This window comes from Janthinobacterium sp. GW822-FHT07A03 (assembly GCF_058798815.1).
The window spans coordinates 456,424-513,528 of record NZ_JBXAKW010000001.1 but is presented as its reverse complement, the minus strand read 5'-3'; the positions used below and the strand labels follow the sequence as shown (position 1 = coordinate 513,528).

Below are 57,105 nucleotides of genomic sequence, written 5' to 3'. Positions count from 1 at the left end.
CTGCGCATCTACCTGGACGTGTACAACATCTTCACCAGCCTGTTGTCCCTGCTGGGCTTCGCTGGCGGCAGCCGCGACTAAGCGCTAACGCAAAAACGCCCAGGGCGGCGTTGCGCTTATGCGCCAGAGCATGAAAATAAAAGCCGACCCGCAGGTCGGCTTTTTTACGTCTGTCGAACCTACCTGATCTTCTCCGCCACCTCGAGCAGACAGGCGCGGGCGCGGTCCAGGGTCGGGTTGTCGCGCTGGGCCGCATACACGGCGTAGGCGGAATGCGAGAATTCGGGCGCATCGCGCACGCGGTACAAGAGGCCCGTATCGAGATACGGTTGCGCGCTGCCGATGCGAAAGTAGCTGGCGCCGCCCACTTCCAGCAGGTACACGAGGGCCAGCGGCCCCAGGGAGATCGAAACGGGCGGGCTGCTCAGCTCAGGATACGCCGCCTGGTGGTTGGCCGCGAAACTGGGTCCCCAGTCCACGTACACATAGGTATCGGCATGCATCTGTCCGTCCGCGCGCGTGGTGACCATCACCAGTTTTTCCTCGGCCAGCAGTTCGCTGGCCAGGCCCGGGCGCTGCGGCGGGTTATACAGCACCGCCAGGTCGAGCGAACCGTCGTGCACGGCGTCGAGCAGGCGCGCGGGACTGTCGACTTCCGCCCGCAGGGCGATCTCGGGGCAGTCGCGGCTCATGCGTATCAGCCAGTCGCCGAGCAGCGGCTGCCACAAACTCAGCTCGCAGCCGATGCTGACGGCGTCATCGCGCCCCGGCGGCAAGGCCACCTGGTGGCGCGCCCGCTCCCACACCTGCACCATGGTGGCCGCGTGGCGCATGAAACGCTCGCCGGCCGAGGTCAGGCGCGCGCCCGCCTTGTTGCGCACGAACAATTGGCGCCCCAGCTGCTGCTCCAGCGTGCGGATGCGGGCGCTGACGGCCGTCTGCGTCACGTGCATGCGTTCGGCCGCCATGATGAAGCTGCCGCAGGAAGCCACTTCCAGGAAGGTACGCGCTTGATTGATATCCATCAAGCCATCATATCAGCTGACGCGCATCTCACCTGACACGCTCGTAGCCACCCAATACGCCCTGCTTCGACAAGACCCACTGCCACAGCTGCAGGTCGCGCGCGCGGAAGGCGCCCGCGCAGGACAGCAAATAATATGACCACATGCGGTGGAAGCGCTCGCCCAGCTGGGCCGCAAACTGCGGCCAGGCCTGCTCAAAGTTCGCGTGCCAGGCCATCAGGGTCTTGTCGTAGTCGGCGCCGAAGTTGTGCAAGTCCTCTGCCACGAACAGGTCGTCGATGGCGTCGCCGATCTGGCCGATGGAGGGCAAGTCGCCATTCGGGAAGATGTATTTGTCGATCCACGGGTCGCACGCGGAATCGCGCTTGTTCTTGCCGATCGTGTGCAGCAGGAACAGGCCGTCGTCTTCCAGGCAGCGGTGCGCCACTTGCATGAAGGTGCGGTGGTTCTTGTGCCCCACATGCTCGAACATGCCGATGCTGACGATGCGGTCGAATTTTTCATTGGTGTCGCGGTAATCCTGCAGGCGGAAGTCCAGGTTTTCTCCGCCCGGCATGCCGCGCGCGTAGGCGACCTGCTCTTTCGAAATCGTCACGCCCACGCACTGCACCCCGTATTTTTCCGCCGCATAGCGCATGAAACTGCCCCAGCCGCAGCCGATGTCGAGCACGCGCATGCCCGGCTCCAGGCGCAGCTTGCGGCAGATCAAATCGAGCTTGGCTTCCTGCGCCTCGGCCAGGTTGCCGGCGTCCTTCCAGTAGCCGCAGGTATAGGTCATGCGCGGATCGAGCATGGCCGCATAGAAGGCGTTGCCCAGGTCATAGTGCTCCTTGCCCACCATCCACGCGCGGCGCTCCGTCTGCAGGTTGAACAGGCGCGCGTACAGCGCGTGGAAAGCCAGGCGCATGGGCCGCACGTCGTCGGCTACCCGGGCGCGCAGCAGATGGCAAAAGAATTCGTCGAGTTGATTTGCATCCCAGTCGCCATCCATGTAAGCCTCGCCCAGGCCCAGGTTGCCGCTGGCGAAAGCCCGCTCGGGTACGCCCGGCTTGCGCAACTGCATGTCCCAGGCGGCGCGGCCATTCAGGTGAATGTCGGCCCTGGCCAGCAGTTCGGCCGCTTCGCGCGTCAGCCGCGTGTCGAGGGTGATGTTCGGTGCTTGCCGCAATTGAATCGGCGCTTGTGTCGTTTGCTGCGTGTTCATGCCCTGCCGCCTCCAGATGATTGTCGGTGCCGGTGCGCGCCGGCAAGTCAACATCAGGTGCCCGGCGGCGCACCAGCAATAAAATTATCTACCCCTCATCCGCATCTGGATAATGAAACATCATGGTTATTCATATCAAAATAATTGCTGCAAAATGATTTCAATCAATTATTCTATGGAAATATCTTATACAGGAAGCGCACCGTAGCATGAAAAAAGCCGCCCGTTCGGCGGCTGTTCCCTGCGCGTTCGCGGCAATCCACATGCCAATCAAAAGTCGTGATTCGGCGGATACTTGCTGTAAAAATCGTTATCCCATTTGAAGTTGGTAAACGCCACCGTCATCGATACGTCGAGTGCTTCGACGAAATGCCAGCAGCCGACGGGCAAAAACAGGATTTCGCCCGGCGCCAGCACGCATTCGCGCACCTGCACGTCGGCCATCAGCGGATAGCGCTGCAGGTCGATGGCGCGTCCGTCGACGGGCGTAAAACAGTGGCGCTGGTTGTACACGCGCGCGACCTCGCAGGCGGCCATGATGCGCAGGCGCTTGCGCCCTTTGACTTGCGCCATGAAGTTGTTCGTCAGGTCGTGGTGGAACGGCGTCACCGTGCCAGCCGGGCCGAACCACAGGAAGCCCGTGCGACCGCCACTCTGCTCCAGATACTCGGGCAGCTGGCCGATATCGTCCCACAGCTCGCGCAAGGCTTGGCGGTTCTGCGAATTGTTATTCGCTGTCATGTAAAAATCGTTGGTCGCGCCGCTGTTCTCGACCAGGCTGGCGTACTCGCCGAACGCCATCTTGCGCTTGTGCGCCACGCTGTTCATTTCGTACTGGGCATCCGCTTCGCGGCCGAACTGCACTTCCACCTCGCGCTGCGCAAAATGTTCGCGGAAGTAGGCCGGATTCCACTTGGCCATGGCGGGCCACTCATCCATCATGCCCGTGATGATGACGGGCTGGTTGGTCGAATAGTATTCGTCCAGGAATGCCTGCGCGGACAGTCTCTCGCGGCGGGGAATCTCGGGGGGACGCAGCTGGTTCAGCTTGCGCTGGATGTCGATCACCCAGTCGCGCTTGGCCAGGCGGTTCGACAGGCGCACGGCGCCGGCCAGGTAGGGACTCTGCAGCGCCAGCTCCACTTCGCGGCGCGCCAGCGGCTCCGCAATGCCGGCCTTTTGCAGCACCGGCATCAGCGCCGACGGGTGGCTGCCCAGCATGAGGTTTTCCGCAATCCAGCTGCGCCACTCGCGGCTCAGCTCCTGTTCCTGCTGCTTGACTCCGAATGTCGATACCGCCGCCATCACCCGCCTCCCGTGTTGTTATATTGCCAAACGGCCGGACAGCATGGCTATCCGGCCGCGTCTTACGCTACATCAACATTACCGCACTTTCCACACCTCGGTCGCCAGCACGCCATTCGCGTCGCCATCGAGTTCCCACGAGAACGCGCCGCGCAAGCCCTGGTCCTTGACGTATTTCACCTTGGTGCCGATGACGGTCGGATCGTCATAGCTCCACCACTGGCCGCCGGCCCCCGTGTACAGGTACAGCTGCTTGGTCACGGGATGGTAGTAGCGCGTGCCGCTCTTGGCGACGAGGATTTTATAGTCCTCGATGCCCGACTCGTACGTACCCGGCGCCGTGCCCGTGGCTGCCTGGTACAGGCCATCGCCGTTCGGCCCTGGCGCCACGCCCGTCCAGCCGCGGCCATAGAACGGTATCCCCAGCAGCAGCTTGTCGCGCGGCACGCCGGCGGCAATCATGTACTGCACCGCCTTGTCGCCCACGTATTCGCGCGCCATGCCCGTCGACGGATCGGCAGGGTCGGCAAACAGCTGGGCGTTGAAGTTGGTGCTCGTTTCCCAGCCGCCGTGGAAGTCGTAGGTCATCAGGTTGATCCAGTCCATGTACTGCGAGTACAGGGCCGGTTCCGTGTTGTCGATCTTGTCCTTGCCGGCACCGACCGCGGCCGTCAACAGGTAGCGCTTGCCGTTGGCAGCGCCGAGCGCATCGAGCTGGCTGCGGAATTCCGCCATCAGCAAGGTGAAGTTGCGCTTGTCGTTGGGGCTGACCGTGTTGTACGGCTGGCCGCCGCCGACCGGGTATTCCCAGTCGATGTCGATGCCGTCAAAGATGTTGGCCGCCGCGCCCACGCCGCCGCGACCGCCCTGCACCGGCAGGTTGCCCTTGATGTAGATATCGATACACGAACGCACCATCTGCTTGCGCAGCGCATCGGTGGCCGAACCGACGGAGAAGTTCTTCGACCAGCTCCAGCCGCCCAGCGAAATGAACAGCTTGAGGTTCGGGTGCGCCGCCTTCAGCTTTTTCAGCTGCAGGAAGTTGCCCGACAACGGTGCGTCCCACGGAATGGCCTGGCCATCGACGGTGCGCTTCGGCGTGCGGATGTAGTCGGCCTCGGCATCGCCGCCCGTGCCCGCGTCCGGCGAATTCGGATTCGTCGCGCCCGGCTCCGTCTTGGTGATCATGCCGCATTCGTAGCCGCCGTTTTTCGGATAGATATTGCCGAAGGCGTAGTTGATGAATGTCAGCTTGTCGGCCACGCCGCTGGAATGCACGTTCGCCACTTCATAGTCGCGGCCATACACGCCCCATTGGGCGAAATAGGAACCGACTTCGCGGCCGGTCGGCGTTGGCGTTGGCGTTGGCGTTGGCGTCGGTGTCGGTGTCGGGGTTGGAGTCGGGGTTGGAGTCGGGGTTGGAGTCGGTGTTGGAGTCGGTGTTGGCGTCGGCGTCGGTGTTGGCGTCGGCGTCGGCGTGGTGCTGCAGATCTCCAGGCTGGTCCATGGCTTGCCCGTACCGGCGGCGCCGCTGCTGGTCGACGGGTTGTCGCCTTGCGTCCAGTAGTTGGCGCGGTAATTCGTGCCCGCATAGCTGACGGTGGCGCCCGCGCTGTAAGCCGTGCCGGCCGCCCACGCCAGTGCGCAGGTGCCGCCGGTCGGAGTCGGTGTCGGCGTTGGCGTGGGTGTCGGGGTTGGATTCGGTGTCGGCGTCGGGGTGGGCGTCGGGGTTGGTGTGGGAGTCGGGGTCGGCGTGGTGCCGCCGTCGCAAGTGCCGCCGGCGCTCCACAGGCTAGGCGTGGAAACGGGGTTCCAACCCGAGCCCACGTGGTCGGTCTGCGTCACCAGGGCCGTGTAATTGGCGCCCAGGTAAGTGACCACCGTGCCCGCGTTGTACGTGCCGCCCTCCTGCCATGGCACACAGGCGACGACCGTGCTGGCCGCCAGCAATTGCGAGCCGCCGGGTGCGCTGGCGTCGCCGCCACCGCCGCATGCCGCCAGCACGCCACCGCTGGCCAGACATACCATCATGTTCCTGATTGTTTTTTTGAGTATTAAATTTTCCACGCTGTCTCCTGTTCAGGTTTGCGGAAATACCACTCTGCTTCAATAAAAAGCTACCCTGTGATTTTGTTTTTTGCAGTTGCAAGAACAGCATGCTGCTGAAAAAATAGGCGGTCAAGTGGTTTTGAAGTGGCCTCAAAGTGGGCAATACCACTTCGCGCAAAAAACGCAGCGGCATCTGCGAACGGCGTGTTGTCCTACTGGACAATCAAAAAACAGCAGAGGGAGGATGGAAAAAGACGCTGGATCGGAAAAAGACAGACCAGTTTTTTAATGCCGTGCAAGTGGTATTGCGCCAGCTTGCCGCCCCCTGAACGGGGCAACGGCGGGTGCCTGCCTGGCCACCCGCCGCGTCAGGCAGACTTATTGAGGTAAATCAAATACCGCCATCGACTCCACGTGCGACGTGTGGGGGAACATGTTCACCACGCCCGCCTTGCTCAGCACATAACCCGCTTCCAGCGCCAGGATGCCGGCGTCGCGCGCCAGGGTCGACGGGCTGCACGACACATACACGATGCGCTTCGGCAGCATGTCCGGACGCACTTGCGACAGGCCCACCAGCGCCTGGCACAGGGCCATGGCGCCATCGCGGGGCGGGTCGACCAGGATGCGGTCAAACTTGCCCAGCGCGATCAGGTCGTCCGTCGTCACTTCGAACAGGTTGCGCGTCGAGAACGAGGTTTTTTCCGCCAGGCCATTGGCCAGCGCGTTTTCCAGCGCCCGCTCCGTCAGGGTGGTGCTGCCTTCGATGCCCACCACTGCGCTGCCTTGCGTGGCCAGCGGCAAGGTGAAATTGCCAAGGCCGCAGAACAGGTCGGCCACGCGGTCGGTCGGCTGCACTTCCAGCAAACGCAGGGTTTTCGATACCAGCACGCGGTTGATGTGGTGGTTCACCTGGGTGAAATCGACGGGCTTGAACGGCATCTTGACGCCGAATTCCGGCAGCAGGTAATGCAATTGCTTGTCCAGCGGATAGAACGGTACGGCCGTTTCCGGGCCTTTCACCTGCAGCCACCATTGCACGCCGTAGGCGTCGGCGAATGCCTTCAGTTTCGTCTCGTCGTCCGCCGTCAGGGGGGCCATGATGCGCAACACCATGGCCGTGACGTCTTCGCCGACAGCCAGCTCGATCTGCGGCATCTGGTCGAAGATCGACAGCGACGCAATCAAGCCGCGCAGCGGCAGCAGCATGGCGGAAATGTGCGGCGGCAGGATTTCGCAGCTATCCATGTCGGCAACGAAGGCCGATTTCTTTTCATGGAAGCCCACCAGCACGGCATCTTTCTTCTTGACGTGGCGCACGGACAAGCGCGCGCGGTAGCGGTAGCCCCACGTCGGGCCATACATGGGGCGCATGATGCTTTGCGGACGCACCTTGCCGATATGCCATAAATTGTCTTCCAGCACGCGCTGCTTGATCGCCACCTGCGCCGACGGTTCCAGGTGCTGCATCGAGCAGCCGCCGCAATTGTCGAAATGCTTGCACTTGGGCGTCACGCGCATCGACGATTCGCGGTGCAGCGCCGTCATGCGGGCCATTTCCCAGTTCTTCTTTTTCTTGAACGTCACGAAGCTGACCCGCTCGCCCGGCAACGCGCCCTCGACAAACACGACCTTGCCCGGCGAGCCGTCTTCGTTCTCGATATGGCCAACGCCACGGGCGTCCATGTCGAGCGATTTGATTTCGATGATATTTTCTTGCATAGCGATCAATAGGTAAGAGTGGGCCAGGACGCAGGGCCGCGCTGGAACTTGAAAGAATGGGGGAAAGTCAGGCGCCGCGAGCGGGGCGTATGATAGCAGATGCCGACTAGCTTAAGTCCGCAGCACGGTTGCGCCGATTTAGCGTGGCTGAGAAAATGTACAGGGCAAGGCGCATTGCCGAAGACAGTACGCCAGTACGGCGAGGCATTGCAACGCCGCCGATGCGTTTTATCGGGCACGTTACAGCAGAGAGTCGCGCACGACGCCACGTGCCGCCATGGCCCGTTTGAGCTTGATCAAAGCTTCTTGCTGGATCTGGCGCACGCGCTCGCGCGTCACGCCCATTTCCTCGGCCAGGGTTTCCAGGGTGGCCGGATCGTCGTTATCGAGGCCGAAACGGCGCATGATGACCACGCGCTGCTTGTCGGGCAGCTTGGTCAGCCAGTCGCGCACCAGCACCGTCATTTCATGGTGTTCCGCGCGCGCGTCGGGGCTGTCTTCGCTGGCGCCGGGCAGCATGTCCATCAGCGACGATTGCGGGTCGTTGTCGAGCGGCGCGTCGAGCGAGGTGGCATGCTCGGACAGGGCCAGGATATCCTGCACCTCTTCCACGGGACGGCCCACGAGGTGGGCGATGTCTTCCGCGGTGGCATCCTTGCCGTCGTGGTGCTGGGCTTCCAGGTGGTATTTGCCGCGCAGTATCTGGTTCAGTTCGCGCACCATGTGCACGGGCAGGCGCACCGTGCGCGCCTGGTTCATGATGGCGCGCTCGATGCTCTGGCGTATCCACCAGGTGGCGTAGGTGGAAAAGCGGAAACCGCGCTCGGGTTCGAACTTGTCGATGGCCCGCATCAGGCCGATGTTGCCCTCCTCGATCATGTCGAGCAGGACCACGCCGCGGTTGATGTAATGCTTGGCGATCGACACGACCAGGCGCAGATTGTGCTCGATCATGGTTTGCCGGGCTTCGAAATTGCCCTGCTTGGCCAGGGTGGCGTAATGCACCTCTTGCGCCGCCGTCAGCAGGGGCCGCGTGCCGATCTGGTTCAGGTAATGCTGCGTGGTATCGGTCGACAGCTCGGCCGCCAGCACTTTCTTCAATTCATCGACACTTTCGACCAGCACGCTGACGCTGGCCACCTCGCCGCCCTCGCCTGGCTCGACGGCGTCAATACCGTCGAGTTCGCCGGTATCGTCCGTCACGACTTCGTCTGCCCCGTCTTCCGGCAGTTCCGGCTCATCGTCCAGCTGATCGTGCGGCGCGTGTGTCATTGCTTTACCTAACGGTTAGGCAGGAATTTCGAAGGGTCGACAGGTTTGCCCTGCTGGCGGATTTCAAAGTGCAGCTTCACGCGGTCGGCATCGGAATCGCCCATTTCGGCGATGGCCTGGCCTTTGTTGACGTTCTGCCCTTCCTTCACCAGGATGCTGCGGTTATGCGCATATGCCGACAACAGGCTATTACTGTGCTTCACGATGACAAGATTACCATAACCACGGATTCCGCTCCCGGCATACATGACTTTTCCCGCGCCGGCGGCCACCACCTGCTGGCCCGCCTTGCCGGCGATATCGACGCCCTTGTTCTTGCCTTCGTCGAAAGTGCCGATGACTTTGCCTTCTGACGGCCACATCCAGCTGATCTTCTCGTCACCAGGCGCCGATGCCGCAGGGGCTGCCGCTGCGGCGGCCGGTGCGGCAGCGGCAGCTGCCGCCGGTGCTGGCGCGGGTTTCGCGTCGCTGCTGCCGCCATCGGCGCGCAGCTCGGCCAGGGTGGCGTCGGAATACGCGCGCTTCTCGCCGCGCGGGCCCGTTTTCTTCGGCACGACAGGCGCGGCCGGTTTGACTTCCGTCACCGGCGGCATGACGATGGCCGACGTCTGCGCGCCGCCCGCGTCGCCAGTCGGCGGCAGCACGCGCAATACCTGGTCGACCTTGATGTCGTTCGGGTTGCTCAAGTCGTTCCAGGCCACCAGGTCGCGGTAATTCTGGCCGTGTTCCAGCGCGATGCGCAACAGGGTATCGCCGCGCTTGACCGTGTAATAGGCCGGGTCGCGGTCGCGCGGATCGCTGGCGGCGGCGCTGCTGCTCGATGGCTGGCGTTCCACCACCGGCGCCTGCACGCCCGTGGTGCCGCAACCGCTCAACAGGGCGGCCAGCGTGACGCTGCATATCAGTATGTTACTTTTCTTAATCATTCGCATGTAATTGTATGTCCTGCTTGCTAGCTGATCCGGGGATCATATGGTGCCCGGGCGCAAAGGCACGAAATGGCAATCTTCCAGGGTTTGGCTGGTCCATTCCGTTTTCCCCACCCGGGTAATGAGTTGTAAGTGTTGCAATTTAGCCCCCACCGGCGCAACCAGACGCCCGCCGGGCGCCAGCTGTTCCAGCAAGGCTTGCGGGACTTCCAGGCCGGCGGCGGCAAGGATGATCCCGTCGAAGGGCGCCGCCTGCGGCAGGCCAAGCATACCATCTCCGTACTGCAAGCGCAGATTCGACACGCGCAGCGGGCGCAGATTGGCCTTCGCCAGCTCGTGCAAGGGCCGGATGCGCTCGATCGAATACACCTCTTTCGCCACCAGCGACAGCACCGCCGCCTGGTAGCCGCAGCCCGTGCCGATTTCCAGCACGCGCTGCAGGCTGCCGCCCTGGCGCATCACTTCGATCATGCGCGCGACGATATACGGCTGCGAGATGGTCTGGTGGTGGCCGATGGGCAAGGAGGCATCGATGTACGCCTGCGACGCCAGCGCCTCGTCCATGAACATATGGCGCGGCACGGCTTGCAGGGCGTCGAGCACCACCTGGTCCTTGACGCCCTGTTTCGCCACGCGCGCCACCATGGCCCGGCGCACGGCTTCCGAGACGAGCGGGTTTTGCCGCGGCGGCGACACCACGGCCGGCTGCGCCCGCTCATTGGCGATGGCCTGAGCGCGCGATGGCGCGATGGCCGCGTGCGTGCCATAGGGCGGCGCCACGCCGCGCGCCGCGTTTTGCGCCGCATTCTGCGTGGCCGTCTGCGGCGTGGCGATCCTGGACTGGGCCAGCGACTGCCCCCCGCCCTGCCTGGCGGGCTTGCCGGCCAGCGAATCGAGGGAAAGGGGGAAGGTACGCGGCTTGTCAGTCATAGTGAGCGGTCATGCCAGGCCTTTTGCCAGTGCATCGAGTTGGGTGGTATGGGTCAGGTCGATCTGCAGCGGCGTGATCGATACTTGTCCATGTTCAACGGCATGGAAGTCCGTGCCCGGGCCGCCTTCCTTGGCGGCGCCGGCGGGGCCGATCCAGAAGATTTCACGGCCACGCGGGTCGAGCGCGCGGATCACGGGCTCGGCCGAATGGCGCTTGCCCAGGCGCGTGGCCGCCATGCCTTGCAATTGCGCGTAAGGGATGGCGGGAATATTCACATTCAGCAAATATGGCTTCTGCAGGGCGTCGAACTGGCGCTCGACGATTTCCCGCGCCACGCGGGCCGCTGCGTCCAGGTTGGCCCAGCCAAACTGCGACTGGGAAAAGGCGATGGCGGGAATGCCGAACAGATAGCCTTCCGTGGCGGCGGCCACGGTGCCCGAATACAGGGTGTCGTCGCCCATGTTGGGGCCGTTGTTGATGCCGGAGACCACCAGGTCGGGGCGCTCGATGAGCATGCCCGTCAGCGCCACGTGCACGCAGTCGGTGGGCGTGCCGTTGACAAAATAAAAGCCGTTGGCGGCCTTGTGCACGGACAAGGGCCGGTCCAACGACAGCGAATTGGACGCGCCCGAGCGGTTGCTGTCGGGCGCCACCACCACGATGTCGGCAATGGGCGCGAGCGCGTCGGCCAGGGCCGCCAGGCCTGGCGCCAGGTAACCGTCGTCGTTACTGATAAGGATTCTCATAACGAGATTTTACCTGAAGCAATGCCAACACTGCGCGTGCCGCACGCCGATAGGCAGCATTTTTTGTGCCGCCGCGCGGACATGGCGCACAAGCTCAGCGCTGCTCGATGCGCGCTTCCGACAACGCCCCTTCCAGCGCCTGCACTTCATCCTCCTGCAAGGCCAGCAAGGCATTCAGGTCGCCTTGCAACTTATACATTCTTTTCAGCTGCGCCATGCCGCGCCTGCGCAGCTTGCCCGGCACGCCAGGGCGCAGCAGGCAGGACTTCAAATGTTCGGCCAGTTCGCCCGCCTGCGGATACTGTTCCCGCTCGATCATGCCTTGCAGCATAGAGATCATGCTGGCCAGGGTGTCCGGCTCGGCCGCATCCTGTTCATTGGCGCGGCCGGCCAGGATGGTTTCCTGCAAATGCCGCGCACCGTCGAGCACGCTGTCCGCATGCCCCGTGACAGGCGCCTTCAACAGCCGGTCACTGCCGCTGAGCACGGCGTCTTCCAGCAGGCGCGCCGCCTCGCTGTCGCCCTGCTGCTGCAGGGTGCCGGCCAGTTGCTTCTTGCTGTGCAAGGTATCGAGGTGGTCCTCGCCCAGCAGGCGCGCATGCACTTCCAGCACCTGCTCCTGCACGCTGCGCGCCGCATCGAGTTCACCGCGCCGCAGCAGCGCCTCGGCCAGCTTGCGCTGGCTCATCAAGGTTTCCGGATGATCGAGCCCGTGCGTGCGCTCGCGCGCCGCCACCTGGTCTTCATGCAGCTGGCGCGCGCCGGCCCAGTCGCCCTGCCCGGCCACGATATCGGCCAGCAAATCGCGCGTGGACAGGGTCGCCGCATGATCGCCGCCCAGGCGCCGCTCCTGCACCTGCAGCACGGCAGCGAGCAGGCGCCGCGCGCCCTCCAGGTCGCCGTCGCGCCCCAGCGCCTGCGCCAGGGCCAGCTTGCTGCGCAAGGTATCGCCATGCTCGGCGCCAAACAGGCGCTCGCGCGCCGCCACCACCGTGCCCAGCACTTGCCGCGCCTGCGCCAGCCTGCCCATGCGCAGCAAGGTGGCGGCGCGGCCATCCATCGCTTCCAGGGTCAGCGGATGCTCGCCGCCCAGCTGGCGCGCATAGCTTGCCAGCACCGTATCCTGCAGCAGCAGCGCCGCCGCCAGCTCGCCCTGCAGCAACAGGGTTTTCGCCAGGCAAGCCCGGGCGGACAGGGTGTCGGGATGCTCGCTGCCCAGCACGCGCTCGCGCACGTCGAGCACGTCTTCCTCCAGGAAGCGCGCTTCATCGAGCTTGCCCAGCTGGCGCAGCAGGCGCGCCATGCCGCTCTTGCACGCCAGGCTGTCGGGGTGTTCCTCACCCAGCAGGCGCACGCGGATCTCGACGCTCTGGCGGAAGGCGTCGAGCGCCTGCGCGCTGCGGCCATCCTTTCGGTACAGCTCGCCCAAACGGGCCAGGTCGCGCGCCAGCGGCAGGGCCACGGCACGGCCCGGTTCCAGCTGCAAGGCCTGGCGCGCTTCGCTGATGGCGCCCAGCAAGGCGATTTCACGGCTCGATTGCCAGGGAAAGTACCCGCCCGTCAGCCAGTGCAAAAAGGCTTCGAAGGTGCGCGTGAGGGAAAAGCGGTCGCCGCCCTGGTCGATGCGCACGGCCAGCTGTTCACCATAGGCAAAGGTTTTCGTCTGCTGCAGCTGGACTTCGTCGAAATAGCTGTCGAGGGCGATCTGCGGCAAGCCGTAGGACGTGCGCAGCAAGCGCTCGAACATGGGCTGGAAACCGGCGATGCCCTTGTGCGCATCGCCGCGGCGCCACTCGGCGCGCTGCGCCCCATCGCCCATTTCTATGCGCGAAGGCAAGGGGTACACGAGCAGCGGACGCTGCTCGTCTTCATGGCTGCGGCGGTACTCGATGGCCCGCGTGACGAGCGCATCGACGCCTTCCAGGCTTTGCCGGTTCGGCGTGAAGACCACCACCAGCTTTTTCGGCAGCAAGGTGGTGCAGATGCCGGCGCTGTCCGTGCGCCCCGTGCGCGAATCGACCAGCACGTAGCGGAAATGCTGGGCCAGGGTATCGGCGAAGCAGCGGAACAGGGCCGGGCAGGTGTCGAACAGCTGGTCCCAGCGCATCTGCGCCAGGCGCTCGCTGTAGCTGGCATCGAAGCGCCCCGCGCGCATCAGGTACAGCGGACTGCCCTGGTCGACGCGCACCACGTACTGCTGCCAGTCGATGGCGTCGAGCACGCGCTGGGCCAGCGCCGCATCCTCGCGGCCGGCGCCCTGCCCGCTGGCGCGCGCGCCCGCCGTTTCCAGACTGATGCGCTCGAGCTGCTGGCGGCACGCCTCGAAGAACTCGAGCACGCCCGGCCGCTCCTCGTGCTGCTCGAAATAATGGTGCAGGCCCGGCGCTTCCATGTCCCAGTCCAGCATCAGCACGGGCACGCTGGCGTTTTCACGGCGCGCCAGCAGGACGGCGATGTTCGACAGGGCCATGGTGCGGCCGGTACCGCCCTTGTAGGAATAGAAGGTGACGACTTCGCCAGGGGCGCTCAAAGGTGGCAGGGAGAGGCGTTGGCATTCCATGACGGGACCTTTTACGTGATTAACGTGGAAAGTGGGGAGGCGGAATGGCGCGCCATTCCGGTGGAATATCGGGCAACACGAAACGGCTGCAATCGTGGCCGGGCGGAGTTGACCGCTTGAGCAAGTGGTAATGCGTGGCGATGCGCTGCACGATGCGTTCGATGTCGGGCAGGTATTGGGGATTCGACTTCAGGTCGCCGCTGGCCAGCGTGTAGCCGGAAAAATCGACGTACAGACCCGATTCCGTGATTTGCGGCGGCAAGCCGTCCGGATGGCGCGTCATGATGATGGGGATGATCAGGTGGCTGGGCAGCTCATACCAGGCGCGCCGCTCCTGCTCGATCAGTTGCATGGCGGCAAATTCGCGCCGCGTATAGCCGTGCGCTTCATATTTGGGCGTGTACAGCACGATCATGCAAACGCTCTGGCACATGGCGCGCGCCACGCGCAGGTCGATATCGTCGCCGCCGCCCAGTTGCTCGCTGTCGATGAACAGGACTTCCTCGCGGTCCAGGTGCGGTTCCAGATAGCACGCCAGCGCCTCGATCAGGTCATTCTTGAACTTGTTCATGAACGCATATTGGCCGTGTGCATAGCTCAAGAAACAGCCGTAGCGGATCTCCATGGCATCCCCCCTGTTCCCCGTGCGGCCCTGCCATCGCCGCGCCTTCATCCTGCAAGGCATGAGCTCACTGTAGACCGCTCGACAACAAGACTGTTTGCGCTGGCGCAAAGATGTGTCTGGCGTCCTGGACATGCGTCACAATGCCAGAAAATGGCGCGATCGCGCCACTTTCCGGCATGCCGGGCGCGCAGGCAGGCGCCGCGCAGAAAACGCTACTCGCTTGATAACAAAGGGAAATATGCCGGCGCGCGGATGGCCCCGGCAAGCAGGACTTAAGCGCCCTTGGCGGGCAGGTTGCGGAAGAACTCCACCACTTCGTTCGTATCGCGCGTGCGCTTGAACGGCGGCAGGCTTTGCCAGATGCGCTTGCCATACGGCTTGGAAATGAGGCGCGGATCGCAGATCATCAGCACGCCGCGGTCACCCTCGTCGCGGATCAAGCGGCCCGCGCCCTGCTTCAGGTTGATGATGGCTTCCGGCAGCGAGTGGTGCATGAAACCGTTCTTGCCCTGCTTTTCCATCACTTCGATGCGCGCGGCCAGCACCGGGTCGTCCGGCGGCGCGAACGGCAGCTTGTCGATGATGACCAGGGACAAGGCATCGCCGCGCACGTCGACGCCTTCCCAGAAGCTCTGGCTGCCGATCAGCACGCCATTGCCGGCGGCGCGGAACTGGTCGAGCAATTCCGTGCGCCCCCTTTCTCCCTGCACGAACAGGGGGAAGTTCAGGCCACGCTGCTTGAATTCGTCGGCCAGGCGCTCGGCCGCGCGCTTGACGGCGCGCAAGGTGGTGCACAGGAAGAAGGTGCGCCCGCCCGCCGCCTCGATGATGGGCAGGGCGCAGTCGATGACGGCGTCCGTATAGCCCAGCGAATTGGGTTGCGGCAGGTTTTGCGGCACGAACAGCAAGCCCTGCTGGCCATAGTCGAACGGGCTCGGCCACGTGTGCGACGGTTCGCCCGTCAAGCCCATCTGCTCGGAAAAATGCTTGAAATCGTTTTTCACGGCCAGGGTGGCGGACGTGAAAATCCAGCTGCGCGGCGTGCCTTCGCGCTGGTTGTTGAAGATCGGCGCGATCGACAATGGCGTTTTGTGCAACTGCAGGGAGCTGGAAAACGCTTCCACCCAGAACACGGCTTCTTCGCCGGCCGCCACTTTCGCCTTCGGATCGAACTTCCAGCCGCTCAGCTGCTGCGCCAGCTCGACGCCGCGCACCCGGCACTGCTCCAGGGTTTCCGCCCGTTCCGCCTGGGTTTCCAGCACGGCCACCATGCCGTCGAGCTCATCCTTGAGGGTGTCGAGCGCGGGAAAGAAGTCGCTCGACGGGGCGATCTGCGGCAGGGACAGGCGTACGATATCCTGCGGGAACGTCAAACGCAGGTCACGCGCCGCCTTTTCCACCACCGTGACCGTCTTGGCCCAGTCGATGCCGCGCGCATGCGCGAGGCCCTCGGCCAGCACGTCGCGGCAGAGCTCCAGGATTTGCGAAGTCGATACCGTGTTACCGAAGAACAAAGTGGCCGTATCGGGCAGCTGGTGCGCCTCATCGAAGATGATGGTATTAGCCGATGGCAACAATTCCGCCACGCCCGTGTCCTTCAGGGCCACATCGGCAAAGAACAAATGATGGTTGACCACCACCACGTCGGCCTGCTGCGCTTCCTTGCGCGCCTTCATGACGAAGCAATCCTGGTAATACTGGCACTCGGCGCCCATGCAGGTGTCGCGCGTGGACGTCACCAGGTTCCAGATCATGGCGTTTTCCGGCACCTTGGTCAGTTCCGCCTTGTCACCCGAGCTGGTCATCTTGATGAAACGGGAGATTTCGCGCAGGTGGCCCACGTCGTCGCGCGAGGTCATGCGGCCGTTCTGCAGGGTGCGTTCCAGGTGGTAATGGCAGACGTAGTTCGAGCGGCCCTTCAGCAAGGCGACGGAAACGGGCGCCTGCAGCGCGGCGCGCACGGTGGGGATATCGCGCAGGAACAATTGATCCTGCAAGTTCTTCGTGCCGGTGGAAACGATGGTCTTGCCGCCCCACATCAGCGCCGGCACCAGGTAGGCGAAGGTCTTGCCAGTGCCCGTGCCCGCCTCGGCGATCAGGGTCGTCTGGCTATCGATGGCGCTGGCGATGGCCTTGGCCATGTCCGTTTGCGAACGGCGCGGCTTGTAGCTGCCCACGGCCGGACCGAGCGGGCCGCCGGCGCCAAACAGGCGCTCGATGTCGGCATCATGCTTGCCAGGCGCCGCCTGCGGTTCGGCTGGCAGACTGGCTTGCAGATCGGCAGGCTGGCCATCTGGGTTTACTGGCAATAAATTGTGATCGGTCAAAATATACTTAGGTGAAGGCTGGACTGGACGCTACTGGCGCCCCTCAGGCGGGAACGTCGGGCACCAACTGCATTTTCAGCAAGGTGATGTGATCCTTCAATTGCAATTTGCGCTTTTTCAGGCGGCGCAGCTGCAGCTCGTCATGGTGACCATCGAGTATCAGCAACTCGATGACGGCATCGAGGTCACGGTGTTCCACGTTGAGTTCAATCAGGCGCCGCTCTATTTGCTGTGCATCGCTCATGTGTTGCGTTCCAGGCAGTGTTGGTAACAATGTTGGTAATTCGGCGCGCGCAGCGTGCGCAGGCAACCATAGTGCATAGTTTAACCTGCCGCGCGGCTTAGGGCACGCCATTTCCGGCGTGCCCCTGCACGGCGGTGTTATTTGACCGGCGGCACAGGCACGGCAACGGCCGGCGTGCTGGCAGCGGCGGCCGCCGCCTTGGCGGCCTTGGCATCCGCTTCGGCCTGGCGCTCTGCCAGGCGTTGCGCCACGCGCTTCTGGCGCGCCACGGCGTCGGCCTGTTTTTTCGCATACGCTGCTTCGCGGGCCGCGCGGCGCGGCGCTTCGGCCGCATCGTCGGCGGCCTGTTTCGCCACCTTCGCCGCTTGCTCAGCCTCGCGTTCGGCAACGCTCTTGCCTTGCGGCTTGGGCGGCACCGGCTCGGGCGTGACCACTTTCACGGGCTTGGGCACGGCTGCGGCCCGCTGCTCGGCGTCCAGGCGCGCGCTTTCCTGCGTCCGGGCCAGGTCGATATCGCGCAGGCGCACGGATTCGGCGCGCTTGAAGTAATTCGCTTCCGCGTCGACGGCGCGCAGGCGCACGAGGATCAGGCGGCGCTTTTCCTTGGCCTTGTCGAGACAATTATTCACGAAAAACTTGTTGTAGCACTCCAGTTCGCGCGCGGCAAACTCGTTTTCCGCCGCTTCGCGCTCGCTGGCCGACTGCTTCAGCTTGGCGTCCGCTTCTTCCACCGACAAGGTGGCGGGCACCTGCGGCGCGCCGACCTCATCCAACGCCGCGGCACCCTGGTGCGCGCAGGCAGACAACGCCAGGACCAGGCCCAGCGCCGCACCCAGCTTGTATAGTGTATTTGCCATCATCTTCATTATCCCTGCCTCAAACGATCGCGTCGGCCGCGCCGCGCTGTTCTTTTTCCATGTATTCGCGCGATTGCATCTCGATGATACGCGAAACGGTACGGTGAAACTCGTTGGCCAGCATGCCGTTCGTGTACAGCTGGTCCGGCGCCACTTCGGCCGACATGATCAGCTTGACCTTTTGATCATAAAACACGTCGATCAGCCAGGTAAAACGGCGCGCCTCGGACGACTGCGCCGCCGACATGGCCGGTATGCCGGACAATATCACCGTATGGAAGCGGCTGGCGATTTCCAGGTAATCATTTTGCGAGCGGGGGCCGCCGCACAGGGTGGCGAAATCGAACCAGATGATGCCGCCGGCGCGGCGCAGGCAGTGGATTTCGCGGCTCTCGATGCGGATGCGCGCGTCTTCGTCGGCCGTCTCGGCGATGCGCGTGTAGGCGTCGCGCAAGGCCTTGTCGGTGGCGGCGCCCAGCGGCGTATAGTAGCTTTCCACCTGTTCCAGCGCGCGGCCGCGGTAATCGACGCCGGCGTCGACGTTCATCACGTCGAGCTTGTCCTTCAGCAGCGCGATGGTCGGCAGCATGCGGTCGCGGTGCAGGCCGTCCGGATACAGCAGGTCGGGGTCGTAATTCGAGGTCATGATGAAGGACACGCCATTGGCGAACAGGGCCGACAGCAGGTTGTACAGGATCATCGCGTCGGCGATATCCGAGACGTGGAATTCATCGAAGCAGATGAGGCGGTATTTCTTGGCGATGCGCTTGGCCACCTCGTCAAGCGGGTCGGCCACGCCCTTCAATTCATCGAGCTGCTGGTGCACGCCGCGCATGAATTCATGGAAGTGCAGGCGCGTCTTGCGCACCAGGGGCACGACCGAGTAAAAACTGTCCATCAGGAACGATTTGCCGCGCCCTACCCCGCCCCACATGTACACGCCTTTCGGCACGGCGGGACGGTTCAGCAGGCGCTTGAAGGTGCTCGAGCGCTGGCCCTTGTAGGCCACCCACTCGTCATAGCACAGCTGCAGGCGGTCGACCGCGCGCCGCTGGGCGGCATCGGCCTTGAAATCGCGCTTCTGCAACGCGTGCTGGTAAAACTCTTCAACGTTCATGGGATTCGATTCAACAGGGATTCTTGACATAGCGCAAACGGGCCGGCAAGGCAGAAACTGCTTTGCCGGCCCGCTGCGAAGTACCGTACTGCTTAGAAGTTCAACGTACGCTTATCGACGGCCAGTGCCGCTTCCTTGGTCGCTTCCGACAGGGATGGGTGCGCGTGGCAGATGCGCGCGATGTCTTCGGCCGAGGCCTTGAATTCCATCGCCACGACGGCTTCGGAAATCAGTTCGGACGCCATCGGGCCGACGATGTGCACGCCGAGGATTTCATCGGTGGTCGCATCGGCCAGGAATTTCACCATGCCCGAGGTGTCGCCCAGCGCGCGCGCACGGCCGTTGGCCATGAACGGGAAGGTGCCGGCCTTGTAGGCGATGCCTTCGGCCTTCAGGGTTTGCTCGGTCTTGCCGACCCACGCGATTTCCGGCGAGGTGTAGATCACCCACGGAATCGTGTTGAAGTTGGTGTGGCCATGCTGGCCGGCGATACGCTCGGCCACGGCAACGCCTTCTTCTTCCGCCTTGTGCGCCAGCATCGGGCCGCGCACGACGTCGCCCACTGCCCAGACGTTCGGCAGGTTGGTCTTGCAGTCGCCGTCGACGGCGATGAAGCCGCGCTCGTCCAGCTGCAGGCCGACTTTATCGGCACCCAGACCGTTCGTGTTCGGCGTGCGGCCGATCGAGATGATCAGCTTGTCGAACACGGCTTTTTGCGCTTCGCCCTTGGCGTCCACGAATTCCACGGTGACGTCTTTCTTGCCTGGCGTGATCGCACCGATCTTGCAGCCGAGGTTGATCTTCAAGCCTTGCTTGGTGAACAACTTCGACGCTTCCTTGGCGATCTGCTCGTCCACGGCGCCCAGGAAGACCGGCAGGCCTTCCAGCACCGTAACGTCGGAACCCAGGCGGCGCCAGACGCTGCCCATTTCCAGGCCGATCACGCCGGCACCGATGACGCCCAGCTTGGCTGGAACGGCGTCGATGGCCAATGCGCCCGTGTTCGACAGGATCAGTTTCTCGTCGAATGGTGCGCCCGGCAGTTCGCGTGCGTTCGAGCCCGTGGCGATGACCACGTGCTTGGCGCTCAGGGTTTCGTTGGCTTCGCCCGTTACGCTGATCTCGTACGCGCCAGCGGCGGCGGCAGCGAAAGCGGCACGGCCGTGGAAGAAGGCGATCTTGTTCTTCTTGAACAGGTACAGGATGCCGTCGTTGTTTTGCTTGACGACGGTGTCCTTGCGCTTGAGCATCTGGCCCAGGTTCAGCTTCAGGCCGGCGACGTCGATGCCGTGCTCGGCGAAGCTGTGGCCCGCGTGTTCGAAATGCTCGGACGATTGCAGCAGCGCTTTCGACGGGATGCAGCCGACGTTGGTGCAGGTACCGCCAGGAGCGGCGCCGCCCTTGGCGTTCGACCACTCGTCGACGCAAGCGACGGAAAAGCCCAGCTGCGCTGCGCGGATGGCGGCGATGTAGCCGCCAGGGCCCGCACCGATGACAACTACGTCAAATTGTTTAGTACTCATGTTTTGTTATTCCAATCTCTTCGTCTGGTACGAAAATCCACAATAGAAGGTAAATCACCACGCCGAAGCCGAAGGTCAATGTAAACAGGACGAAGACGAGGCGCCAGATCCACGCTTCCATGCCGGAAGCGCGGCCCAGGCCGCCACAGACGCCGCCCAGCCAGCGGTCGTTGCGCGAGCGGCGCAGGCGGTTGAATTCCTGCACCAGGTCGTTCGACGGGCCGGAGGCGGCGCCGGCGCCGGACGTGCTGTCCGGCTTGTCCAGGTTGATATTGCTCAGGAGCTTGGCTTTCGCTTGCGCGAATTCCGCGTCGCTCAGGGCGCCCGCCAGGTGCAACTCGTGCAGACGCTTGATTTCTTCAGAGACGTTCATGGGAATCCTCTTTCATTGAGATCAGCCAGCTGCGTCTTCTGGCAAGGGGTATCAGCTACATTGCCCCGGCGGCTACGCCGGGGGACTACAGTGCTTACAGGTCCAGCAGCAGGCGTGCAGGATCTTCCAGCGCTTCTTTCATCGCCACCAGGCCCAGGACGGCTTCGCGGCCGTCGATGATGCGGTGGTCGTAGGACATGGCCAGGTAGTTCATCGGACGCACCACGATCTGGCCGTTTTCGACAACGGCACGGTCCTTGGTCGCATGCACGCCCAGGATGGCCGATTGCGGCGGGTTGATGATCGGGGTCGACAGCATGGAGCCGAAGGTGCCGCCGTTCGAGATCGAGAACGTGCCGCCCGTCAGGTCGTCCAGGGTCAGCTTGCCTTCCTTGGCTTTCGCGCCGAATTCACCGATTTTTTTCTCGATGTCGGCGATCGACAGCTGGTCCGCATTACGGATGATAGGCACGACCAGGCCGCGTGGCGAACCGACGGCGATGCCGATGTCGAAGTAGCCGTGGTAGACGATGTCGTTGCCGTCAACGGAAGCGTTGATGATCGGGTACTTTTTCAGGGCGGCGACGGCGGCCTTGACGAAGAAGGACATGAAGCCCAGCTTGACGCCGTGCTCTTTCTCGAACTTGTCCTTGTACTTGTTGCGCAGGTCGATGACCGGCTGCATGTTCACTTCATTGAACGTGGTCAGGATGGCGTTCGTCGATTGCGATTGCAGCAGGCGCTCGGCGATACGTGCGCGCAGGCGGCTCATCGGCACGCGCTCTTCAGGGCGGTCGCCCAGATTGGCGGCCGACGGCGTAGCAACTTGTTGCAGCGCCGGCTTGGCAGCGGCTGGCGCCAGCGGCGCGACAGCTGGCTTGGCGGAAGCGGCCAGGGCGTCGCCCTTGGTCACGCGGCCGTCTTTGCCCGAACCGGCGACGTCGCCGGCGGACAGGCCTTTTTCGGACAGGATCTTGGCAGCGGCAGGCATGGCGACATCGCCTTTGGTCGCAGCGGCAGGCGCCGAAGCGGTCGAAGCGTCTTGTGCGGCGGCAGCCAGGGCTGGCGCAGGCACGGCGGAGACTTCCATCGGGCTGACCTTGGCCGAACCGTCGGTATCGATGATGGCGATGACTTCGCCGGCAACGACGGTGGCGCCGTTATCCTTGATGATCTGCACGATCACGCCAGCGGCTGGCGCCGGCAGTTCCAGCACTACTTTATCGGTTTCGATATCGATCATGTTTTCGTCGCGCGCAACTGCTTCGCCGACTTTCTTGTGCCATGCCAGCAGGGTCGCTTCTGCAACCGATTCCGACAACTGGGGAACTTTGACTTCGATTTGTGCCATGTAAAACTCCGTTTATTTTGTTATTGCGGCGCCGCCCCTGCGTAGCAAGAGCGGCGCTCCGTCATCATCTAGTTGATCAGGCGCAATGCAAATCGCACGGCGCCTGTTATCCTTACTTGGTCAGGATAAAACCTTTCAGCTTCGAGAATGCCGTTTCCAGCAGGTCTTTTTGCTGGGCGTAGTGCTTGTCGTAGTAACCGACAGCAGGCGACGCCGAGGCAGGGCGGCCGGCGTAGGCCAGACGCTGACCCGATTCCAGGCCTTCGAAGATGTTGTGCTGGATCTGGAACCAGGCGCCCTGGTTTTGCGGCTCGTCCTGCGCCCAGACGACTTCGACCAGGTTCGGGAACTTCTTCAGTTCGGCAGCGAACGACTTGTGCGGGAACGGATACAGCTGTTCCAGGCGCACGATGGCCGTGTCGGTCTGGCCGCGGGTCTTGCGTGCGTTGACCAGGTCGTAGTAGACCTTGCCCGAGCAGGCGACCACGCGCTTGACTTTCTTGGCGTCGATTTTGTCGTCGACTTCGCCGATGACGGTCTGGAAACCGCCCTTGGCCAGGTCGGTCAGCGGCGAACCGGCATCCTTGTTGCGCAGCAGCGACTTCGGCGTCAGGATGACCAGCGGCTTGCGGAACTGGCGCACCATCTGGCGGCGCAGCAAATGGAAGATCTGCGAAGCCGTCGTCGGCTGCACCACTTGCATGTTGTTGTCTGCGCACAGCTGCAGGAAACGCTCGGGACGCGCGGACGAGTGCTCAGGACCCTGGCCTTCGTAACCGTGCGGCAGCATCATGACCAGGCCCGAAGCGCGGCCCCACTTCACTTCGCCGGAGCTGATGAATTGGTCGATCACCACTTGCGCGCCGTTGGCGAAGTCGCCGAACTGGGCTTCCCAGATCGTCAGGGTGTTCGGTTCAGCGGTCGAGTAGCCGTATTCGAAGGCCAGTACGGCTTCTTCGGACAGCACCGAGTCGATGACGGTGAACGGTGCCTGGTTGTCCGACACGTTTTGCAGCGGAATGTAGGTACCGGCATCCCAACGCTCGCGGTTCTGGTCATGCAGCACGGCGTGGCGGTGCACGAAGGTGCCGCGGCCGGCATCCTGGCCCGTCAGGCGGATGGCGTAGCCGGACGATACCAGCGATGCGTAGGCCAGGTGTTCGCCCATGCCCCAGTCCAGGTTCATTTCGCCACGGCCCATGGTGCCACGGTCGCCCAGTACTTTTTCCACCAGCGAGTGGACCTTGAAGTCTTCCGGCACGCTGGTGATGCGGGTGGCCAGGCGTTTCAGTTCCGTCATCGGCACGGCGGTGTCGGCCGAATCGGTCCATTTCTTGTTCAGGAACGGCAGCCAGTCGACGGCGTACTTGTTCTTGAAGTTCGAGATGACCGGATCGACGGTGTGCTTGCCGGCGTCCATGGCGTCGCGGAATGCGGCCACCATCTTGTCGCCGCCATCGGCAGGGATCACGCCTTGCGCTACCAGCTTGTCCGCGTACAGCTTGCGGGTGCCTGGATGCTGGCCGATCTTCTTGTACATCAGTGGCTGCGTCAGTGCCGGCGTATCTTGCTCGTTGTGGCCAAGCTTGCGGTAGCAGATGATGTCGAGGACGATGTCCTTCTTGAATTCCATGCGGTAGTCGAGCGCGATCTGCGTCGCCAGCACCACGGCTTCCGGATCATCGGCGTTGATGTGCAGGACCGGTGCTTCGATCATCTTGACGACGTCCGAGCAGTACAGGGTCGAGCGGGCATCGCGCGGATCCGAGGTGGTGAAACCGATCTGGTTGTTGATCACGATATGCACCGTGCCGCCGGTATGGTAACCACGGGTTTGCGCCAGATTCAGCGTTTCCATGACCACGCCCTGGCCGGCGAAAGCGGCATCGCCGTGCACCAGGATAGGCAGCACTTGCGCGCCCTGCGCGTCGCCGCGGCGGTCCATGCGGGCCTTGACGGAACCTTCGACCACAGGGTTGACGATTTCCAGGTGCGACGGGTTGAACGCCAGCGACAGGTGGACCGGGCCGCCCGCGGTGGAGATGTCCGACGAGAAGCCTTGATGGTATTTCACGTCGCCGGCTGGCAGATCGTCGCCATGCTTGCCTTCGAATTCTTCGAACAGTTCCTGCGGCGCCTTGCCCAGGGTGTTCACCAGCACGTTCAGGCGGCCGCGGTGGGCCATGCCGATCACGATTTCCTGCACGCCTTTTTCGCCGGCGCGCTGGATGGTTTCATCCATCGAGGCGATGAAGGTTTCGCCGCCTTCCAGGGAGAAGCGCTTCTGGCCCACGTAACGGGTGTGCAGATAGCGTTCCAGGCCTTCAGCCGCGGTCAGGCGGTCGAGGATGTGGATTTTTTTCTCTGGGGTGAAATTCGGGGTGGAGCGGATCGCTTCCAGTTTCTCCTGCAGCCAGCGCTTTTCGGCCGGGTCGGAGATGTACATGAATTCGGCGCCGATCGAACGCGTGTAGGTATCGCGCAGATAGTTCAGCAGATCGCGCAGGGTGGCGGTCTCGGGGCCAAAATAGGTATTGCTGATGTTGAACACGGTGTCCATGTCCGCGTCGGTGAAACCGTAGAAGCTCGGCTCGAGCTCAGGGATCATCGGACGTTCCTGGCGTTGCAGCGGATCCAGGTTGGCCCAGTGCGAACCGAGGTAGCGGTAAGCGGCGATCAGCTGCGTGGCGGCGACGCGCTTGCGGCCCATTTCAGCATCGAAGGAAGCGGTCACTGTGCGGATCGGACCTGCTTTTGCGCGCTCGGCGAACGAGGCGACGACGGAGGCATGCGCCACGTCAGGCTTGTTGGTGCCATCGACGGCAGGCACGTGCTGCATTGCGTCGAAGTAGGAACGCCAGTTATCGGGTACCGAGCCTGGATTGTTCAGATACGCCTCGTACAGGTCTTCCACGTACGGAGCATTCCCACCGAACAGGTAGGAGTTGGTCGTTAATTGCTGCATATATTGCTCACCTTTCTTCGCGCTTCGCGAGGAATTAGCGGGTTAATCTAACCTTCCGCGACACGGCCTGACCGGTTAGCGGATTGCACATCAAGTTGTGGGGAAGGGCTTTTTTATTGCACCAGCATTCTGCATACCGTCATTTAGAATAGCACGCGGTATTGTAACGCAACAACTGCAAGTTGAATTTTATTTGGCAAGCAAATGTAAGCTGTGTTGTTGATTTCCCCGGGCTTGCAAGCCTGTCACTGTTGTGCTTACAGCACATCGGCGGCCCTGCCGGCGTGCCGCTTGCGCCCAACTGGTCTGCCTGGCAACGGCCCCGCCGCGATGGCCGCCAGCCAATCGGCATCGCCGGCAAACCACTCCACCAGGAAGTCGAGCATGGTGCGCAGCAGCGGCGACATGTGCTGGCGCGAGGTGTAGACACCGTAGATGCCCATGTCCTGCGGCTGGTAGGCGGGCAGGAGCTCCACCAGCTGCCCGCTGGCGATCAGCGGCGCGGCCGAATAGCGCGGCTGCATGGCGATGCCCGCCCCCGCCACCGTGGCCACCAGCAAGACCAGCGACTCATTCGCCGACAAACGGCCGCTGACGGGGACAGTGAGCGCTTCCCCGTCGTGCGTAAATTGCCACAGGCTCTTGCCGAAATACGTATAGGTCAGGCAGTTGTGCAGGGCCAGGTCCTCCGCCCGGCGCGGCGTGCCGTGCACGGCCAGATACGATGGTGCGGCGCACACCACCGAGGCGCAGCTGGCCAGCTGGCGCGCGATCAGGTTCGGTTCGAGCGCGTTCGTGATGCGGATCGCCAGGTCGATGCGCTGCTCCACCAGGTTGACGGCGCGGTTCTCCATCTGCAGGTCGACGGCGGCGCGCGGGTAGCGCCGCAGGTAAGCGGTTACTGCGCCAGCGAGCGCCGTCTGCGCCAGCGATTGCGAACAGGTGATGCGCAGCAAGCCGTGCGGCGTGTCGAGACCCTCGGGCGAGGTGACGGCCATGGCGCCGGCCACGTCCAGCATCTGCCGGCAGCGCGCCAGGGTGGCCTCGCCCGCATCCGTCAGGCTCAAACGGCGCGTGGTGCGGTGCAGCAGGCGCCCCCCCGCCCACTGCTCCATCTCGGCCAGGTAGCGCGTCACCATGGCGCGCGACATGTCGAGCGCCTCGCTGGCGGCCACCATGCTGCCACGCTCGGCGATGGCGACGAATACTTGTGCAGCGGTGATACGGTCCATGCGCGACTCCCTCGATTCATCCGATCCATGCAACTAAGTATTGCAATCTACCCTATTTGTCGCGCCTGGTCGAAAGGATAATATGCGACATGAGCACCTAATGCAGAAAGAATAATATGTTTGCACGCGCCGCCCGCCCCTCCCGCACCCTGGAAACCTTCCAACTGGATGTGCTGGGCTGCGCACCGTCCACGTCGCTGCTGCTGAGCGGCGTGGCCGACGCCATCCTCGTCAATGCCCAGTTCCTGCGAGACGATGCGGCGCAGTTAGCGCACACCATCGCCGCCAGCGGCAAGCGCCTGATCACCATCTATATCAGCGCGGCCGAACCGCAAGCCTATTTCGGCCTGGGCGTGCTGCGGCAAGCCTTTCCGCAAGCCCGCATCCTCGCCAGCGGCGCCACGGTCGAGGCGATCCGCCGCCAGGCCGGCGCCAGGGTCGCCCACTGGGGCGGCATCCTCAAGCACAATGCGCCGCGCTGCATCGTCATGCCCCAGCCCTATGAGGGCAGCAGCCTGCAGCTGGAGGGAAGGCAGGTCGCGCTGCGCCAGCTGGAAGCGGCCTTGAACTGAAGCTGCACCAGCGGCCTTACAAGGCGGCCAGGAAGCGCTCATACTCTTGCGCGCTGCGTCCCAGCCGCTCGGCATAGCCCGTTTCCTTCGGCCCGTCTTCCGCGCCATAGAAGGCAAAGAAACGGCGGTTGTCGGCGCCGATATACGCCAGGGTGACATCGAACGGCGCCAGCAGCTGCGCCAGCGTGACGTTCCACTTGCCTTGCGGCGTGAAGTCCTCCTCGCGGATGCCGGCCGTCACAGCCAGCGCCACCTTGCGGCCCTTGAACGCATCGCCGCCCGTGCCGTAGGCCCAGCCATGCGCCAGCACCTCGTCGAGCCACTGCTTCAGCAAGGGCGGGCAGCTGAACCAGTACACGGGGAACTGCAAGACCACATTGGCGTGCGCCGCCACCAGCGCCTGTTCCCGCGCCACATCGATGTTTCCATCCGGATAAGCCTGGTGCACGTCGTGGATGGTGTAGCGCTCCGGATACCGCGCCAGCTCCTGCAGCCAGCGCTTGTTGGCCACCGACGTGGCGATGGAGGGATGGAAGACGATCACAAGGGTTTTCATCATGCTGCTTTCCTGAAAATGAGAGGGACGCACCAGCCCAGCCTTCTCAGGAAAGCAGGCAAGCCGATGCCCTGCCCCATGGCGCGCCGCACGTCGCCGCGCGCTTCCAAGGGCAGAAACAGCATAGCCATGCTGGGTACTTTTCACAAGTACGCACATTAACTACCCATACCATACAAAAAGTAAGTTACTTGACTGTGGAAAAGCGCCTTGCCATGTGCATCCGTATCAGACTGGCTGGTGCCGCTCGCCCCACTCGCACAGGGTATGCAGCACAGGGATCAGCGAGCCCCCCTTGCTGGAGAGCGAGTATTCCACCTTGGGCGGTACTTGCGGATACTCCTTGCGGACGATCAGCGCGTCCGCTTCCAGCTCCTTCAGCACGACGCTGAGGGTCTTGAAGGCGATGCCGCCGAGATGGCGCTTGAGTTCGTTATGCCGCAGCAGCTTGTTTTCCGCCAGCGCGTACAGGATCAACATCTTGTATTTGCCGCCGATCAGCGACAAGGTATAGCCAAATGCAGTATCGCCGAGGGCCACGCCGCTGGGGGCGCAGGTTTCTTCATTCATCGCGTTGTGCTTCCTGTTGGTCAGAGTACGAGCATAACAGCCCGGCGGCCCCGGCTTGCGTCGAGCACGCGCATAAAAAAACGGGCCGAAGCCCGTTTTTTTGTTTGCTCGATACCGCTCTGGATTAACGCTTGTCCAGTGGCAGTACTTCGCGCGTGGTCGAACCGACGAACAGCTGGCGCGGACGGCCGATCTTTTGCTCTGGGTCGGCGATCATTTCGTTCCACTGGGCGATCCAGCCGATCGTACGGGCCATAGCGAAGATACCGGTGAACAGGGACACAGGGATGCCCAGCGCCGATTGCACGATGCCCGAGTAGAAGTCGACGTTCGGGTACAGTTTGCGCGAAACGAAGTATTCGTCGTTCAGTGCAATCTTTTCCAGTTCCATCGCCAGCTTGAACAGCGGGTCGTCTTGCAGACCCAGTTCTTGCAGCACTTCGTAGCAGGTTTCACGCATCAGCTTGGCGCGTGGATCGAAGTTCTTGTACACGCGGTGGCCAAAGCCCATCAGCTTGACGCCGGAGTTCTTGTCCTTGACTTGCGCGATGAAGGCAGGGATGTTCTCGACGGTGCCGATTTCCTTCAGCATGTTCAGTGCCGCTTCGTTGGCGCCGCCGTGGGCAGGGCCCCACAGGCAGGCGATACCGGCAGCGATACAGGCGAACGGGTTGGCGCCCGACGAACCGGCCAGACGGACGGTCGAAGTCGAGGCGTTCTGCTCGTGGTCCGCGTGCAGGATCAGGATGCGGTCCAGGGCGCGCACCAGCACGTCGTTGACCTTGTACTCTTCGCACGGGTTGGCGAACATCATGTGCATGAAGTTGGCGCTGTACGACAGGTCGTTGCGTGGGTACACGAACGGCTGGCCGACCGAGTACTTGTAAGTCATGGCGACCAGGGTCGGCATCTTGGCGATCAGGCGGATGGCCGACACTTCGCGGTGACGCGGGTCGTTGATGTCCAGCGAATCATGGTAGAACGATGCCAGCGCGCCAACGGTACCCACCAGGACCGACATCGGATGCGCATCGCGGCGGAAGCCGCGGAAGAAGAATTGCATCTGTTCGTGCACCATCGTGTGCTTGGTGACGGTGTCGACGAACTTGGCTTTCTGCGCCGCATTCGGCAGTTCGCCGTTCAGCAGCAGGTAGCACGATTCCATGAAGTCGGCGTTGACGGCCAACTGTTCGATCGGGTAACCACGGTACAGCAGCTCGCCCTTGTCGCCGTCGATGTAGGTGATCGACGAGTTGCAGGCGGCCGTCGACATAAAGCCTGGGTCGTAGGTGAACTTGCCGCTACCGGCGTACAGTTTGCGGATGTCGATGACGTCCGGGCCAACCGTGCCTTTGTAGATTGGAAATTCAAGCGATGGGCTGCCATCGGAGAACGACAGGGTAGCTTTTGTGTCAGAGATATTCATGGGCTCTTCCTTCTCGGGAGTGAGTCGAAATTAAAATCAAAAATTCTGGCTGCAATTCGCACCGCATTCGGCAGTGCTACAGCGCGCCACTCGCACCGTTTGCAATATATCGCCCAGGCGTCTAGGCAATGCGCAGTCGTTGCAGCAGTGCGCGCACATGCGGCAGATCGACTTCGCCTTCCGGCTCTTTACGGGCCAGTACCAGATCCATTAACGCATTGTCCGACAAATCCAGCAAACGCGTCAGCGCGTCAACTTCTTCATCGGTCAATTCGGTTTCATACGCATCGAGAAAACGGGTCAGGATAATGTCGTTTTCCAGCAGGCCACGGCGTGAACGCCAGCGCAGGCGGGCGCGGTTGGCCGGGTCGGCCTGATGCGAGGACAAAATTGATTCTGTCATTTGGTTTACCACTTTACGTGTGCCTTGCGGCACGGTGCTGCTTTGCAGGCGCCGCCTGCAGGCAAGAGAGGATACCCTCTTCCGGCAAACGGCGCCCGGCGGACGCGATCAGGAGGATCAGATCGCGCGGCGGACCATCAATTCCTTGATCTTGCCGATCGCCTTGTTCGGGTTCAACCCTTTCGGGCAGACGTCGACGCAGTTCATGATCGAATGGCAGCGGAACAGGCGGTACGGGTCTTCCAGGTTGTCCAGACGCGCACCGGTGGCTTCGTCGCGCGAATCGGCGATGAAGCGGTAGGCTTGCAGCAGGCCGGCCGGGCCGACGAACTTGTCCGGATTCCACCAGAACGACGGGCACGACGTGGAGCAGCATGCGCACAGGATGCACTCGTACAGGCCATCGAGTTCTTCGCGCTGTTCCGGCGACTGCAGGCGTTCTTTTTCAGGCGGGATCGAATCGTTGATCAGGAAAGGCTTGATCGAATCGTACTGCTTGAAAAATTGCGTCATGTCGACGATCAGGTCGCGGATGACCGGCAAACCTGGCAACGGACGCAGCACGATAGGCTCCGACAGTTCGTTCAGGTTGGTGGTGCATGCCAGGCCGTTCTTGCCGTTGATGTTCATCGCGTCCGAACCGCACACGCCTTCGCGGCACGAGCGGCGCAGGGCCAGCGAGTCGTCGACGTCCGCCTTGATGCGCTGCAGTGCGTCGAGCAGCATCTTGTCGGTGTCTTTCAGTTCGACCGTCAGGTCTTGCATGTACGGCTTGGCATCCTGGTCAGGATCGTAGCGGTAGATTTTGAATTTGAGAGTGCGTGCCATGGTATAGCCTTAGAAAGTACGTGGTTTCGGTTTGAAGGTATCAACCGTCAGCGGCTTGGTCACGACTGGCTTGTATTCCAGTCGGTTGCCTTCCGAATACCACAGAGTGTGCTTCATCCAGTTGTCGTCGTCACGTTGCGGATGGTCGTCCTGGGCGTGGGCGCCGCGCGATTCCTTGCGCGCTGCTGCCGAAACGATGGTCGCTTTCGCCGTTTCGATCAGGTTGTCCAGCTCCAGCGCTTCCACGCGGGCCGTGTTGAAGACCATCGATTTATCCTTGAAGGAGACGTGCTTGCGGCGCTCGTCGAGCTTCATGATTTCTTCGACGCCCTTGTTCAGCATCTCGTCGGTACGGAACACGCCGCAGTACTTCTGCATCGTTGCGCGGATGTCGTTCGCCACGCCCTGCACGGTTTCCGTGCCGGTCGAGTTTTCCAGGCGCTGCAGGCGGCCCATGGCGAAATCGGCAGCGTCGGCTGGCAACGGCTTGTTTTCCTTGGCTTTCAGGCCGCTGTTGACGATGTGGTTGCCGGCCGCGCGGCCGAAGACCACCAGGTCGAGCAGCGAGTTCGTGCCCAGGCGGTTGGCGCCGTGCACGGAGACACAGGCGCATTCGCCGATCGCGTACAGGCCGTTGACGACCTTGGCCGAATTATCCGGACCGGTCGGGGTGACGACCTGGCCGTGGATGTTCGTCGGGATGCCGCCCATCTGGTAGTGAATCGTCGGCACGACAGGAATCGGTTCCTTGGTGGCGTCGACGTTGGCGAACTTGTGGCCGATTTCCAAGATCGACGGCAGGCGCTTGGCGATGGTGTCGGCGCCGATATGGCGCAGGTCCAGCATCACGTGGTCCTTGTTCGGACCGCAGCCGCGGCCTTCCTTGATTTCCTGATCCATCGAACGCGAAACGAAGTCGCGCGGCGCCAGATCCTTCAGGGTCGGCGCATAGCGCTCCATGAAGCGTTCGCCTTCGCTATTGATCAGGATGCCGCCTTCGCCGCGCACGCCTTCGGTGATCAATACGCCCGCGCCGGCCACGCCGGTCGGGTGGAACTGCCAGAATTCCATGTCCTGCAGCGGCAGGCCGGCGCGTGCCGCCATGCCCATGCCGTCGCCAGTGTTGATGAAGGCGTTGGTCGACGCGGCGAAGATGCGACCTGCGCCGCCCGTTGCCATGACCGTCGTCTTTGCTTCCAGGATCATGCATTCGCCGGTTTCCATTTCCAGCGCAACAACACCGATCACGTCGCCTTCGGCGTCACGGATCAGGTCGAGTGCCATCCATTCGACGAAGAAGTGCGTACGCGCGCGCACGTTGCGCTGGTACAGGGTGTGCAACAGGGCGTGACCGGTACGGTCGGCTGCCGCGCAAGCGCGCTGCACCGGCTTTTCGCCGAAGTGGGCCGTGTGGCCGCCGAACGGACGCTGATAGATGGTGCCGTCAGGGTTGCGGTCGAATGGCATCCCGAAGTGTTCCAGTTCGTACACGACTTTCGGTGCTTCGCGGCACATGAATTCGATCGCATCCTGGTCGCCCAGATAGTCGCCGCCCTTGACGGTGTCGAACATGTGCCAGAACCAGTTGTCTTCGGCCATGTTGCCGAGCGACGCGCCGATACCGCCCTGCGCCGCCACGGTGTGCGAGCGGGTCGGGAAGACTTTCGACAGAACTGCGACGTTCAGGCCGGCTTCAGCCAACTGCAACGACGCGCGCATGCCGGAACCGCCGGCGCCAACGATTACCGCGTCAAAGCGGCGGGTAGGGATTGCAGATTTATATGCTGCCACGATTACACACTCCAGAGTATCTGTACCGTCCAGCCGGCACAAGCGATCAACCACAGCATGGTGGCAATTTGCAGGGTCAGACGGAGGCCAGCGCTTTTCACGTAGTCCATCCAGATGTCGCGTACGCCGACCCATGCGTGGTAGAACAGGGCGACGAAGGTCACCAGGCTGAACAATTTAAACCACTGCTGTGCGAACAGACCAGCCCAGCCTTCATAGCTGAAGTTGCTGCCAGTCAAGAAAGAAATAAGCAGGATGGCAACATATGCCACCATGACGATGGCGGTGACGCGTTGCGCCAGCCAGTCGCGCAAGCCGTAATGGGCACCGACGACGAGGCGTTTCGGTCCGATATTATTGTCTGCCATGTTTAAAATACTCCAAACAGTTTCAAAGCGACCAGGGCCGTCAACACCAGGCTCACGACCAGCACGGACGACGCGGTCTTGCGGGCCGAATCTTTCTCGATGGCAACGTGCACATCCATGAACAGGTGACGGATACCGGCGCAGAAGTGGTGCAGGAAGGCCCAGACCAGGCCCAGGGTGATCAGCTTGACGAACCAGTGCGAGGCGATGCCCTGGAAGTAGGCATAGGACATTTCGGAACGCAGGCTCAGTTCCAGCATGTACAAGATGCATGGCAGCAAGGCGAAAATGATGAAACCGCTGATGCGATGCAGGATCGAGACGATGGCGCCGACAGCCATGCGGTAGTTCGACAATTCGGTAACATGAATGTTACGGAATTGCGGCCGTTCTTTTTTTGGTACTTCTCTTACGGCTTCAGACATAACAAAAACCTCCCCTTTGAATTTCAACTAAATATTGAAGCCGCGATTTTCGCCGATTTTCGCAACCCATACCAATATCTATTGTTACATATAACCAAAATGGTTTTTTACTACAAAATACCGCGCTACTTTCCGTAGTTCACGTAATTTAATTACAGAATCGCCGGCAAAACACGGCCCGCCGGGGCGGGCCATGCTGTCGCTGCGCTTTCCGTTGTCTCCGTTGCCCGCCTTGCGGCAGGCATCTTGCAAGCGATGCACTTCAGCCTTGCTGCTTGTCCGGGCACCGATGGGTGCCCCGCCGCTTCAGCTGAGTTCATTCTGATAATGATGGCGACTGGTCAGGTACAAGCCCCGGCGCAGTTCGACGGGCTTGTCGCCGTAGGTAAACGACACGCGCTCGGAACTGAGCAAGGGCGTGCCGAGGTCGATATTTAACAATTGCGCGGCGCCCGCGTCGGCACACACGGCGCGGATCTGCTCGGACGCGCGGATCATGCGCGTGCCGAATTCCGTCTCGAACAGGCCGTACATGGGGCCCTTGTACTCCACCAGGCGCTCGGCCGTCAGGCCCTTGAAGATCAGGCCGGGCAGCCACAGCTCCTCGACGATGGTCGGCACGCCGTCGAAATACTGCACGCGCTTGATGAAGATCACGGCATCGCCGGACTTCAGGTCCATCAGGCGCGCCACGTCGGCCGGCGCGCGCACGCGCTTGACTTCAATGAATTTGCTTTCGGGATAATGCGGCACGCCTTCATCCGGCACCAGGCGCAGGAAGCGGAAATGCGCGCGCGCCTCATGGTGGGTGGACACGAAAGTGCCCTTGCCCTGGCGGCGCATGACAAGATTCTCGGCGGCCAGCTCGTCGATGGCCTTGCGCACCGTGCCCTGGCTGACCTTGAAGCGGCCGGCCAGCTCGACTTCGCTGGGAATCAGCTCGCCCGGCTTCCATTCGCCCGATTGCAGGCTCTGCGTGATGAGCGCCTTGATCTGCTGATACAGGGGACTGAAGGTGGGCGAAGCAGTGACTGCAGGCACGGCCGGCGCAGTGGTATTGCTGGCGGCCGTCACGGTGACTGGCGTACTGGCCGCCGCAGTAACGGGCGTGGCCGGGGTGCCCGCGGTCGGACTGACCGCCCCGCTTGCAGCAGTGGCATTGTTGGTCAGATTGGACGAGGCGGAATTCATAGTCCGACATTTCAACACAAATCACTGCCCGCGTCCAGTAAAACACATGTAGTTATCTGTCTTATATAAGACATAAGATATGATTGACAGATACAGATCGGAGGCCTAAACTGCCTTCGATAAAACTTGTGAGCCAGCGTTTTATGTTGTCGGCCAGCCACTCTGGCCTCGTGCAGCACAAGCGTGACGGCGGCGTACACCAGCAATTCGGTGGCGCGGGCCGGTTTTGGTATCATTATAGTTTTTCCGGATAAGCGTAAGCCCAGCTTCAAGCCCGTTTTCTTTCCCATTTTTGGAGATTCATCATGGCTAAAACCCCAATGCGTGTTGCAGTGACCGGCGCCGCCGGCCAGATCGGCTACGCCCTGTTGTTCCGCATCGCCAATGGCGACATGCTCGGCAAAGACCAGCCTGTCATCTTGCAACTGCTTGAAATCCCGGACGAAAAAGCCCAGAAGGCGCTCAAGGGCGTGATGATGGAAATCGACGATTGCGCATTCCCGCTGCTGACGGAAATGACCGCCCACTCCGACCCGCTGACGGCATTCAAGGATGTCGACGTGGCCGTACTGGTTGGCGCGCGCCCACGCGGCCCAGGCATGGAACGCAAGGACCTGCTGGAAGCGAATGCCCAGATCTTCACGGTGCAAGGCAAGGCGCTCGACGCCGTCGCTTCGCGCAACGTCAAAGTGCTGGTGGTCGGCAACCCTGCCAACACCAACGCCTACATCGCCATGAAATCGGCACCATCGCTGCCAGCGAAAAACTTCACCGCCATGCTGCGCCTGGACCACAACCGCGCGCTGTCGCAAGTCGCTGCCAAGACCGGCACCGCCGTGAAAGACATCGAAAAACTGACCGTCTGGGGCAACCACTCGCCAACCATGTACGCCGACTACCGCTTCGCCACCGTGAACGGCAAGGCTGTCAAGGATCTGATCAACGATCAGGAATGGAACGCCAACACCTTCCTGCCAACCGTCGGCAAGCGCGGCGCGGCCATCATCGAAGCGCGCGGCCTGTCGTCGGCAGCGTCGGCAGCGAACGCCGCCATCGACCACATCCATGACTGGATGCTGGGCACCAACGGCAAGTGGACCACCATGGGCGTTCCTTCGGATGGTTCGTACGGCATTCCTGAAGGCACCGTGTTCGGCTTCCCGGTTACCACCGACAACGGTGAGTACACCATCGTTCAAGGTCTGGAAATCGATGCATTCTCGCAAGAGCGCATCAACCTGACCCTGAAAGAACTGACCGAAGAGCGCGAAGGCGTGAAACACCTGCTGGCATAAATCCAGTATTGGCGGCGCGGCAATGCGCCGCCCGCCAAGAAGGCCGCTCCGCAAGATTCGCGGCGCGGCTGTTTTCTCAAGTAGTTTTTACCTGCAGAAATGCCTTAAGCATGCACCCTTCCGAGGTTTTATTCCAAGGCAAACGCCAGCCGCTGTTGCTCGCCGCTTGCGACCACTACGCCGGCTCTGAAAAGCTGATGCGTAAATCGATTGCTTTGCAACAAGAGCTTGGCCCCCTGTTCGACATCACGTTCGACTGCGAAGACGGCGCCAGCGCCGGCAATGAAGAATCCCACGCCCTGATGATCGCCGGCCTGCTGGCCAGCGACGACAACCAGTTCAACCGCATCGGCGTGCGCGTGCACGACGTCGACAGCCCGTTTTTCGCGCGCGACGTGGAAATCATCTGCAGCGCCGCATCGCGCCTGGCCTATATCGCCGTGCCCAAGGTGGCCGGCGTGCAGGACGCCATGCTGGCCATCGACCTGATCAACCTGCACGCGCGCCGCGCCGGCCGCGACAACCTGCCCGTGCATATCCTGATCGAAACGCACGGCGCGCTGCGCGACGCCTACGCGATCGCCGCCCTGCCCCAGGTCGAATGCCTGTCCTTCGGCATCATGGATTTCGTCTCGGCCCACTACGGCGCCATTCCCGCCGCCGCCATGCGCACGCCGGGCCAGTTCACGCACCCGCTGGTGGTGCGCGCCAAGCTGGAAGTGGCCGCCGCCTGCCATGCGCACGGCAAGGTGCCGTCGCATAACGTGACGACGGACGTGCGCGATTCGGCCGTGGTGGCCAACGACGCCCAACGCGCTACGGCCGAGTTCGGCTACACGCGCATGTGGAGCATCCACCCGGACCAGATCAAGCCCATCATCAAGGCCTTTACGCCGCGCCTGTCCGAAGTCAACGAGGCCAGCAACATCCTGAATGAAGCGCTGCGCGCCAACTGGGGACCGATTGCGCAAAATGGCCGCTTGCACGACCGCGCCAGCTACCGATATTATTGGACCGTTTTGCAACGCGCCAAACTGGCAGGCCTCGGCCTGCCCGAGGCGGCCGCTGCATTACTCAACACCCCCTCTTCCAGCACCACTGAAAACTGACAGGAATTACACGATGTCCCTCTCCAAATTAGCCATTGCCTGCAGCGTCGCGCTGGGCGCCATGACCCTCACGCTGGCGCCGGCCAGCTTCGCTGCCACGGCAGAGGCAAATCCCAAGGCAGTCAAGGCCAAGCCTAAGGCCAAGGCCAAGACCACCAAGGCCAAACCCGCCACCAAGGAAGCGCATCCGCTGGCCATGTCGGTTGCCGACAAGGAAGAGTCCGATGAGCCGGACACCGCGGGCTCAGCTTCCACCGATTTCAATTGTGAACTTGGTAATAAAATTACCATCTACACCAATGCTACTGACGACAAACACATCGCCCTGCGCTGGAAGAAGCGCCTGCACCGCCTGAGCCGCGTTGGCACCACCACCGGCGCCAACCGCTTCGAGAACCGTTTGTATGGTCTCGTCTGGATCGGCATCCCGGCCAAAGGCATGCTGCTCGATTCCAAGCAGGGCCGCCAGCTGGCCAATGAATGCAAGGATGCGGAGCAAGCCAAGCCGGCGGCAGTGGTGGAAGCCGCGCCATCGCTGGGCGTGCTGCCGGCGACCGGCGGCTGATGTGCGTAGCAAGGGCCTCTTCGGGGGCTCAGTCATGTTTTGTAATTTGAATAATCAATAAGACGATACCCAACAAGGAGAGGTCATGTCCCGCAACACTCTGAACACGCTCAAGGACTTTAATATTTCGGATAGCAAGAAGGGCAAGCTGTACTCCCTGCCTGCGCTAGAAAAAAGCCTGGGCATCAATGTCTCCCGCCTGCCAGTGTCGATTCGCATCGTGCTCGAATCGGTATTGCGTAACTGCGACGGCAAAAAAGTCACCGAAGAACACGTCAAGCAATTGGCGAGCTGGGGCCCGACCGCCGAGCGCACCGACGAGATCCCGTTCGTAGTGGCGCGCGTCGTGCTGCAAGACTTCACCGGCGTACCATTGCTGGCCGACCTGGCCGCCATGCGCAACGTGGCCGCCAAGATGGGCATCAACGCCAAGAAGATCGAACCGCTGGTACCGGTCGACCTGGTGGTCGACCACTCGGTCACCATCGATCACTACCGCGAAAAGAAAGCGCTGGATCTGAACATGAAACTGGAATTCTCGCGTAACAACGAGCGTTACCAGTTCATGAAATGGGGCATGCAGGCATTCGACACCTTCGGCGTCGTGCCACCAGGCTTCGGCATCGTCCACCAGGTCAACCTGGAATACCTGGCACGCGGCGTGCACCACGCAGGCAAGAAAGCCGGCGACGTGTACTACCCTGACACCCTGGTCGGCACCGACTCGCACACCACCATGATCAACGGCATCGGCGTGGTCGGCTGGGGCGTGGGCGGCATCGAGGCGGAAGCCGGCATGCTGGGCCAGCCGGTCTACTTCCTGACGCCGGACGTCATCGGCGTGAACCTGTCCGGCGCGCTGCGCGAAGGCTGCACCGCCACCGACCTGGTCCTGACCATCACCGAATTGCTGCGCAAGGAAAAAGTCGTCGGCAAATTCGTCGAATTCTTCGGCGAAGGCACCGAATCGCTGACCCTGACGGACCGCGCGACGATCGCCAACATGGCACCGGAATACGGCGCGACCATGGGCTTCTTCCCCGTCGACGAAGCGACCATCGATTACTTCAAGGGCACCGGCCGCAGCAAGGCTGAAATCGCCGCGTTCGAAGGCTACTTCAAGGCGCAAAACCTGTTCGGCGTGCCAAAAGCGGGCGACATCGACTACACCCGCGTGGTGGAACTGGACCTGGCGTCGGTCGCTCCGTCGCTGGCTGGCCCGAAACGCCCGCAAGACCGTATCGAAATCGGCAACGTCAAGGCCAACTTCGCCGAGCTGTTCGCCAAGCCGACGACCGAAAACGGCTTCAACAAGAATCCGGCCGACCTGGCTGCCGTGTACGAAACGACGAACGGCGTGAAAGTGTCGAACGGCGACGTGCTGATCGCCGCGATCACCTCGTGCACCAACACCTCGAACCCGAGCGTGATGCTGGCTGCCGGCCTGCTGGCCAAGAAAGCCGTGGAAGCCGGCCTGAAGGTCGCGCCACACATCAAGACCTCGCTGGCCCCTGGCTCGCGCGTCGTGACCGAGTACCTGACCGCTGCCGGCCTGCTGCCCTACCTGGAAAAACTGGGCTTCGGCGTGACCGCCTACGGCTGCACCACCTGTATCGGCAATGCGGGCGACCTGACGCCCGAGCTGAACGCAGCGATTGCCACGCACGACATCGTCGCGTCGGCCGTGCTGTCGGGCAACCGTAACTTCGAAGCGCGTATTCACCCGAACATCCGCTCGAACTTCCTGGCTTCGCCACCGCTGGTCGTCGCCTACGCCATCGCCGGCAACATGACGCGCGACCTGATGACGGAACCTGTCGGCAAGGGCAAGGGCGGCAAGGACATCTACCTGGGCGACATCTGGCCGACCTCGGCTGAAGTGTCGGCCATGATGAAGTTCGCCATGAACGCCAAGGTGTTCAAGGACAACTACGCCGACGTCAAAGGCGCGCCAGGCAAGCTGTGGGAAAAAGTCACCACCGTGTCGGGTCAAGTCTACAACTGGCCGAAGTCGACCTACATCGCTGAACCACCGTTCTTCGACAACTTCTCGATGACGCCAGCGGCAGTGGCCACCGGCATCGAAGGCGCGCGCGCACTGGGCGTGTTCGGCGATTCCATCACCACCGACCACATCTCGCCAGCTGGCTCGATCCAGGAAAACGGTCCTGCAGGCAAGTGGCTGAAGGAAAACGGCGTCCTGAAAGCGGACTTCAACTCCTACGGTTCGCGCCGCGGCAACCATGAAATCATGATGCGCGGCACGTTCGCCAACGTGCGTATCAAGAACCGCATGATCCCTGCCAAGGCAGACGGTTCGGCGGTCGAAGGCGGCATCACGATTCACCAGCCTTCCGGCGAACAGATGTCAATCTACGATGCAGCGATGAAATATGTTGCTGAAGGCACGCCAACCATGGTCTTCGGCGGCGAAGAGTACGGTACGGGCTCGTCGCGCGACTGGGCCGCCAAGGGCACCCAGCTGCTGGGCGTGAAAGCCGTGATCACCCGTTCGTTCGAGCGCATCCACCGCTCGAACCTGGTGGGCATGGGCGTGCTGCCGCTGCAATTCATCGGCGACGACAGCGTGCAGACGCTGGGCATCACCGGCAATGAAACCTTCGACCTGAAAGGCCTGGAAGGCGAAATCAAGCCACAGCAACTGGCTACCCTGGTGATCCACCGCGCCGACGGCAGCAGCCAGGAAGTCAAGGTCCTGCTGCGCATCGATACGCCGATCGAAGTCGATTACTACAAGCACGGCGGTATCCTGCCATTCGTGTTGCGTCAATTGCTGGCCGAGTAATCAGCCCAGCTGTGAGGTAAGATAAAAGCGCCGGTTCCGACCGGCGCTTTTTTTTCGCCCGCAGCACCCGTTTTTCCTTGAAATTTCGACTATCGGCATGATCTAGGGACAGCTTACGTATTGCGTGCGGCTGAATCCTCTACAATACGGTTATAAGGGTTTATCATTGTTTGACTGATCCATTTTTTTCACTTTCCGAGACTCTTATCCCGCTATGCGTCGTCCTTCCAAAGATTCATCCCATAAACTGACTGCCGACAGCCAGCGCCTGGTCACCTTTGCCCAGGCGATCGTACAGGCGGCCAGCCGTCTCGAAGAGCGGTCCTGGGAACACAGCCTGGATACGCAGCTCCAGAAATTACTCAAAACCGGCCACCAGGACACCATCGACAACACCCTGGGCAGCCTGTTCAAGGAAGACTTGAACGCCTACGACGTGCTGATGGACTGCGTTGAAGCCGTCAGCGAATCGACCGTCATCACGCATGAAGACGTGCGCTACGACGCCCTGCTGGTCGCCGTGCCCATCCTCGCGTGGACGCGCTTTTCCATCGCCTCCGGCCCCATAGCCGGCGATGCGCACGGCGTATTGTCCGCGCACTTTGCGGCCCACCTGCTGGCCGACGGCACGAAGATGGCCATGGCGCCGACCCTCTACTCGATCGACCAGTTGCCGCGCAGCCATGTCGAAACCTATGCCAAGACGCAGAAGCTGGCGCAAGCCGCGCTGAAAGGCACGGCCGTCAAGCCCTCCAGCAAAGAGGCGGAAACGGCGCCCTTCCTGGCCGACACGCGCTACCTGCTGGTGGCCGTGGTGGCGCCTGCCGGCGCGCCGCTGTTCCGCTGGCAGACACCGGCCAGCCAGCTCGACTTCATCGCCGAGCGCAGCGCCGCCCTGGAACAATGGCGCACGCAGGCGACGCCGACCATCGCCCGCCTGCTGCCTGGCTGCGGTCTGGAACTGCTGCTGCCGGAAGCGTACTACGTAGCTTGCCGCGAAGCGGACAAGCTGATACGCCCCGTCTCCGTGCGCGCCGCCGTGCACTACCTGACGCACACGCTGGCCATCGAGCCGTCGGAATTGCGCGCCGTCATCGCCGGCTTCGGCGAAGAAGCGGCCGACGGCCAGGTGGACGAGTACCGCATCGCCTTCACGCTGCGCCAGGCGCCGGACGTCATCTACGGCATCGTCTGGCCCCTGTACGGCCAGGAAGACGAGGATGGCACGCCGATCGAAGGCCTGATCCAGGTCGGCATCGCCGCGCTGGACAAGCAAAAGACCCCTGTCGATGAGATTATCGAGCATCTGAACGCTGCCGGCGTGACGCAGATCAAGCGTCATGCGGAACGTTTTGTCGGCGAATACTGCGACGATTGCGGCGCACCGCTGTTTGCCGATCCCGTCGGCGAGCTGGCGCATGCGGAAATGCCGGAAGATACGCCGCAAGGCACGGAACACTTCCACTAAATCGTGCAGACGTAAAAAAGGCGGAACCCCGGTTCCGCCTTTTTGCATTTCAGACCACGCTTAACGCGCCATCACCACTGTGAAAACGGGTGACGGATCAGATTGGCGTTGTAATAACGCGCGTCGCCCGACACTTCCGCGCCCACCCACTCAGGCTTCTCGAATGGCTGGTCTTCCGAGCCCAGCTCGATCTCTGCCACCACCAGGCCCGCATTGGCGCCGAGAAACTCGTCGACTTCCCACACCATGCCCGCGTGTTCGATGCGGTGGCGGTACTTTTCGATCAGCGGCTGTTCGCACAGCCCGTCGAGCAGCTCGACGGCGTCGGCCAGCGGAATCGGATACTCCCACTCGCCGCGCGTCGCGCCCACGTTGGCACCCTTGATGGTCAGCATCGCCTGCTCGCCCTCGATGCGCACGCGCACCACGCGCTCGCGCGCGGACGACAAATAGCCCTGGCGCAGCAGCACCGCCTGCCCCAGGCCGCGCCAGGCATCGCCTTGCAGCAGGAATTTACGCTCGATCTCGACGCCCATGATCAACGCCGTTCAATCCAGCGACAGCAGGATAGGCTGCAGCATGGCCGCGCCCAGGGCCGCGCTGCGCGCGCCGTTCCAGCCCACGGCCGGATCGGGCAAGTCGGCGTTTTCCTTGAACGGCATTTCCAGGGTCAGCGCCAGGCAGCCGAAGTGGTGGCCGATGTATTTCGACGCCAGGGTCAGCATGTCCGACTTGTACTTGCTGGCGGCATAGCCGAACTTGTCCTGGAAGTCGGGGCTGGCCTGCTTGTAGCGCTCGATGAAGGCTTTCTGGTGCGCCGCTTGCGCCGGCGTGAAGTTTTCCAGCATTTCGTTGCCGGCAACAAAGTTGTACGGCAGCGCTTCGTCGCCGTGGATGTCGAAGAACATGTCGACGCCCGTTTCGTGGATCTTGTTTTTCACGCACAGCACTTCCGGGCTGGACTCCAGCGATGGCGTCATCCATTCGCGGTTCAGGTTGGCGCCGGCCGCATTCGTGCGCAGGTTGCCGCGGATGGAGCCGTCCGGGTTCATGTTCGGCACGATGTGGAACACGGCGCGCTGCAAGAGCTTGCGCGCGATCGGGTTGGCATCGTCCAGCAGCGAGTCGATCAGGCCTTCGACGAACCATTCGGCCATCGATTCGCCCGGATGCTGGCGCGCGATGACCCAGATTTTCTTTTCCGCCTGCGGGTTGCCGATGGTGACCATGTTCATGTCGCGGCCGTCGACCGTGCTGCCCAGGTCGGACACGCGCGCCAGCGGATGCTCGGCCACTTCGCCCAGCAGGCGCAGATGGCGTTCCCACGAGTACGGCTCGAAATAGGCGTAGTACACGCTGTCGAGTTCCGGCGTGTGCGAGATCGTCATAACCTGGCCGTCGAACGCCGTCGGCACGCGGAACCAGTTTTCGCTGTCGTAGCTGGCCACGGCCTGGTAGTCTTCATAGCCGGCCGGATAGGTGGCCTGGCCCGCGTTCAGGATGCGCATCGTGCATGCCTGGCCGCGCGCGCCCTGCAGGCGGAAGTGGAACCACTGGTGGATGTCGGCGTGGCTATCCTTGCGCAAGTTCAGGTCGATGGCACCGGCGCTGGTGGCGCTCACCACGTCGATGGCGCCCGAGTCGAAGTTCTGGCTGATTTTAATGGTCATGTAATGATCCCGTCCCAATGTAAGTGTTCCGGCGTGGCCTCGTGGGCCACCGCCGTCGCGCTAAAAAACGCAGTGTAAGCTATCCCGCTATTTTCCGCCCTTTGGCCCCGTTCGCAAAGCCTGGCCGGACGATTTATGCACCAATCCGGGGCATCGATGGAAAAGTGCGGGGCAAAAGCGCGAAAAATCGGTCCACTGTCGCATCCACCGGACAAAAAACTGAATTGTAACAATGCCAGACACATTGGCAGCGTATCGCCCCCCTATAATTCTTGCTTTTATAGAGTCGCCAGGAAAGAGTCGTGGACAAGAAGCTGACCAATATTCAAGAAAGAAAGTTACGCGAAGCGCAGGCGCGGCGCGAGCACATCATCGACGTCGTCAAAGACCTCATCAAGAAGGGCGGCGCGCGCGCCGTCTCCATCCGCAAGGTGGCCGAGGCGGCCGGCTTTTCCACCACCGTCGTGTACGCCCTGTTCCGCGACAAGGCCACCCTGATCGCCCAGGCCATGGACAAGGACTTGCTGGAACTGGTACGCGCCATGCGCACCGCCTGCGACACCAGCATGGACCCATGGGAACGCATCAGCCTGGTCGGCCGCGCCTACATCGAGTACGGTTTCCAGCATCCCGACGAGTATTCGCTGATCTTCATGGAATTGCGCCCGCATGCGGAAATCGATGCTGCCCTGGTGGAACACGGCAATATCGAGCAGGACCCCTATGCCTACGCGCTGCACCTGTTCGGCGAGCTGGCGCAGGCGGGCCAGGTGCGCCAGGACGAGCCGGCGCTGCACACCATGACGCAAATCTTCTGGCAATCGCTGCACGGCCTCGTGTCACTGCGCATCGTCATGGATGCGGGCGACCCATGGACGCCGCACCCGGAAATGAACGCGCATATCGACGACTTGCTGGCCGTCGTCACGGCAGGCATCCGCCTGCGTTTTGCTGCCATTTCCTGACGTTTGATCCAGCACAAACCGCGCCGGCGAAAAAGGCGGACAGTGGAGTCAAGCCGCCTGCGCTGGTGCAGCACGGCTGGCGCGAAGGAGCGTGAAATGAACGAAGCCTATGCCACCGACCGGCTTGACAAACAGCAAAGCGCGCACAATGCTGTCCGTATGGAAGCGCGGCTGACAAAATTGGAAACGGACCGGGAACATGACCGGCAATGGTTCAAGACGCTCGAACAGCGTCTTGGCGATGGCCTCGACAACGTGCGCACGGAGTTGCGCGACGAATCGCAGCTGCTGCGCGCCGACCTGACGCAGTTTCGCGGCGACCTGCGCGGCGACTGCCATGCCCTGCGCACGGAACTGGGCGATATCCGCAAGCACATGCACACCCACTTTCTGTGGTTCATGGGCATCCAGGCCACCACCACGTTTGCCCTGCTGGGCTTGGGCGCCAAGGCGCTGCATATGTACTGAATAGTAAAAAAGGCAGGTGCGGTGCTGCACCGCCCTGCCCTGTGTTTGCGCTGACGCAAACTTACTGCGCTGCCAGCATACTCTGCGTTTCCTGGTAGCGCGTATGCCACGACAGCGCCTGTTCCAAGAGGTGCGGCGTGTGGCCGCCGCGCTGGCATGCCGCGTCGTAATACGCGCGCAATTGCTCGCGGTAGTCGGGATGCGTACAGCGCTCGATGATCAAGGGCGCCCGTTCGCGCGGCGCCAGGCCCCGCAAGTCCGCATAGCCCCACTCCGTCACCAGCACGTCGACGTCATGCTCCGTATGGTCCACATGCGACACCATCGGCACGACGCTGGAAATGCGCCCGCCCTTGGCCGCCGATTTCGACACGAACATCGACACTTGCCCATTGCGCGCAAAGTCGCCCGAGCCGCCGATGCCGTTCATCATGTGCGTGCCGCACACGTGCGTGGAATTGACGTTGCCGTAGATATCGAACTCGAGCGCCGTGTTCAGGGCGATGATGCCCAGGCGGCGTACGATCTCGGGATGATTGCTGATCTCTTGCGGGCGCAGCACGATTTTCGAGCGGTAATGGTCGATATTGTCCATCAGCTTCTGGTGCACGGCGGCCGACAGGGTGATCGACGAGGCCGAAGCAAACGCCAGCTGGCCCGAATCGAGTAGCTCGATGGCGCTGTCCTGCAGCACTTCCGAATACATCGTCATGTTCTGGAAGGGCGAACCGATCAGGCCGTGCAGCACGGCGTTGGCGATGGTGCCGATACCTGCCTGCAGGGGCAGCAATTCCGGCCCCATGCGCCCGGCCGCCACTTCGCCTTCGAGGAAGGCAATCACGTGGCCGGCGATCGCCTGCGTTTCCGCGTCGGGCGGCAAGGCGTTCGACGGGCTGTCGGGGCTGTCCGTGATGACGATGGCGGCGATGCGGGCCGGGTCGATGGCGATGGCCGTGCTGCCCAGGCGCTGGTCCACGCGCGTGAGGGGAATCGGCTCGCGGCCCGGCAAAGTTTGCGGAATATAAATGTCGTGCAAGCCTTCCAGCGCCAGCGGCGTGGACAGGTTGATTTCGATGATCACCTGCGTTGCCTGCTGGGCAAAGGCGGCGGAGTTGCCGACCGACATGGTGGGAATGATGGCGCCGGCCGCCGTGATGGCCGTCGCTTCGATGACGGCGATATCGACGGCAGCCAGGTTGCCCGAGCGCAACTGTTCGGCCGTTTCCGACAGATGCTGGTCGATGAACATGACTTCGCCGTTGTTGATCTTGCCGCGCAGAACCGGGTCGACCTGGAACGGCATGCGGCGCGCCAGCACGCCCGCCTCGGCCATCAGGCCGTCGCTGCCATTGCCCAGCGAAGCGCCCGTGATCAAGGTCAGGCTCAATGGATCTTGCAGGGCGCGCTCGGCCAGTGCGCGCGGCAGGGCCTTGGCGTCGCCGGCACGGGTAAAGCCGCTCATGCCGACACGCATGCCGCTGTGGAACAATTTGGCTGCCTCATCGGCGCTCATGATTTTGCTGAGCAAGCCTGGGTGGCGGATACGGTCCTCGTACATCGTGATGCTCCTGATATTCTTAATATTCTCAAACTGGATGGCTGTCATACACCAGCCCCATAAGTGGTTTCAGTATAAAATCCCGCTTACATGCATGGCATGAATTAATTTCGCCACATCCAGTCGATATTTTCATGTCTTGCCACTGCCGAGCACCCTCTTGGATATCCGTTCCCTGCGCTATTTCGTGGAAACCGTGCGCCTGTCGAGCTTTACGCAAGCGGCCGAATCGCTGCACCTGACCCAGTCGACCATCAGCAAGATGGTGCGCCAGCTGGAAGACGAGGTGGGCGCCCAGCTGCTGGTGCGCGACGGGCGCAAGCTGACCCTGACGGACACGGGCCGCATCGTCTACCAGCACGGCCAGGAAATGCTGGCGAACATGCGCCAGCTGACCCTGGAAGTGCGCGATACCCAGGCCTTGCAGCGCGGCAGCCTGACGGTGGGCATCCCGCCCATGATCAATGTGCTGTTTACGCCAGTCTTGAAAGCCTTCCGCGCGCGCCATCCCAACATCAGCCTGACCCTGCAGGAAGACACGGGCCAGCAGATCGAGCGCAAGGTGGCGGCCGGCGAGCTGGAAATCGGCATGACGGTGCTGCCGGCCGACCCGGAGCTCGATCTCGTGGCCGTGGAAGTGGCCAGCTACCCGATCTGGGCCCTGGCCGAACCGGGCACGTTCCAGAAAAACCGCACGACGCTGCCCTTCAAGGCGCTGGCAGACTTGCCGCTGGTGTTATTGAAAGATGATTTCGCCCTGACGCGCAGCCTGCGCCAGCATTTCGCGCAAGCGGGCTTCACGCCGACGATTGCGGCGCAGAGCGGCCAGTGGGACTGGCTGGTGGCGATGGCCTCGGCGGGCCTGGGCGTGGCCCTGCTGCCCGAGCCATTCATCCACCGCCTGGCCGGCGAACCGCTGGAGGCGGTGCGCATCGTCGAGCCGGAGGTGGCGTGGCAGGTGGCGCATGTCTGGAGCGGGCGCTATCTGTCGCACGCGGCGCGCGCCTGGCTCGAGGTGTGCCAGGACGTGCTGGGCACGCAATTCGCGCACTGACGCACGCACTGACGCAAAAAAGGGTGGCCGAGGCCACCCTTTTGCTTGATCGCGACAGCGCGGCTTATTTGGCGGCGTCGTCGTTGTACATGCTGGCGTATTTCCAGCCGAAGTACAGAATGAAGGTGTAGCACAGGGCCGGCACGAGGAAGGACAGCTGCAGGTTGATGTGGTCGGCCAGGAAGCCCTGGATGAACGGTACGATGGCGCCGCCGACGATGGCCATGCACAGGATCCCCGAACCTTGCCCCGTTTGCGCACCCAGCTTGTTCAGGGCCATGCTGAAGATGGTCGGGAACATGATGGAATTGAACAGGCCGACCGCGATCAATGCCCACATGGCCGTGTGACCGCTGGAGAACACGGCGACAAGGATCAGCGCGATGACGACGGCGGCGTTGAAGGCCAGGGTCTTGCCCGGGCTGACATAGCGCATCACGGCAAAGCCGACGAAGCGGCCCAGCATGGCGCCACCCCAGTAATAGCTGACGAAATAGGCGGCATCGGCGTGGCTGAGGCCCGCGATATGGCTTTCGCCCAGGAAGTTGATCAGGAAGCTGCCGATGCTCACTTCACCGCCCACGTACAGGAAGATGGCCAGTGCGCCCAGCACCAGGTGGCGGTGCGACCAGATCGAGACCTTGTTGCCGGCCTGCGCCAGGGCGGCTGCATCGTCCGCATGCGAAATCTTCGGCAGTTTGGCCAGCGCGAACAGCACGGCCAGGATCACCAGGGTGGCGGCCAGTACCAGGTACGGGCCCTGCACGGAAGCGGCTTCCTTGGCGCGGTAGGCCAGCTGCTCGGCCGCCGGCAGCAAGTCGAACTGCTGCACCGTCAGCACGGTGCCCGACAAGATCAGCATGCCGCCCAAGGCCGGCGCCACGGTGGTGCCCAGCGCATTGAACGCCTGCGTCAGGGTCAAACGGCTCGACGCCGTCTGCGGGTCGCCCAGTTCCGTCACGTACGGGTTGGCCGCCACCTGCAGCACGGTGATGCCGGCCGCCAGGATGAAGAAGGACAACAGGAACAGCGCATAGCTGCCGGTCGACGCCGGGTAGAACATGGCGCAGCCGGCGGCGGCGATCAGCAGGCCGGCGACGACGCCGCGCTGGTAGCCGATTTTCTTGATCAGCATGCCGGCGGGCAGCGAGACGATGGCGTAGGCGCCGAAGAAGCAGAACTGCACCAGCATCGCCTGGACATAGGTCAAGGTGTAGATCGAGCGCAGATGGGGAATCAGCACATCATTGAGCGAGGTCAGCAGTCCCCACATGAAAAACAGTACCGTGACAATGATCAGGGCGCCTGTATTGTTTTGCGTGCCGGCCTGTGCGGACTGCATGCCCTGGCCTTGCTTTACGTATTCCATACCTTCTCCATTTTTCAATTCCAAGTTGATCTTGCCAGGCATGGAAGCGTTTCCACCCGGGCAGCACCAGGACGCGCAAGCGCCACGCAGATATCAGCGTGGGCCATGACTGCCATCAACGAAATGGGGCAGGCATAGCGACTCTTGCACGCGGCAGGCGCACGGCCGACCGTTTCTCGTCAGAATGATGTCTTGTGGGCGCGGCACGCCTGCGGGCTGCGTCTGAAAACAACATTCGGGGCAAAACAGTCTTGTAGTAAAACTACGATACAGCGCCCGCATTATGCCTTAAAGCCCCGTATTGCGCAGCTTTCCCGCCCGTTATTTCAAAATTGAATAGCTGACATTTGAAATCAAAAGTAGCCTTATAACTTGGAATCGCTATACTTATATTGCAGTGCAGCACAACGCGGCACGCCACATAAGGAGTCTGCCATGTCTACCGCATTTACCTACCACACCACGCAAAACAGCAATATCGTCGCCACCCTGGTCCACGCCGCAAAACGCGTCGGCGCCTGGCTGAACCAAAGCAGCGACCGCCGCGAGCGCGCTTACGAAGAAGCCTACCTGGCCGAATCGACCGACCGTTACGACCTGGAATACCGCATGCGCGAACTGGCCCGTGCCAACCCGCAGCCAAGCTGGATGAGCGGTCTGAGCCGTTAAGAGTGCCGCCATACCCGGCCACTCATTGCAGCCCATTATTGGCTGTTGCAACACCGATAGCGCCATCCTGCTCGCCTTGCGCTTGAGCACAGGATGGGCTATACAGGCGGGATGCAAACGCCCATTACCATCCTCGCCATCGCCGGCAGCCTGCGCGCCGCCTCCCTGAACACCGCCTTGCTGCGCGCCATCGCCCGGCTTGCCCCGCCGTCATTCGACATCCGCATCTATCCGGGACTCGGTGAACTGCCCCTGTTCAATCCCGACCTCGACGCCGACAGCCTGCCGCCCGTGACGGGCCTGCGCGACGCCATCCTGGCGGCCGACGTGCTGCTGCTGGCCAGCCCGGAGTACGCGCACGGCGTAAGCGGCCCTATGAAAAATGCGCTAGACTGGATGGTGGGAAATGAATCGTTCATCGACAAGCCGCTGGCGCTGCTGAACGCCTCGCCGCGCGCCACGCACGCGCAGGCGGCCCTGCGCGAAACAGTGCGCACCATGTCGGCGCGCCTGATCGACGAGGCCTGCATCAGCCTGCCCCTGCTGGGGTCGGGACTTGATGCGGAGGGCATCGCCGCAGACCCGGCATTGCGCCGGGCCCTGCTCGATATGCTGCAGTGCATCAGGTCATTTTCATGACCGTCTGCACGTTTTACTATCAATTCATCTAGTTTTACTACGTACTTCTACGGATCGCTCAATGCGGGATCATGCCGGTGAACACATAGGCCTGCAGCATGGTGATGATGCCGATGATGATGGCAAACAACAGGCTGTGCTTCAAGGTGAAGCGGAACAGGTCCGATTCCTTGCCCACCAGCCCCGTTGCCGCGCAGGCGACGGCGATCGACTGGGGCGAGATCATCTTCGCCGTCACGCCGCCCGTCGTATTGGCCGCCACCAGCAAGGTGTCGGATACGCCGATCTGGTGCGCCGTGGTGTTTTGCAGGGAGCAGAACAAGGCGTTCGACGACGTGTCGGAACCCGTCAGGAAGACGCCCAGCCAGCCCAGGAAGGGCGAAAAGAACGGGAAGGCGGCGCCGCTGCCGGCCAGCAGCAGGGCCAGCGTGGACGACATGCCCGAGTAATTGGCAACGAAGGCAAACGCCAGCACCAGGCCGATCGACAGCACGGGACGGCGCAATTCCACCACGGTTTCCACGAACGCCTTCCAGCCATCGCGCGGCTTCATGCGCAGCATCAGCATCGACAGCACGGCCGTCAGCAAGATCGCCGTGCCCACGGCCGACAGCAGATCGAGCTTGAACACGGCGTCATACGCCTTCGGCTCCGCCACGATGGGCATCGTCTTCATCACCAGCTTATCGAGGTAGGGCACGTGGATCTTGATGACCAGGCCAGACAGCGCGCCGCCGGCCGCAAACAGGGCCTTGAAGCCGGGCAGGCTCCACACGGTGACGATGGCCGTCAGCAGGCCGAACGGCGCCCAGGCACGCATGGTCTGCGCCGTCGTGTAGGGCGAAGCGGCGCGGTTACCCCCGCCGCGCAGGTCCGCGGCACCGCCCGCGCCGCCGAAACCGGACAGCGCGGCCGTGCCGCCGCCGACGGCATGCGCCACTTTCGCATTCTTCGGCTGCCACACTTTCAGGAACAGGGTCAGCGACACCAGGCTGACGAGGGCCGAGGTGATGTCCGGCAGCTCAGGGCCGATATGGTTCGACGTGAAGTACTGGGTCACGGCAAAGCTCAAACCCGTCACCAGGGCGGCCGGCCACACTTCGCGCACGCCGCGCAAGCCATCCATCATGAACACCAGCCAGAACGGCACCAGCAGCGACAGCAGCGGCAACTGGCGGCCCGCCATGGCGCCGATCAGGAAGGGGTCGATGCCCGTCACCTGGCCCGCCACGATGATGGGAATGCCCATGGCGCCGAAGGCCACGGGCGCCGTATTGGCGATCAGGCACAGGCCCGCCGCATACAGCGGATTGAAGCCCAGGCCCACCAGCAAGGCCGAGGTGATGGCCACGGGCGCGCCGAAGCCGGCCGCCCCTTCCAGGAAGGCGCCGAAGGCAAAGCCGATCAAGAGCACCTGCAGGCGCTGGTCGTCCGTCACCGACAGCACGGAGGCGCGGATGATCTCGATCTGCCCCGTTTTCACGACGATCTTGTACAGGAAGACGGCCGTGACGATGATCCAGGCGATGGGCCACAGGCCATACGCGAAGCCGTAACCGGCCGCCGCCAGCGCCTGCGGCACGGGCATGCCGTAGGCGAAAATCGCCACGGCCAGCGCCAGCGCCAGCGTGACAGCGGCCGCCACGTGGCCCTTGATGCGCAGCGCCGCCAGGGCGATGAAGAAGAAAATGATGGGCACGGCTGCCGCCAGCGACGACAGCCACAGGCTGCCGAGCGGTGTATAAAGTTGGGTCCAGGTTTGCATGTCGGGTCTCCTCCGGTGGATGCGGGTTGAATGAAAAAACGGCTTTTGATGTAATTGTGTGCAGCGTGTTTTTCGCGGTGTGGCGGGGCGTCGCTATTCTTCCTGCCCCCGTGCATTGAGCAGGTCGGCCAGGCTGCGCGGCGCCGGTTTTAAAGGCTTGCGGTGCTGGGTCCAGCCCAGTTGCGCGCGCGGCGTCAGCATCCGCAAGCGCGTGGCGGCCCAGCGGAACAAACGGTAGCTGGCGGGGCGCGCGAAGGCGCCGCTCCAGAAGCGCCAGATCAGGCTTTCGCCGCGGCTGAACTTGGCCCCCTGCCCGCGCAGCGGATGCGCCACCGCCTCATGCGGATTGCGGTTGGCCTCCGTGCGCAGGCGCACCAGCAGCTGCGGAATCGGGATGCGCACGGGGCACACTTCGCCGCAGGCGCCGCACAGGCTCGACGCGGTGGCCAGGTCGGCCGTCGCGTCCAGCCCCAGCAAGTGGGGCGAGATGATCTTGCCGATCGGCCCCGGATACGTGGTGCCGTAGGCGTGGCCGCCGATGCGCGTGTAGACGGGGCAGTGGTTCATGCAGGCGCCGCAGCGGATGCATTGCAGGGTGGCGCGCAGCTGCTCGTCGGCGTAGGCCTGGCTGCGGCCGTTATCGAGCAGGACCAGGTGCACTTCGCGCGGCCCATCCTGTTCGCCGGCGCGGCGCGGGCCGGAAATCAGGTTGAAATACGTGGTGATGGCCTGCCCCGTCGCCGAACGCGTCAGGAGACTGGCCAATGGCACGATATGTTCGAGCTTGGCGACCACTTTTTCCATGCCCATGATGGCGATGTGCACCTCCGGCACGGACGTCGTCAGCCGGCCATTGCCCTCGTTTTCCACCAGCCACAGGGTGCCCGTGTCAGCCGCCGCGAAGTTCACGCCCGACAGGCCGATGTCGGCCTCGACGAAGGCCTGGCGCAGGGCGCGCCGCCCCGTCTGGATCAGGCTGTCGACGTCTTCCGTGTAAGGCGCGTCGGGGATATGTTCGGCGAACAGGCCTGCGATGTCCGCCTTGGTCTTGTGAATGGCCGGCATGACGATGTGCGACGGCTTTTCGCCGGCCAGCTGGACGATGTACTCGCCCATGTCCGACTCCAGGCAGCGCATGCCGCGCGCTTCCAGGTAGTGATTGAGCTCGATTTCCTCGCTGGCCATCGACTTGCCCTTGATGAAGCGCGTCGCCCGGGCCTTTTCGGCGATGGCGTGGATGATGGCGTTGGCCTGCTCGCCATCCTCGGCCCAGTGCACCTGCACGCCGGCCGCCGTCAGCCTGTCTTCCAGCTGCACCAGCAAATCGGGCAGGCGCGCCAGCGCGTGCCGGCGCACGGCCTCGCCGATATCGCGCAGGCGTTCCAGCTCGTCGCCGTCGGGGAACTGGGCGCTGCGCTTGTCCTGTAAAAAATCCATGGCGCCGCGAAAGCTCTGGCGCAGCTTCGGGTCGTCCAGCGCGGCACGGGCGCGCGCATGGAAATCGGCCGGTTTGACGAATTGCAGGGGCTTGGCATTCATGGCTGGCCTCCTTCATGGGCTGACAAGTCATCGACGATCAGCACCCACAGCCAGCGCGGGCCGTGCGCGCCATACGCGAGGGTTTGCTGGATATCCGACGTTTTCGAGGGGCCCGACACCAGCACCAGGTTCGATGGCATGCCGTCCGCCCAGCGCTCGGCGCGCGCCGCCGCGTGCAAGTCCACGTGCAGGCTGCTCGCATACACGAGGCAGACGTGCAGGGGCGGCGCCAAGGACACCGTGCGCGGCGTGGCCGCGTCGGGAGCGATGACCAGGGTGCCGGTGGCGGCGATGCCGGAGCGCGCGACGGTAAAACCGGCGTCGACGGTGTCGAACAATTCGCCCTTCCACTGCTCCAGCGGACGCTCGAACGCCAGCGACTCCACGCCCTGCGGCAAGGCGGCGCGCAAGGCCTGCCCTTCGGCTCTGCCCGCATCGAGCAGCAAACGGCGCACGCCGTGTTCACCGAGACGCTGCGCCAGCAGGGCCGGCCAGGCGTCCATGCTCACGCAATCGACCTGCGCGTGCGAGGCGCGCAAGGCTGCCTGCATGGCGGCGATCCTGTGCCGTGCCGGCAGCGGCGCCGCGGCGCGGCGGGCCTGGTAATGGTTGTCGATGGCCGTATCGATAACCTCCACCGCTTCGGGCGCGGCGGGCTTTGCTGCGCGCAGGCGGCCCAGCATGCGTTCGCGGGCGGACAAGGCGGCGCTCATGCCACGCCTCCCGTGCGGCGCAACAGGAAGCTGGCCAGGTGTTCGACGGGCAGCGGCGCGCCCTGGTGCTGCGCGGCGTGGCCGATGTTGAGCAGGCAGCCGCAGTCGGCCGAAACGAGCCGGTCGCAGCCCGTGGCGCAGGCCGAGGCGATCTTGTCGCTGACCATGGCGCCGGAAATGTCCGGATGTTTTAGTGAAAACGTGCCGCCGAAGCCGCAGCATTCCGATTCGCGCTGGTGTTCGACGCGCGTCACGCCGGGCAAGGCGTCGAGCAGGGCCACGCCGTGGGTGCGCGTGCCCATCTCGCGGCGCGCCCCGCACGAGGTGTGCAGCACCACGTTTTCATCGGCCTGCCCGGCGCCGGCGAGGCTGGCCAGGTCGAGCTGCAGCACGCAGACGAGAAATTCACTCAGTTCATACACGCGTTCGGCCAGTTCGGCCGCCTTGGGGCCGGCCACGGGGTCGTCCTGGAACAGCTGCGGCCAGTGGTGGCGCATCATGCCGGCGCAGGAACCGGACGGCACGATCACGGGCCAGGGCTGCGCAAACAGGTCCAGCTGGGCGCGGGCCACGGCGCGCGCCTGTTCCGGGTTGCCGCTGCTGTAGGCGGGCTGGCCGCAGCAGCTCTGGCCGCGCGGATAGTGCACCAGCAAGCCTTCCCGCTCCAGCAGGCGCACCGCGTCGAGCCCCGCCTGCGGCACGAACAGGTCGACCAGGCAGGTGGCGAACAGGTACACCTGGAGCGGCGCGGGCGGGTAGTGGCGTGGTGCGCGGCTTGCTACGTGACGTGGCTGGCGCGGGTCTGGCTGCATGAGTGTGTCTCCTCGGCGCTCTGTGTGTTGCTGCGGCGCCGCTGTGTGTTGTTAAGAATGACCGGTTCACGCATAATTCCAGCTTCCGCAAGCCACTTCAAATTGCTCGGACCACTTTAAAACAACACCGGAAGACAGTGATGGCGACAGGCATGCAAACGCGGGGCAGGGTCGAGATGGTGATGCGCAGGCTGGAGACGGCCCTGCTGGACGGCAGCTTGCCGGCGGGCGCGCAATTGCCGGCCGAGCGCCTGCTGGCGCTGCAATATGGGGTCTCGCGCAACACCGTGCGCGAAGCGGTGCAGCGGCTGGCGGCGCGCGGCCTCGTGCGCAGCCGGCGCGGCGCGGGCGTGTTTGTGACGGATCAATTGCGCACCGGCATGGCGTCGCCGTGGAGCCAGCTGGTGGCCGACCACCCCGCCCTGCGCGACGACATCCTGGAATTTCGCCGCGTGCTGGAAGGGGCGACGGCCTACTTTGCGGCGCAGCGGGCCAGCGGCGGCGAGCGCGCACAGATCATGGCGCTGCTGGCCGAGCTGGAACAGGCGCGCGCCAGCGACGACAAGCACGGCGAGGCGCATGCCGATGCGCGCCTGCATGAAACCATCGCGCAGGCGTCGCACAACACCATGTTCTTGCACTTGCACACCAGCATCATCGGCATGCTGCGCGAACACATCACCATCAATGGCACGGGCTTGCGCCAGCAGGACGACGCCACCTCGCTGCAACTGCTGTCGCAGCACCGCACCCTGTGCGAAGCCATCTGCGCCAGCCAGCCCGAGGAAGCACGCACGGCGATGCAAAGCCACATCGATTTCGTGCGCACGCGCGTCACCAGCGATGACGATTGAGGCCACTGGTAGGACCAGTGCATGCGCACAGCGGCGGCGAAAACTGCTAACATCGCGCGCCGCCAACTGATCCGTCCTGCCATGACCGTCCTCGCCCACACCCATCCGCTGGTGCTCCAGCTGGAAAACGACTTGCTGCCCCTGTTCCGCGCCGCCCTGCCCGCACTCGCGGCCGCCGCGCCACGGGCGCTCGCCTCCGTGTTCGCCTTTTCCAGCGGCACGGCCAGCGCCTTCCAGGATTATCATTTCGGCATTTCCTGCCTGCTCGAAGACGTGCCCGAGGATGCCCCGGAAGAAGTCGCCCTGCTGGTCAGCGTCACGGGACTCGAGTCGGGTCCCCGTCTCAGCGCCCAGGTCGTCTGGGGCCAGCCTTCGGGCCGGGTGGAAATGCAGGCCGACCTGCCGGCGGGCGACCTACTGGCCTTGCATGCGGCCCTGCCCGGCTTGCTGGCCAGCCTGCAACAGGCCGCCAGCCGTGGCGGGCCGGGAATGTAACAAACGCATGTGACCGGCGCATGAAAAAGTGCCAGGAAACAACAACTTACGCTTTCCGCAGCGCAACTTTATTGACTTCCACTAGCCCCAGCCCCTATCCTTTCAGTTACGTTTGGTGAGAATGTCTGCCTGTTCCTGCGAGCATGCAGACAGGGTCGCCTTGCCTCCACAAAAGTCCATTCCGCATTTTTATTGCAACCATCAGGGCAACGCGCCTGGACGGCCGCTGCCGGCAAATACGGAGCTGACTGCCATGCCATCGCACCACCATTTTCCTGGAACATCCTTGCTGGGCTGCCTCTTCCTGCTGGCCGCCCTGCCCGTGCAGGCGCAGACCGCGGACAGCCCTGGCGCCAGCGTCACCGCCAATACCAGCCTCGCCTCGCAATACATTTCGCGCGGCTTTCGCCAGACCTGGGGCAAGCCCGCGCTGCAGGCGGGCTTTGATTACGCGCACCCGAGCGGCTGGTCGCTCGGCACCTGGGCTTCCACCGTCAGCGACCGCTATATCCAGGATGCGAGCATCGAATGGGACTTGTACGGCGGCTACGGCGGCACGGTGGGCGAGCTGGGCTACAACGTGCTCGCGTATTACTACAAGTACCCGGGCGCCGTCTACCGCGCCACTGGCGTCAAGTACGACTATGGCGAACTGTCGCTGGGCCTCAGCTACAAGATGCTGTACGCCAAGTACAACCATACCGTCACGCGCGACTTCTTCGGCATCACGCATGCGCGCGGCACGGGCTACCTGGACGTGGGCGCGAATGTCGACCTGGGCAATGCATGGACCTTGAATTTGCAC

The 57,105-nt window shown here is 62.9% G+C and carries 53 protein-coding genes (2 of these 53 cut by a window edge); 16 read left to right on the top strand and 37 right to left on the bottom strand.

Features of this window, described 5'->3' with window-relative positions; genetic code table 11:
* Positions 1-81, top strand: the 3' portion of a protein-coding gene (locus AC1RJW_RS02305; protein ID WP_034752039.1) for a Bax inhibitor-1/YccA family protein. It extends 606 nt beyond the left edge of the window; 81 of the gene's 687 nt are visible here — the last part of the coding sequence; the start codon falls outside the window, past its left edge; its stop codon occupies positions 79-81.
* 98 nt (positions 82-179) lie between these two features.
* Here the strand turns inward: AC1RJW_RS02305 and AC1RJW_RS02300 are convergent, their stop codons facing one another.
* The 4 genes from AC1RJW_RS02300 to AC1RJW_RS02285 form a co-directional block, all read right to left on the bottom strand.
* Positions 180-1,025, bottom strand: coding sequence for a LysR family transcriptional regulator (locus AC1RJW_RS02300; protein WP_493043113.1), 846 nt, complete (start codon positions 1,023-1,025; stop codon positions 180-182).
* A gap of 28 nt (positions 1,026-1,053) precedes the next feature.
* Positions 1,054-2,229, bottom strand: a complete 1,176-nt coding sequence (gene cfa, locus AC1RJW_RS02295) for a cyclopropane fatty acyl phospholipid synthase (RefSeq protein ID WP_493043112.1) — start codon at positions 2,227-2,229, stop codon at positions 1,054-1,056.
* A gap of 270 nt (positions 2,230-2,499) precedes the next feature.
* Positions 2,500-3,534 (bottom strand): cupin-like domain-containing protein, encoded by a 1,035-nt coding sequence (locus tag AC1RJW_RS02290; protein ID WP_493043111.1) that lies wholly within the window; start codon positions 3,532-3,534, stop codon positions 2,500-2,502.
* Positions 3,535-3,612: 78 nt separating this feature from the next.
* Positions 3,613-5,565, bottom strand: a complete 1,953-nt coding sequence (locus AC1RJW_RS02285) for a glycosyl hydrolase family 18 protein (protein WP_493043109.1) — start codon at positions 5,563-5,565, stop codon at positions 3,613-3,615.
* A 173-nt stretch (positions 5,566-5,738) separates the two neighbouring features.
* Between AC1RJW_RS02285 and AC1RJW_RS02280 the strand changes: the two genes are divergently transcribed.
* Entirely contained in the window at positions 5,739-5,912 is a 174-nt protein-coding gene (locus AC1RJW_RS02280; RefSeq protein WP_493043108.1) for a hypothetical protein, read from the top strand.
* A 49-nt stretch (positions 5,913-5,961) separates the two neighbouring features.
* On the opposite strand, the gene rlmD is transcribed toward AC1RJW_RS02280, so the two are convergent.
* From rlmD to AC1RJW_RS02200, 16 genes are all read right to left on the bottom strand, one after another.
* Positions 5,962-7,305 carry a 23S rRNA (uracil(1939)-C(5))-methyltransferase RlmD gene (gene rlmD, locus AC1RJW_RS02275; protein WP_493043107.1) on the bottom strand — a complete coding sequence of 448 codons (1,344 nt, stop codon included), beginning with the start codon at positions 7,303-7,305 and terminating at the stop codon, positions 5,962-5,964.
* A gap of 240 nt (positions 7,306-7,545) precedes the next feature.
* Positions 7,546-8,577, bottom strand: coding sequence for an RNA polymerase sigma factor RpoS (gene rpoS, locus AC1RJW_RS02270; RefSeq protein ID WP_493043105.1), 1,032 nt, complete (start codon positions 8,575-8,577; stop codon positions 7,546-7,548).
* Positions 8,578-8,585: 8 nt separating this feature from the next.
* The gene (locus AC1RJW_RS02265; RefSeq protein WP_493043103.1) at positions 8,586-9,503 is read right to left on the bottom strand and encodes a peptidoglycan DD-metalloendopeptidase family protein; all 918 of its coding nucleotides are present in this window, start codon (positions 9,501-9,503) and stop codon (positions 8,586-8,588) included.
* A 42-nt stretch (positions 9,504-9,545) separates the two neighbouring features.
* The gene (locus AC1RJW_RS02260) at positions 9,546-10,436 is read right to left on the bottom strand and encodes a protein-L-isoaspartate(D-aspartate) O-methyltransferase (RefSeq protein WP_493043102.1); all 891 of its coding nucleotides are present in this window, start codon (positions 10,434-10,436) and stop codon (positions 9,546-9,548) included.
* A gap of 9 nt (positions 10,437-10,445) precedes the next feature.
* Positions 10,446-11,183, bottom strand: a complete 738-nt coding sequence (gene surE, locus AC1RJW_RS02255) for a 5'/3'-nucleotidase SurE (protein ID WP_230504992.1) — start codon at positions 11,181-11,183, stop codon at positions 10,446-10,448.
* Between the two features lie 94 nt (positions 11,184-11,277).
* Entirely contained in the window at positions 11,278-13,743 is a 2,466-nt protein-coding gene (locus tag AC1RJW_RS02250; protein ID WP_493043100.1) for a tetratricopeptide repeat protein, read from the bottom strand.
* A gap of 19 nt (positions 13,744-13,762) precedes the next feature.
* A complete protein-coding gene (locus AC1RJW_RS02245; RefSeq protein ID WP_034752049.1) occupies positions 13,763-14,368 on the bottom strand; it encodes a toll/interleukin-1 receptor domain-containing protein in 606 nt (201 codons plus the stop codon).
* A gap of 272 nt (positions 14,369-14,640) precedes the next feature.
* Positions 14,641-16,695, bottom strand: a complete 2,055-nt coding sequence (gene yoaA / locus AC1RJW_RS02240) for a DNA repair helicase YoaA (RefSeq protein WP_493043098.1) — start codon at positions 16,693-16,695, stop codon at positions 14,641-14,643.
* Between the two features lie 43 nt (positions 16,696-16,738).
* Positions 16,739-16,939, bottom strand: a complete 201-nt coding sequence (locus AC1RJW_RS02235) for a YdcH family protein (protein WP_034752051.1) — start codon at positions 16,937-16,939, stop codon at positions 16,739-16,741.
* Between the two features lie 137 nt (positions 16,940-17,076).
* Positions 17,077-17,799: a hypothetical protein gene (locus AC1RJW_RS02230; protein ID WP_493043095.1), complete on the bottom strand. Its 723-nt coding sequence runs from the start codon at positions 17,797-17,799 to the stop codon at positions 17,077-17,079.
* Between the two features lie 16 nt (positions 17,800-17,815).
* Positions 17,816-18,913, bottom strand: coding sequence for a cell division protein ZapE (gene zapE, locus AC1RJW_RS02225; protein ID WP_353660658.1), 1,098 nt, complete (start codon positions 18,911-18,913; stop codon positions 17,816-17,818).
* Between the two features lie 92 nt (positions 18,914-19,005).
* Positions 19,006-20,436, bottom strand: coding sequence for a dihydrolipoyl dehydrogenase (gene lpdA, locus AC1RJW_RS02220; RefSeq protein WP_035820749.1), 1,431 nt, complete (start codon positions 20,434-20,436; stop codon positions 19,006-19,008).
* Positions 20,426-20,809: a PspC domain-containing protein gene (locus AC1RJW_RS02215; protein ID WP_326458843.1), complete on the bottom strand. Its 384-nt coding sequence runs from the start codon at positions 20,807-20,809 to the stop codon at positions 20,426-20,428. Before AC1RJW_RS02215 ends, lpdA begins: the two co-directional genes overlap by 11 nt.
* 94 nt (positions 20,810-20,903) lie before the next feature.
* Positions 20,904-22,160: a 2-oxoglutarate dehydrogenase complex dihydrolipoyllysine-residue succinyltransferase gene (odhB, locus tag AC1RJW_RS02210; protein ID WP_493043092.1), complete on the bottom strand. Its 1,257-nt coding sequence runs from the start codon at positions 22,158-22,160 to the stop codon at positions 20,904-20,906.
* A 112-nt stretch (positions 22,161-22,272) separates the two neighbouring features.
* On the bottom strand, positions 22,273-25,125 hold the full coding sequence (locus tag AC1RJW_RS02205; protein WP_077407368.1) for a 2-oxoglutarate dehydrogenase E1 component: 2,853 nt from the start codon (positions 25,123-25,125) through the stop codon (positions 22,273-22,275).
* Between the two features lie 257 nt (positions 25,126-25,382).
* Positions 25,383-26,357, bottom strand: a complete 975-nt coding sequence (locus tag AC1RJW_RS02200; RefSeq protein WP_493043089.1) for a LysR family transcriptional regulator — start codon at positions 26,355-26,357, stop codon at positions 25,383-25,385.
* A gap of 116 nt (positions 26,358-26,473) precedes the next feature.
* On the opposite strand from AC1RJW_RS02200, the gene AC1RJW_RS02195 reads away from it, so the two are divergent.
* Positions 26,474-26,929, top strand: a complete 456-nt coding sequence (locus tag AC1RJW_RS02195; protein WP_493043087.1) for an MBL fold metallo-hydrolase — start codon at positions 26,474-26,476, stop codon at positions 26,927-26,929.
* Positions 26,930-26,945: 16 nt separating this feature from the next.
* Here AC1RJW_RS02195 and AC1RJW_RS02190 read toward each other — a convergent pair whose 3' ends face one another.
* The 9 genes from AC1RJW_RS02190 to AC1RJW_RS02150 form a co-directional block, all read right to left on the bottom strand.
* Entirely contained in the window at positions 26,946-27,488 is a 543-nt protein-coding gene (locus AC1RJW_RS02190; protein ID WP_493043085.1) for an NAD(P)H-dependent oxidoreductase, read from the bottom strand.
* Positions 27,489-27,713: 225 nt separating this feature from the next.
* Positions 27,714-28,055, bottom strand: a complete 342-nt coding sequence (locus AC1RJW_RS02185; RefSeq protein WP_493043084.1) for a winged helix-turn-helix transcriptional regulator — start codon at positions 28,053-28,055, stop codon at positions 27,714-27,716.
* A 124-nt stretch (positions 28,056-28,179) separates the two neighbouring features.
* Complete coding sequence (gltA, locus tag AC1RJW_RS02180) at positions 28,180-29,481, bottom strand: citrate synthase (RefSeq protein WP_034752071.1); 1,302 nt, start codon at positions 29,479-29,481, stop codon at positions 28,180-28,182.
* 121 nt (positions 29,482-29,602) lie between these two features.
* Positions 29,603-29,884: an FAD assembly factor SdhE gene (locus AC1RJW_RS02175; protein WP_034752073.1), complete on the bottom strand. Its 282-nt coding sequence runs from the start codon at positions 29,882-29,884 to the stop codon at positions 29,603-29,605.
* Positions 29,885-30,001: 117 nt separating this feature from the next.
* Positions 30,002-30,712 carry a succinate dehydrogenase iron-sulfur subunit gene (locus AC1RJW_RS02170; RefSeq protein WP_034752075.1) on the bottom strand — a complete coding sequence of 237 codons (711 nt, stop codon included), beginning with the start codon at positions 30,710-30,712 and terminating at the stop codon, positions 30,002-30,004.
* Positions 30,713-30,721: 9 nt separating this feature from the next.
* Positions 30,722-32,503: a succinate dehydrogenase flavoprotein subunit gene (gene sdhA / locus AC1RJW_RS02165; RefSeq protein ID WP_230542178.1), complete on the bottom strand. Its 1,782-nt coding sequence runs from the start codon at positions 32,501-32,503 to the stop codon at positions 30,722-30,724.
* Positions 32,504-32,505: 2 nt separating this feature from the next.
* Positions 32,506-32,871, bottom strand: coding sequence for a succinate dehydrogenase, hydrophobic membrane anchor protein (sdhD, locus tag AC1RJW_RS02160; RefSeq protein ID WP_034752078.1), 366 nt, complete (start codon positions 32,869-32,871; stop codon positions 32,506-32,508).
* 2 nt (positions 32,872-32,873) lie between these two features.
* Positions 32,874-33,296, bottom strand: a complete 423-nt coding sequence (sdhC, locus tag AC1RJW_RS02155) for a succinate dehydrogenase, cytochrome b556 subunit (RefSeq protein ID WP_034752080.1) — start codon at positions 33,294-33,296, stop codon at positions 32,874-32,876.
* 306 nt (positions 33,297-33,602) lie between these two features.
* The gene (locus AC1RJW_RS02150) at positions 33,603-34,487 is read right to left on the bottom strand and encodes a GntR family transcriptional regulator (protein ID WP_493043082.1); all 885 of its coding nucleotides are present in this window, start codon (positions 34,485-34,487) and stop codon (positions 33,603-33,605) included.
* Between the two features lie 305 nt (positions 34,488-34,792).
* Here AC1RJW_RS02150 and AC1RJW_RS02145 point away from each other — a divergent pair, with 305 nt between their 5' ends.
* From AC1RJW_RS02145 to AC1RJW_RS02125, 5 genes are all read left to right on the top strand, one after another.
* Positions 34,793-35,782 (top strand): malate dehydrogenase, encoded by a 990-nt coding sequence (locus AC1RJW_RS02145; RefSeq protein ID WP_230542180.1) that lies wholly within the window; start codon positions 34,793-34,795, stop codon positions 35,780-35,782.
* A 110-nt stretch (positions 35,783-35,892) separates the two neighbouring features.
* The gene (locus AC1RJW_RS02140; RefSeq protein ID WP_493043079.1) at positions 35,893-36,891 is read left to right on the top strand and encodes an HpcH/HpaI aldolase/citrate lyase family protein; all 999 of its coding nucleotides are present in this window, start codon (positions 35,893-35,895) and stop codon (positions 36,889-36,891) included.
* Positions 36,892-36,904: 13 nt separating this feature from the next.
* Positions 36,905-37,456 (top strand): hypothetical protein, encoded by a 552-nt coding sequence (locus AC1RJW_RS02135; protein WP_493043077.1) that lies wholly within the window; start codon positions 36,905-36,907, stop codon positions 37,454-37,456.
* An 85-nt stretch (positions 37,457-37,541) separates the two neighbouring features.
* A complete protein-coding gene (gene acnA, locus AC1RJW_RS02130) occupies positions 37,542-40,262 on the top strand; it encodes an aconitate hydratase AcnA (RefSeq protein WP_086136316.1) in 2,721 nt (906 codons plus the stop codon).
* A 214-nt stretch (positions 40,263-40,476) separates the two neighbouring features.
* Entirely contained in the window at positions 40,477-41,730 is a 1,254-nt protein-coding gene (locus AC1RJW_RS02125) for a DUF2863 family protein (protein ID WP_493043074.1), read from the top strand.
* A 71-nt stretch (positions 41,731-41,801) separates the two neighbouring features.
* Here AC1RJW_RS02125 and AC1RJW_RS02120 read toward each other — a convergent pair whose 3' ends face one another.
* Entirely contained in the window at positions 41,802-42,266 is a 465-nt protein-coding gene (locus tag AC1RJW_RS02120; RefSeq protein ID WP_493043072.1) for a CYTH domain-containing protein, read from the bottom strand.
* 12 nt (positions 42,267-42,278) lie between these two features.
* Positions 42,279-43,400, bottom strand: coding sequence for a M14 family metallopeptidase (locus AC1RJW_RS02115; protein ID WP_493043070.1), 1,122 nt, complete (start codon positions 43,398-43,400; stop codon positions 42,279-42,281).
* A gap of 302 nt (positions 43,401-43,702) precedes the next feature.
* On the opposite strand from AC1RJW_RS02115, the gene AC1RJW_RS02110 reads away from it, so the two are divergent.
* Both AC1RJW_RS02110 and AC1RJW_RS02105 read left to right on the top strand, forming a co-directional pair.
* Positions 43,703-44,365, top strand: coding sequence for a TetR/AcrR family transcriptional regulator (locus AC1RJW_RS02110; RefSeq protein ID WP_493043069.1), 663 nt, complete (start codon positions 43,703-43,705; stop codon positions 44,363-44,365).
* 96 nt (positions 44,366-44,461) lie between these two features.
* The gene (locus AC1RJW_RS02105; RefSeq protein ID WP_152281136.1) at positions 44,462-44,833 is read left to right on the top strand and encodes a hypothetical protein; all 372 of its coding nucleotides are present in this window, start codon (positions 44,462-44,464) and stop codon (positions 44,831-44,833) included.
* Positions 44,834-44,894: 61 nt separating this feature from the next.
* Here AC1RJW_RS02105 and scpC read toward each other — a convergent pair whose 3' ends face one another.
* The gene (scpC, locus tag AC1RJW_RS02100) at positions 44,895-46,391 is read right to left on the bottom strand and encodes a succinyl-CoA:acetate CoA-transferase ScpC (RefSeq protein WP_493043068.1); all 1,497 of its coding nucleotides are present in this window, start codon (positions 46,389-46,391) and stop codon (positions 44,895-44,897) included.
* A gap of 160 nt (positions 46,392-46,551) precedes the next feature.
* On the opposite strand from scpC, the gene AC1RJW_RS02095 reads away from it, so the two are divergent.
* Positions 46,552-47,445 carry a LysR substrate-binding domain-containing protein gene (locus AC1RJW_RS02095; protein ID WP_493043066.1) on the top strand — a complete coding sequence of 298 codons (894 nt, stop codon included), beginning with the start codon at positions 46,552-46,554 and terminating at the stop codon, positions 47,443-47,445.
* A 64-nt stretch (positions 47,446-47,509) separates the two neighbouring features.
* Here the strand turns inward: AC1RJW_RS02095 and fucP are convergent, their stop codons facing one another.
* Positions 47,510-48,814, bottom strand: coding sequence for an L-fucose:H+ symporter permease (gene fucP / locus AC1RJW_RS02090; protein WP_493043063.1), 1,305 nt, complete (start codon positions 48,812-48,814; stop codon positions 47,510-47,512).
* Between the two features lie 435 nt (positions 48,815-49,249).
* Between fucP and AC1RJW_RS02085 the strand changes: the two genes are divergently transcribed.
* Positions 49,250-49,483 (top strand): DUF3563 family protein, encoded by a 234-nt coding sequence (locus AC1RJW_RS02085; protein WP_080698581.1) that lies wholly within the window; start codon positions 49,250-49,252, stop codon positions 49,481-49,483.
* Positions 49,484-49,594: 111 nt separating this feature from the next.
* Positions 49,595-50,122 carry an NADPH-dependent FMN reductase gene (locus tag AC1RJW_RS02080; RefSeq protein WP_493043061.1) on the top strand — a complete coding sequence of 176 codons (528 nt, stop codon included), beginning with the start codon at positions 49,595-49,597 and terminating at the stop codon, positions 50,120-50,122.
* Between the two features lie 58 nt (positions 50,123-50,180).
* On the opposite strand, the gene AC1RJW_RS02075 is transcribed toward AC1RJW_RS02080, so the two are convergent.
* From AC1RJW_RS02075 to AC1RJW_RS02060, 4 genes are all read right to left on the bottom strand, one after another.
* Positions 50,181-51,887, bottom strand: coding sequence for a lactate permease LctP family transporter (locus tag AC1RJW_RS02075; RefSeq protein WP_326459321.1), 1,707 nt, complete (start codon positions 51,885-51,887; stop codon positions 50,181-50,183).
* A 93-nt stretch (positions 51,888-51,980) separates the two neighbouring features.
* Complete coding sequence (locus tag AC1RJW_RS02070) at positions 51,981-53,426, bottom strand: LutB/LldF family L-lactate oxidation iron-sulfur protein (RefSeq protein WP_493043059.1); 1,446 nt, start codon at positions 53,424-53,426, stop codon at positions 51,981-51,983.
* Positions 53,423-54,139, bottom strand: coding sequence for a LutC/YkgG family protein (locus tag AC1RJW_RS02065; protein ID WP_493043056.1), 717 nt, complete (start codon positions 54,137-54,139; stop codon positions 53,423-53,425). The genes AC1RJW_RS02070 and AC1RJW_RS02065 overlap by 4 nt, the downstream gene beginning before the upstream one ends.
* Positions 54,136-54,951 (bottom strand): (Fe-S)-binding protein, encoded by an 816-nt coding sequence (locus tag AC1RJW_RS02060; protein WP_493043054.1) that lies wholly within the window; start codon positions 54,949-54,951, stop codon positions 54,136-54,138. The genes AC1RJW_RS02065 and AC1RJW_RS02060 overlap by 4 nt, the downstream gene beginning before the upstream one ends.
* A gap of 152 nt (positions 54,952-55,103) precedes the next feature.
* On the opposite strand from AC1RJW_RS02060, the gene AC1RJW_RS02055 reads away from it, so the two are divergent.
* The 3 genes from AC1RJW_RS02055 to AC1RJW_RS02045 form a co-directional block, all read left to right on the top strand.
* Positions 55,104-55,805: a FadR/GntR family transcriptional regulator gene (locus AC1RJW_RS02055; RefSeq protein ID WP_493043053.1), complete on the top strand. Its 702-nt coding sequence runs from the start codon at positions 55,104-55,106 to the stop codon at positions 55,803-55,805.
* Positions 55,806-55,886: 81 nt separating this feature from the next.
* On the top strand, positions 55,887-56,300 hold the full coding sequence (locus AC1RJW_RS02050) for a hypothetical protein (RefSeq protein ID WP_493043051.1): 414 nt from the start codon (positions 55,887-55,889) through the stop codon (positions 56,298-56,300).
* A gap of 286 nt (positions 56,301-56,586) precedes the next feature.
* Positions 56,587-57,105, top strand: partial view of a TorF family putative porin gene (locus AC1RJW_RS02045; RefSeq protein ID WP_493043049.1) — the 5' portion only. Its footprint extends 240 nt past the window's final position; 519 of the gene's 759 nt are visible here — the first part of the coding sequence; its start codon is at positions 56,587-56,589; its stop codon lies off the right edge, out of view.

Coding starts and splice junctions, on each gene's coding strand:
- AC1RJW_RS02215 (WP_326458843.1), bottom strand. CDS start 20,809: ATGAACGTCTCTGAAGAAATCAAGCGTCTGCACGAGTTGCACCTGGCG.
- AC1RJW_RS02050 (WP_493043051.1), top strand. CDS start 55,887: ATGACCGTCCTCGCCCACACCCATCCGCTGGTGCTCCAGCTGGAAAAC.
- AC1RJW_RS02145 (WP_230542180.1), top strand. CDS start 34,793: ATGGCTAAAACCCCAATGCGTGTTGCAGTGACCGGCGCCGCCGGCCAG.
- zapE (WP_353660658.1), bottom strand. CDS start 18,913: ATGAACGTTGAAGAGTTTTACCAGCACGCGTTGCAGAAGCGCGATTTC.
- AC1RJW_RS02120 (WP_493043072.1), bottom strand. CDS start 42,266: ATGGGCGTCGAGATCGAGCGTAAATTCCTGCTGCAAGGCGATGCCTGG.
- AC1RJW_RS02080 (WP_493043061.1), top strand. CDS start 49,595: ATGCAAACGCCCATTACCATCCTCGCCATCGCCGGCAGCCTGCGCGCC.
- AC1RJW_RS02185 (WP_493043084.1), bottom strand. CDS start 28,055: ATGAATGAAGAAACCTGCGCCCCCAGCGGCGTGGCCCTCGGCGATACT.
- AC1RJW_RS02140 (WP_493043079.1), top strand. CDS start 35,893: ATGCACCCTTCCGAGGTTTTATTCCAAGGCAAACGCCAGCCGCTGTTG.
- AC1RJW_RS02175 (WP_034752073.1), bottom strand. CDS start 29,884: ATGACAGAATCAATTTTGTCCTCGCATCAGGCCGACCCGGCCAACCGC.
- AC1RJW_RS02065 (WP_493043056.1), bottom strand. CDS start 54,139: ATGAGCGCCGCCTTGTCCGCCCGCGAACGCATGCTGGGCCGCCTGCGC.
- lpdA (WP_035820749.1), bottom strand. CDS start 20,436: ATGAGTACTAAACAATTTGACGTAGTTGTCATCGGTGCGGGCCCTGGC.
- AC1RJW_RS02260 (WP_493043102.1), bottom strand. CDS start 10,436: ATGACTGACAAGCCGCGTACCTTCCCCCTTTCCCTCGATTCGCTGGCC.
- AC1RJW_RS02085 (WP_080698581.1), top strand. CDS start 49,250: ATGTCTACCGCATTTACCTACCACACCACGCAAAACAGCAATATCGTC.
- AC1RJW_RS02235 (WP_034752051.1), bottom strand. CDS start 16,939: ATGAGCGATGCACAGCAAATAGAGCGGCGCCTGATTGAACTCAACGTG.
- AC1RJW_RS02135 (WP_493043077.1), top strand. CDS start 36,905: ATGTCCCTCTCCAAATTAGCCATTGCCTGCAGCGTCGCGCTGGGCGCC.
- AC1RJW_RS02250 (WP_493043100.1), bottom strand. CDS start 13,743: ATGGAATGCCAACGCCTCTCCCTGCCACCTTTGAGCGCCCCTGGCGAA.
- AC1RJW_RS02200 (WP_493043089.1), bottom strand. CDS start 26,357: ATGGACCGTATCACCGCTGCACAAGTATTCGTCGCCATCGCCGAGCGT.
- cfa (WP_493043112.1), bottom strand. CDS start 2,229: ATGAACACGCAGCAAACGACACAAGCGCCGATTCAATTGCGGCAAGCA.
- fucP (WP_493043063.1), bottom strand. CDS start 48,814: ATGGAATACGTAAAGCAAGGCCAGGGCATGCAGTCCGCACAGGCCGGC.
- sdhC (WP_034752080.1), bottom strand. CDS start 33,296: ATGTCTGAAGCCGTAAGAGAAGTACCAAAAAAAGAACGGCCGCAATTC.
- scpC (WP_493043068.1), bottom strand. CDS start 46,391: ATGTACGAGGACCGTATCCGCCACCCAGGCTTGCTCAGCAAAATCATG.
- AC1RJW_RS02055 (WP_493043053.1), top strand. CDS start 55,104: ATGCAAACGCGGGGCAGGGTCGAGATGGTGATGCGCAGGCTGGAGACG.
- odhB (WP_493043092.1), bottom strand. CDS start 22,160: ATGGCACAAATCGAAGTCAAAGTTCCCCAGTTGTCGGAATCGGTTGCA.
- AC1RJW_RS02105 (WP_152281136.1), top strand. CDS start 44,462: ATGAACGAAGCCTATGCCACCGACCGGCTTGACAAACAGCAAAGCGCG.
- AC1RJW_RS02285 (WP_493043109.1), bottom strand. CDS start 5,565: ATGATGGTATGTCTGGCCAGCGGTGGCGTGCTGGCGGCATGCGGCGGT.
- AC1RJW_RS02125 (WP_493043074.1), top strand. CDS start 40,477: ATGCGTCGTCCTTCCAAAGATTCATCCCATAAACTGACTGCCGACAGC.
- acnA (WP_086136316.1), top strand. CDS start 37,542: ATGTCCCGCAACACTCTGAACACGCTCAAGGACTTTAATATTTCGGAT.
- AC1RJW_RS02060 (WP_493043054.1), bottom strand. CDS start 54,951: ATGCAGCCAGACCCGCGCCAGCCACGTCACGTAGCAAGCCGCGCACCA.
- rpoS (WP_493043105.1), bottom strand. CDS start 8,577: ATGACACACGCGCCGCACGATCAGCTGGACGATGAGCCGGAACTGCCG.
- gltA (WP_034752071.1), bottom strand. CDS start 29,481: ATGAATATCTCTGACACAAAAGCTACCCTGTCGTTCTCCGATGGCAGC.
- AC1RJW_RS02195 (WP_493043087.1), top strand. CDS start 26,474: ATGTTTGCACGCGCCGCCCGCCCCTCCCGCACCCTGGAAACCTTCCAA.
- AC1RJW_RS02290 (WP_493043111.1), bottom strand. CDS start 3,534: ATGGCGGCGGTATCGACATTCGGAGTCAAGCAGCAGGAACAGGAGCTG.
- AC1RJW_RS02265 (WP_493043103.1), bottom strand. CDS start 9,503: ATGATTAAGAAAAGTAACATACTGATATGCAGCGTCACGCTGGCCGCC.
- AC1RJW_RS02070 (WP_493043059.1), bottom strand. CDS start 53,426: ATGAATGCCAAGCCCCTGCAATTCGTCAAACCGGCCGATTTCCATGCG.
- AC1RJW_RS02300 (WP_493043113.1), bottom strand. CDS start 1,025: ATGGATATCAATCAAGCGCGTACCTTCCTGGAAGTGGCTTCCTGCGGC.
- sdhD (WP_034752078.1), bottom strand. CDS start 32,871: ATGGCAGACAATAATATCGGACCGAAACGCCTCGTCGTCGGTGCCCAT.
- rlmD (WP_493043107.1), bottom strand. CDS start 7,305: ATGCAAGAAAATATCATCGAAATCAAATCGCTCGACATGGACGCCCGT.
- AC1RJW_RS02230 (WP_493043095.1), bottom strand. CDS start 17,799: ATGATGGCAAATACACTATACAAGCTGGGTGCGGCGCTGGGCCTGGTC.
- AC1RJW_RS02150 (WP_493043082.1), bottom strand. CDS start 34,487: ATGAATTCCGCCTCGTCCAATCTGACCAACAATGCCACTGCTGCAAGC.
- surE (WP_230504992.1), bottom strand. CDS start 11,183: ATGAGAATCCTTATCAGTAACGACGACGGTTACCTGGCGCCAGGCCTG.
- AC1RJW_RS02170 (WP_034752075.1), bottom strand. CDS start 30,712: ATGGCACGCACTCTCAAATTCAAAATCTACCGCTACGATCCTGACCAG.
- AC1RJW_RS02190 (WP_493043085.1), bottom strand. CDS start 27,488: ATGATGAAAACCCTTGTGATCGTCTTCCATCCCTCCATCGCCACGTCG.
- AC1RJW_RS02245 (WP_034752049.1), bottom strand. CDS start 14,368: ATGGAGATCCGCTACGGCTGTTTCTTGAGCTATGCACACGGCCAATAT.
- AC1RJW_RS02205 (WP_077407368.1), bottom strand. CDS start 25,125: ATGCAGCAATTAACGACCAACTCCTACCTGTTCGGTGGGAATGCTCCG.
- AC1RJW_RS02115 (WP_493043070.1), bottom strand. CDS start 43,400: ATGACCATTAAAATCAGCCAGAACTTCGACTCGGGCGCCATCGACGTG.
- AC1RJW_RS02075 (WP_326459321.1), bottom strand. CDS start 51,887: ATGCAAACCTGGACCCAACTTTATACACCGCTCGGCAGCCTGTGGCTG.